This window comes from Pyxidicoccus sp. M6, from assembly GCF_055568925.1.
Genome location: NZ_CM145714.1, coordinates 3,467,825 through 3,524,254 on the forward strand (window position 1 = coordinate 3,467,825; position 56,430 = coordinate 3,524,254).

Genomic DNA, 56,430 nt, shown 5'->3' on the forward strand with positions numbered 1-56,430 from the left:
TTTTCTGGTCCCCGTTCGTTTCCCTCGGAGAATTCCTCCGGAGCCTCCTCCCGCATTGGATACCGACATCCAGAGCGCCTACGTGCGCTACTTCCCAATCATCCGGGAGAAGTGTCGCCGGATGCTGGGGGACTCCGACGAGGCGCAGGATGTCGCGCAGGAGACCTTCATCCGCTTGTGGAAGGCGCGGCTGCCCATGCATGACGCCCGTCACGTGACGGGGTGGATCTACCGGACCAGCACCAACCTGGCCGTGGACCGGCTCCGCCATCGCCGGAGCGTGCCCACGACGCAGACGGTGGCGGAATTGGCGGCGGAGGGGCGCTCCGCGGAGACCTTGCTGGCCCAGCGCCAGGAATTGGAAGTGCTCGCGCGGCACCTGCCCGCGGACGTGCTGGAGGCGGCCTTGATGAACCGGTTGGACGGACTGACGCAGCAGGAGGTCGCAGAGGTGCTCCAGGTGTCCGAGCGCACCGTGCGGCGGCTCTTCCAGCGGTTGGATGAGCAGGTGCAACACCTGAGGAGGACGCTCGGAACATGACGACGCCCGCGCCACACCCTTCCCGTCTGGAGTTGGACCGCGCGGCGCTCGGGCTGCGGAGCCCGCCGCTCGAAGCGCACCTGGAGACCTGTGCCGAGTGCGGCGCGTACCTGCGCACGGTGACGCAGCCCGAGCCCGTGCCCGCGTGGGTGCGAGCGCTCGGCGAAACGCCCCGCGAGCGCCGGCGCGCGAAGTGGATGCGCTGGACGTGGCCCGTGCTGGCCACCGCCGCGCTGGCCTCCCTGGTGCTCGTCATCGTGCCGCGCCCCGCTGGTGACACGGGGACGGAGTACGTGGGCCCCAAGGGGGCGCCTGCCGTCGCCGTCCACATCAAGCGCGGCGAGCGCATCTTCCTCTGGGATGGCCGGGCGCCCCTCGTGCCGGAAGACCGCATCCGCCTGGGCGTGGCCTCAGAGGCGTACTCGTACGTCACCGTGGCGACGCTCGCGCCGGAGGGGTGGGTCGTGCTCTTCGAGGGACCGCTCTCCGGACCGGAGCTGGCGCTGCCCGCGAGCTGGCGGGTGGACGCGGCCGGTGGGGAGGAGGTCCTCCGCGTCCTCTTCAGCACGGAGCCGCTGCCCGGTGGGGCCCGGACCGCCGAGCTCTTCTCCGAGGCGCCCAGGACTGCGAAGCTCTGGACCACCGAGCTGCGCCTCCCCAAGAGTCCTCGTCCATGAATGGCTTCACCCGCGCGTGCCTCTTCGTCCTGCTGTCGTGGCTGACCGCCACCACGGCCGGGGCGGGGGAGGTGCGCGCCGTGCCACCAGCCTCGAAGCGGGTGGCCGTCGTCGTGGGCTCCAACGCGGCGGTGCTCGGCCGGGCCGCGCTGCGCTATGCGCACGACGACGCGAGGCGGGTGGCGGATGTCCTCACCCAGGTGGGCGAGTTCCGGCCGGAAGACGTCACGCTGCTGCTGGACCCCGCTCCCGAGGCCGTGCTGGCCGCACTGGACCAGCAGCTCGCGCGCCTGCGCTCGACGCCGGGGAACACGCTGCTGCTGTTCTACTACTCGGGCCATGCGGACCAGCAGGCGCTGTATCCCCACGGCGCGCCGCTCGCGCTCGCCGCGCTGAAGCAGCGCATCGAGAGCCCGGAGGCCACGGTGCGGCTGGGCATCATCGACGCGTGCCGCGGCGGTGGGTGGACCCAGGCCAAGGGCCTGCACGCGGAGGCGCCCTTCGCCCTGCAAGTGCCCCTCAACGTGCAGAGTACGGGCTCGGTGCTCATCGCCTCCAGCTCCGGCCTGGAGAACGCGCACGAGACGGAGGCGTTGGAGGGCTCGTTCTTCACGCACCACCTGGTGGCGGGGCTTCGCGGGGCGGCCGACATCGCCGGGGATGGCGAGGTGTCGCTCGTCGAGGCCTTCACCTACGCGAAGCAGCTCACCATCCGCGACACGGCGGTGTTCGGGGACCGGCTGCAGCACCCCAGCTTCGACATGAACCTCCGGGGGCGGGACGACCTGGCGCTCACCCACGTGGAGACGGGCGGCAGCATCGTCATGCTGCACCAGCGCCAGGGGCCGCTGCAGGTGGTGCTCGCCTCGACGGGGCGCAGCGTCCTCGAGGTGCCCGAGGGCGAGCGGCAGGTGAAGGTGGCACTGCGCCCGGGACGCTACCTGCTCGTCCGCAAGGACCCGGACCGCCCCGCCGTGCGCGAGTTCAGCGTCCAGGCCGAGCAGTCGCTCCTCGTGGACGAGGAGAGCCTGGTGCCCGCGAGCTTCGCCTCCATCGCATCCAAGGGGGCTGGCGGCGACACGCGCTGGGCGACGAGCACGCCACACCGGCTGGTGACGGTGCGGCCGCTGACGCTCGGGTTCGAGGTGGTGCTCCACCTGGAGTACGCCCAGGCCCTCACGCCGTCCTGGGCGCTCACCGTCGAGCCCGTGCTCTGGCAGGAGAGCGGCTTCGTGAGCATCAACATGGCGGGGCTCGACGTGGGGGCTCGCTACCACCTCTTCGACAATGCGCCGGAGGGACTCTTCGTCGGAGCGAAGCTGGGCGTCAGCGTCGTGGACATCAATCCGGGTGCCAGCTCCGCCTCGGTGGACAGGACGCCTGTGACCCTGCACCAGGGGCTCGACGTGGGGTACACGCTGCTCTTCTGGAACAGGCTCGCCCTGTCATTGGGCGTGGGCGCGGAACACGCCTTCGCGACGTCCCGGGACATGAAGTCCGTCCTCGAGTCGTATGGCGTCTCCGCCACGGCCAACTCGCGCCGGCCGAAGCTGGGGCTCTCCGCGAACTACCGGGTCGCCGTCGGTCTGGCGTTCTGAAAAAGAAAGCGGGCCTCCGGCGGGGAGCCGGAGACCCGCGTTGCGGCCGTGAGGCCGGACGTCACTCGCTCCAGAAGGAGTCGGTCATCACGCTGAAGCCGTTCACCGTGTCCACGAAGATGGCGACCTGGTGCCCGCTCCACGGGTCATCCTGGAAGCTGGTGTAGCAGCCCTTGAACGAGCGCCCTGCAATCAGCGTGTCCAGGTTCGCCAGGCCGGCGGAGACGATGTTGCTGGGAATCTGGTTGTTGCGGTTGGCCCAGGCCAGTACCTCGTTCACCTTGCCACGCACCTCGGCGGCGTCGGCGAGGTTGGGGCGCACCGTCGCGCCGTAGGGGACGCTGGTCGGCTCCAGGCCGAAGCACGTGGGCGTCCCCTCGCGGTAGTGCTGGTTGCCCACCACGATGTTCCACCAGTCGAAGTGACGGGCCATCGTCTTGCTGTAGTCATACTGCGGCAGCGCATCCACCGCCGCGACGAGCGCCTCGAAGGGCCGGCTCAGCGTCGCCGAGTTGCGGATGTTCCGCAGGCTCACCGCGCCGATGCCCGCCGTGTTGGCGATGGCCTGGGTCGAGGTGAAGGGGCGCGTGCCGAGCAGGTTGGAAGCGCCGTTCCACGCGTCCGGCAGCACGTCGTGCAATTCGCTGTCGTCGATGGAGTTCACCAGCGAGACGATGGCCGCGTCGTCATCCGCGGAGATGGCGAGCTCGTCGAAGATGCCCACGCAGCTCGCGTTGATGTAGCTCTGCGCGCGGGCGCCACCCTCGAGCTGCTTGAGCCGGGCCTCGCCCATGCCCTGCACCGCGGAGACCTGCGCCAGCGAGGCGAAGGGCGCCGTCGCGCGCTGATTCACGATGCGGGTGACCACATCGCTCGGCAGATACGCATCCAGCGTGGCGTACGAAGCCGTGTTCGTGAAGTTGAGGATGCCCTGACACTCCGGGGCCACGTCCACGTCCGTGCTGGTGAGCGCGGACCGGGTGCTCTCGACGGCCTCCGGGGACGTCGGTTCGATGTCGGTACCACCACAGCCCACCACCAAGCTCACAGCAAGAACGGCTGAGCCAAGATGACGCATTCGGGGAACTCCTTTTTCGAGGTGCACGGCGAGCTACATCATGGCGAGGGTATCCGACAAATCCTGGTTGAATAGACTTCGTGAAACATTGCTGGAGTGCCGCCCGCGAGTGTGGGGCGCGGGCCTCATCGTGTGGGGGGAATTCCCCGACGGCGCACACGGCGAGTATGGTTCATGAAACATTTGTGTCTCGCACCTGTGCGGCGCGTGTGCGGCATGCGTGTTGCTGTAGCACGAGGGATGAACCGAGCATCTCGGTGTCGTTACGGCCTTCCATTCCTGCTCTGGGGACTGATGGCCCCGGGCTGCGGCAAGAGCGATTCCAACGAGCCGCTTCCGGGTGACGCGGGCGTCATCACGCCGGTGGATGCCGGCGTGGATGCGGGCGCCGACAGCGGGGTCCCCGACGCGGGAGGCATCGAGCCCGGCCCCATCGACGCCATCATCGCCGCCATGCCCGAGGGCTCCTGGAAGGAGCTGCCGAATACGCAGATGTCGGATGTCTGCCCCGCGCCGTACTCCAGCTACCCGTGCGAAGCGGTGATGATTGCGTGGAGCGGCGGGGCGTACGACTCGCTCCGGGACAGGCTGGTCGTCTGGGGCGGCGGGCATGACGACTCGCCGTACAACAACGTCCTCACCTTCGACCTCGCGTCGATGAAGTGGAAGCGGTGGACGGACCTGCCCGCGGGCATGACGGGCAACAGCGTCACGCCGGTGATGCGCGACAAGCGCGTGGAGTCCTGCGGCCTGTATCCGTCCGTGGCGTCGCTGGACATTCCGGACGCGGGCCTGACGTCCACGGGCTACGTGCGGCAGGAGTTGTGCGAGGACCCGAGCATCCTCTCGCAGTTGGACGCGCAGCAGCCGCGCAGCGCGCACACCTATGGGAATGTGACGTTCAGCGAGGCGACGGGGCGCTTCTACGTGCTGGGCTCCGTTGCCATCTACCCGAGCGGGCAGACCGGCACGCAGCGGGTGATGGGCTTCGACTTCGCGACCGGCCGGTGGGTGCGCGGCGCGAACAACCCGGTGGTCGACTACGGGGCGAGCGCCGCCGATGCGCGGGGGCACCTCTGGTACGTCGGCTCCCGGAAGCTGCACGAGTACGACCCGGTGGCCGACACGTGGACGGCCCATGCCGCGGGTGGCGCGGGCTACTACTACGCGGGCTCGGCCGTGGACACGAAGCGGAACATCCTCGCGCTCGTTCGCGAGGGGACCACCGTGTCGACGTATGCGCTGGGCACTTCGGGGAAGACGCACGCCACCGTCACCACCACCGGGCTGAGCGCGCCGGTGGGCGGAGCGCCCGGGCTCTCGTACTCGCCGGTGTTGGACCGGTTCGTCGCATATCCGGGCGGCCGCAAGCTGGCGATTCTGGACCTCCAGGCGGGCCGGTGGGTGGAAGTCACGGGCACGGGCGACGACCCGGGAGCCGCGGCTTCGAATGGCACCTTTGGCCGGTTCCGCTACAGCCCCGCGCGCAACGTGTTCGTCGTCGCGAACAGCACCCGGCGGAACGTCTTCATCTGGAAGCCGCCGTCCACGGCACCATGAGGAAGCGCGTGGCACGCCATCGCTCCCGGCGGAAGCAGGGGGCCGGCCGGCCGGTCGGGATGCGTGGGCCGCATCTCGCGCCGGTCTGGCACCGGGACCAGGTCGCGCTCCTCGACGGCGTCGCCCTCTTCGAGGAGGGCCTCCTCGCGTTCCTCGATGACGTCGTCCCCGCCGAGGAGCGACTCCTCGCGTTCCTCGACGGCATTGCCCTGGAAGGGGAGGACGCGCGGGGTATGGAGCCACCCTGGGCGGAGTAGCCCGGGCCCGCTCGGGCGCTTCCGCTCCGTGCTTCGAGGGGGCTCCGTTGCCTCCACCCGGGCCGGGCCTCTAGCGTTCCGGGTGCATGTCCGAGCCGACTCCTGAAACCGCCGCCCCCGAGAAGCAACCCGAGCACCCGCTGGGGTTCCTCTACGGACTCATCGGCGGGCCGCTGCTCTTCGTCTTCACCCTCTGGCTCGCGAGCGTGACGGGCCGCTTCTTCTACGTGCTGGCCATCGCCAGCGTGGTGGCCTTCGTCGTGGGCGCGCTGCGGGCGCTCCTCTTCGCGGCCAGGAGCCTGGTGACGCGGCCGGTGCCGAGCCTCGCGGTGCTGGCGGTGCTCGGCGGCCTGGGCTTCCTCGCCGCGCGCAACGCGGAGGCGGTGCGCGCCTACGTGGTGAAGCTCGGCGAGGACCCGGAGCTGGGCGGGCGTTACGAGGGCGACGGCTTCTCGATTGAGTACCCCCAGGGCTGGCGCCAGCGCGACATCGACGGCTTCGAGGTGGCGGGCATCCGCCCGTCGGGGACGGGGCACTCGGACTGCCTCGACAACGCGGGCGTGATGCGCTCGCGCCGGGACGACTACACCCTCGACGCGTATGTGCAGTTGCAGCGCGACGACTACGGGAAGAGCGAACACTGGCAGTTGCTCGAGGACAAGCCCACTACGGTGAGTGGGCTGCCCGGACGTGAGCTGGTGGTGAAGGGCGCCACCCACCTGCTCCACCTGTACGTCACCGTGAAGGACCAGCGCGGCTTCATCGTCTCCACGCAGGCCTGCCTCGCGAATGGCGGAGCGAACGAGGCGCAGCTGCTCGAGGTGGCCCGGAGCTTCCAGTTGTAGGCCGGGAATGCAGCGCGGATTGTAGGTGCAATCGTTCTTCGTGCGGTACGTAGGGCCCGGTGCGGCCACCACCGAGCCCTACTCCCCCGAGGACGTCCGCCATGCGCCTTACCGCCTGCCGCAGTCTGGGCCTTGCGTTGTTCTGCCTTTCACTCGCCCCCGGGACTGGCAGCGCGCAGCAGCCCGCTGCGACGAAGCAGCCTGCCGCCGCGAAGCCTTCCGCGGATGCCGCGCAGCCGCCCGCTGAGAGCACGAAGCAACCCGTTGCAGCGAAGCCTTCCGCGGATGCCGCGAAGCAGCTCATCGGCACTTGGGGCGCCGAGCGCATCTTCGGCCCGGAGGTGCAGGGTGAGCTCACCCTCCTGAGGGAGCAGGGTACGTGGCTGGCCCGCGTCGGCGGCTTCGAGATTCCGGGCCGGGAGGAGAAGAAGGCCGTTACCGTCGTCCTGCCCGGAGGGCAGGGCGAGCTGCGTGGAGCGCTGACGCCCGACGGCAAGCGCTTCGTGGGGCACTGGATTCAGGCGCGCGTCGTCGTGGGGGGCTACCGGTACGCCACGCCCATCGAATTGCGCGCCGTCCAGAAGGACGTGTGGCGCGGCACCGTGAAGCCCATGGAGGACCGCTTCACCGTGTACCTCATCGTCCAGGAAGCACCTGACGGCACCGTGCAGGCCGTCATGCGCAACCCGGAGCGGAACTTCCCGCCGCAGCGCGTGTTCCGCGTCTCGATGACGGGAGACACCGTGAAGCTCACCAACACCCGCGAGGGAGGCATGAGCTTCGAGGGCACCTACGACGCGAAAGCGGAGAAGCTGTCCCTGCCGATGCTGTTCCTGGGCACGTTTGACCTCACGCGGCGGGACAGGGAGCAGGCCGTGGGGCTCTACCCGCGCACGCCGTCGTCGGCCCCGTACGTGTACCGCAAGCCCGTCGCGGAGGAGGACGGCTGGGCCACCGCGTCGCTCACGGACGTGGGCATGGACCCGGGCCCCGTGCGTGAATTGGTGCAGCGCATCCTCGACACGTCCCCCGCCGACCCGGCCGCGCCGCTCATCCACGGACTGCTCATTGCCCGCCACGGGAAGCTCGTCGTCGAGGAGTACTTCCACGGCTACGACAAGGAGCGCGCGCATGACCTCCGCTCCGCCGCGAAGACCTTCGCTCCCGCGCTCGTGGGCCTCGCCATCGACCAGGGCGCGAAGCTGGCGCCGGAGACGCCCGTGTACTCGCTGTTCCCCGAGCACAAGGACGCCGCCGCTTCGGACCCGAGGAAGGCCCGCCTGACGGTGGAGCACCTGATGACGATGACGTCCGGGTACGCGTGCGACGACGACAACGGCGACTCGCCCGGCAACGAGGAGAAGGTCCAGGAACTGGAGTCCGGTTGGTACACGTACACGCTGAACCTGCCCATGGAGCGCGAGCCGGGCGAGGACCAGGCCGTGTACTGCTCGGTGGGCATCAACCTGCTCGGCGCTGTCGTGCACAACACCACGGGCGCGTGGCTGCCGGACTTCTTCGCGCGCTCGCTGGCCGTGCCGCTCCAGATGCGCGACTACCACCTCAACCTCTCGCCCGATGGAGACGCGTACATGGGCGGTGGCTTCCAGTTGCGCCCCCGGGACGCGCTGAAGCTGGGGCAGTTGTACCTGCAGGGCGGCGTGTGGAACGGGCGGCGCGTCATCAGTAAGCGCTGGGTGGAGCGCTCCATCGCGCGCCATGCCCTCATGAGCCCCGGGCGCACGTACGGTTATGCATGGTGGCGGCACGAGCTGCAGGTCGGTGACCGCACCTATGCCGAGTACGAGGCCGGGGGGAATGGCGGGCAGCTCATCATGGTCGTCCCCGAGCTCGACCTCACGGTGATGTTCACCGGCGGCAACTACAACCAGGTCAAGGTGTGGAGGAAGTTCCGCGAGGAGTTGCTGCCCCAGTTCATCATGGCGGCAGCGAGGAAGTAGGCGGTCCAGGGGCGCGGGTTGCAATCGCTCGCGGCGCCGACGTCTAATCGCGCGTCCCCGTCGACGCGCGCCCCGGATGCCAGCGGAATCCAGACCCCGGTATGTCTTCATCGACGCGCTGCGCGGCTTCGCGGCGCTCGCGGTGGTGGGCTTCCATGCGCGTGAGGGAGGTCACCTCGCGCAGCTGGAGCCCTTCCTCGGCCCGGTGCTGAATGGCGTGCTGCGGCGCGGGGACGCGGGCGTCACCGTGTTCTTCGTCATCAGCGGCTTCGTCATCGCCGCGAGCATGGCGCATGCGCACGTCACGCCGGGTTATGTGGGCCGCTTCCTCGCCCGCCGCTCGGTGCGGCTGGACCCGGCCTACTGGGCGTCGATGGCGCTCACCGTGGGCTTCGGGCTCCTCTCGGTGCGCTTCGTCCCCGGCAAGACGTATGAGCTGCCGACCTGGGGCGAGGTGCTCGTCCACCTCACGTACCTGACGGACCTGCTCGGCGTGCGGCAGCTCAGCGCGGTGTACTGGACGCTCTGTTACGAGTTCCAGTTCTACGCGACGTTCGCCCTGCTGCTCCTCGGCGTCACGCGGCTGCGAGAGCGCCTGGGGGCCGAGCGGGCACTCACGGCGGCGGTCTGGCCCGCGACGTTGGTGTCGGACCTGTGGCTGGTGGGGCTCGAGCCCTTCCACGTGCACGGGCTGTTCGTGGACCGGTGGCACCTGTTCCTCACTGGGGTGCTCGTGTGGCGCTCCGTCGTCCGGCGCTCGGGCGCGCACGTGGCCGCGGCGGCGGCGCAGGTGGCGCTGGTGGGTGTCATGGGCCTCGTGCGCGCGGATGTGCAGTTGCACGTGGCGGCCGCGACGGGTGCCCTTGTTCTCGCGGTGGGGCTCGCGGGGCGACTGGAGACGTGGCTGTCGTGGCGCGGGTTGCAGGGGCTGGGCGCCATCTCGTACAGCCTGTACCTCACGCACAACGCGGTGACGGGCGCGCTCTTCCGCGTGGGCTTCCGGCTCACCGGACGCAGCCCGGCGTGGGAGGTGGTGTGGTTCGTGCTCTCGCTCGGCGCGTGCATCGGCTTCGCGTGGGTGTTCCACAAGCTCATCGAAGCGCCGAGCCTCGCGCTCAGCCGGCGCATCCGGCTGGGCGCTTCTGAGCCCGCGACGCAGGGAAGGGGAGAGGCTGTCGCTCCGGCGTCGCTCGCGCCGTGAGTGGCCCGTCGGCATCACCCGGAAAACTCGGGCACGACCCGAGCGCTTGGGCGCCGTATGGGCTGGCGCTCGTGACGGCAACCTGGCGGGTGCCACGCGTCACGGTGCATCGGCACCGAGCACGCCGCCAGTGCATGGCTGCACCGGCGGCCCGGCATGGCCCGAGACGGCGCTGAACGACGTGGCGCTGCTAGTGGAGCCAGTAGAGGCGGTTGTTGCTCGTGAGGGCGCGCGCCAGAAACTCGCGGAGCGACGCGGCCACGGGCGTCACGGCCGGGTATGTGCCGTGGTACGCATCCAACAGGGGATAGGGGGGCGGCCGGGCCACGTCCACCAGGATGAAATCCGAGTCCTGGCAGTCCACCAGCGTCCACCAGGACGCGGGGCCCATGGAGTCCTCGTCGATGCCGCGCATTCGAACGCGGGCGCGCTGTAGCTCTCCGAGAGAGAGGAGGCTGTAGCGCGCGTTGGGCAGCGGCTCGAACAGCTCCGCGCCATTGCACCGCAAGTAGAAGGCGCGCAGCTCGGCCCCGAGCTGCCAGCCCGCACGCGATTCGAACGCGGCAATCTCCGCCTCGGTCGCGGGAGGATGCGGGTAGTGCTCGCGCACCACGGTCGCAAGGAGTTGGTCCAGGGTTGGTGTCATGGGCTAGTCGCTGTAGGGGAGGTTGGGCCCGGGGGTGGACCACCGACTGCCGCGCGCGTAGCACTGCGGATAGGCGTTGTTGAAGAGCGTGTGGACAAAGTCTGGCACGGGCAGGATGTTGCGCGGGTCGGTGGGGTGCCCTCCGTGGCCGAGGTCGAGAATGTGGTGGCCCGGCCAGTTGCGGCCGGCCGTGCTGGGCCAGGCGCCGAACTCCTCAATCCAGTTGGCCCGGAACGCGTCCCGCGCGTTGTCCCAGATGCCTCTGCCGCGCCGGGGGTCGACGGTCGCGTAGTCGCAGCAGCAGTGAGTGAGCGGATAGCGGGTGCCACCCTCCGCCGGGAGGAACATGAAGCGCCCGACCCAATCGCCCTTGATGTCCGCAAGCCAGATGCAGCCCATGAGCACGCGGCCCTCGGATGCGCACTGGCGCTGGCAGCGCCCCAACTGCTTGGCGTTGCACTGCCATGGGCCGTAGTAGATGGTCGTGGCCACCCGGCCGCCGTCGGGGCTCGGCACCTCGGGCCCAACCCACTTCGCAGTTGCTGGGGGCATGCCGACTGCGCCGACCGTGGCCGAGCCGCACGCGACGAGGGCTGCCGCAGTGAGCGCGACGACGAGCGGACGATGCTCGGAGGGGGGAAACATGCAAAAGCGGATAGCACCGACAGCTCGCCGCGCACAAGTCACGGCGGTGGGAGCCCCTCTTGGTGGATTGGCCCGACAAGCAGGCGTCGCCGCGTGTCGCTCCAGAGTATGGCGATGCGCTCCCTTGCAGCGAGGCGATTGGCAGCGCCGCTCTGACTGCATCGTCCATCTGGAGGCCTGCCGGCCCGAATGCAACGGCCTCTACGCCAACTCCTTCACGTGGTTGTGGATGCGAACCCTTGCACGCCCGGGTCGAAACGGGCGCCCTGCTTCCACGTCTCCTCCTTGAGGAACCCCAGGCACTCCGGTGGCGATCTTGGAGCCGGCTGCCTGCCCACCGTCCGTCCGTAGGGCGGGAACACCCATGATAGAGACAGAGCCATGACGCGGCGGAACGTGGTGCTCGGGTTCGGACTCTGTCTGTGGATGTCTGCGTGCAGGGCGCCCTCGGTGCCCGCGCCTTCCTCCGATGCGGGCGCTTCGTCTCCCGGCGCCCTGACGTGGGTGACGGTGCCGGCCTCCGACGCGCGCCTCCAGTACACCGGACGCCGTTACACCTCCGGCACGGGTGTCGTCTTCTCCCATCCCGGCGTGACGGTGCGCGCGCGCTTCTGGGGCGATGCGGTGCGGATGCGGCTCAATGACTTCGGCCTCGGCGGCGACATCGGAACGAACTGGTTCGACGTGAGCATCGACGGCGCCGCGCCGAAGCCGCTCGCCGTCCGCGGTGGCGAGTCCACCTACGTGCTCGCCAGCGGGCTGGAGGCGGGGGTGCACACGGTGGAGGTCCTCAAGCGCACCGAGTCCTCCGTGGGCCAAAGCGAGCTCGTGGCACTCGAGGTCCACGGAGAGCCGCGGGACCCGCCATCACGGCCGACGCTGCGGATGGAGCTGGTCGGCGACTCCATCTCCTGCGGCTATGGCACCGAGGTCTCCCTCATCCCGGACTCGCCGTCGTGGCAGGCGCCGACCTTCAATTCGAAGAACGAGAACCCCACGCGGAGCTATGGCTGGCTCACGGCCCGGAGCCTCGGCGCGGAGTTGGTGACGGTCTGCTACTCGGGTCATGGCATGTACCGCAACCTGGACAGCTCCACGACGGACCTGCTGCCCGCGCTCTATGACCTCGCCGTGCCGGGGCAGCCCGCCGCCTGGGACGCGGGCCTCTACTCGCCCGACGTGGTTGTCATCAACGCCGGCACCAACGACGCCTTCGCCGGCTACGGCACCCCCGAGTTCCTCCCCAGCGAGACGGCCTTCAAGGCCGCGTACCGCAAGCTCCTCGCGCGCGTGCGCGAGCTGCACCCGAAGGCGCGCATCGTGTGCACGCTCGGCAGCATGACGGACGGGTACAAGCAGCAGGAGGTGAACGGCACCGTCACCTCCGCGCACGTCGGCGAGTGGATTACCGAGCTGGTGCAGGAGCGCAACCGCGTTGGGGATGCCCGCGTCTACCGCCACCTGATGGCCGTGCAGAACCCCGCGGCCGACGGTGTCGGCGAGGACTGGCATCCCTCGGCCACCACGCACCAGAAGATGGCCGAGGCGCTGACGCGCTTCCTCCAGGACACCGTGCTGCGCTGAGGCCTCGACCCGAAGCTGGCCGAGGCACTGACGCGCTTCCTCCGGAACACCGTGCTTCGCCGAGGCCTCACCGCCGCGACAGGCTCTGCCGCCATGCCCGGAGCTTCTCCAGCTCCGGCCTGGCGCGGGTGCCCTGGGCCTCGAACACGACGCGGGCCTCCTCGGCGAGGGCCATCGCACGCTCCCGGTCCGGCGGACGCTGGGCCATCAGCGCACGCGCCATCACGAATCGGGCCCAGGCCGAGGACAGCTTCGCGGTGGACGCGCCATCGAGGAACTCCCGGGCACGCTCCAGCAGGGGCAGGGCCTTCTCGGGTGCGCCGAGGTCGAGGTGCGCTTCTCCGAGGAAGACGAGGGTCTCCGCCACTTTCAGGGACCGGGGGCCCTGTTGCTTCTCGTCGAGGGCCAGGGCGCGCTCGCAGAGGTCGAGCGCCTCCCTCGGTTTCCTCTCGTCCAGGGCCACCCGGCTCAGCGTCAGCGCCCCCTCCGTCACGTTGGCGCCGTCGGGGCCCTGCTCCTTTTCGATGATGGCCCGGGCGCGCGCGATGTCCTTTCGGGCCTCGGCATTCCTGCCCACCCGGTTGTACGCCTGCGCACGGAAGAGCATCACCACGGTGCTCCGCCGGGAGTCGGGGCCCAACGCTCGCTCGAAGCGCTTCTCGGAATCGGCGAAGAGGGCGAAGGCCTTCTCGGGCTGGTCCGCTTCACTCGCCAGTTGGCCGAGATGGAGGACGGCCAGGGCGGCGAGCGGGTTGTCCGGGCCGAGGGTGCGTTCAAAGATGGCGAGTGCGCGCTCCGCGTGGCGCCTGGCCTCTTCCGCGCGGCCCAGTTCCCTCAGCTTCTCACCGAGAGTGCCGAGCAGGACGCCGAAGCCGGAGGGCTCCTGGCCCTCGACGTCCGAGTACAGGCCGACGGCCCGCTGCAGGACGGCGAGCGCCTCGTCGGCGCGGCCGAGGTCGGCGTATCCGAGGGCGAGGCTGTTGAGGATGGTGGAGAGCTGGGGGTGATTGGGCCCGAGGTAGCGCTCGCGGAGCTGGAGCGCGCGGAGGTGGGCGTCCACGGCCTGCTGCAGCCGGCCCTGCAGAAAGTGCAATCGCCCTTGCATGAAGAAGAAGTCCGAGGCGCGAAGGCTGTCCTCACCGAAGGCGCGCTTCGCCAGCTCCAGCCCCATGGAGATTGCCGCCTCCGCCTGGGCGTACTTACCCTGCTGGACGAACACCGCCCCCCGCATCAGGTGGTAGTCCGCGGAAATGTCCGGGTAGCGCTCGCGGCCCAGCCGGGCCACGGCGGCCTGCGCGTGCTCGTCAATGCGTTCCGCGTCCGTGGGGCGGGCCAGGCGGTCTCCCACCAACCAGAGCAGTTGAATCCATGCGCGCGCCGCCGTCACGTCGTCGTGCCCGGCCTCGGCGGCGAACACGGCCTTGTAGAGGGCGGCTTCCGAATCCTTCGCCTTGCTGAGCTTGTCCAGGAGCTTTCCGTGGACGAGGAGCACCTCCGCTTCGAGCGGCTTGTAGTCCAGGCCCTGGAGGTCCCCGAGGATGGCGGACGTGAGCTCGAGTGCTTGCGCATACCGAGCGGATTCATACCGGGCGCGTGCCTCGGCCAGCTTGCGCCGTGCCGCGTCCACGCGGGGACGGAGCGCATCGGGGGGTTGCGGGCGGGTGGACAGCGCCGACGTATCACGACACCCCGTGAGCCCCTCCAGGGACGTGATGAGCTGGCCCGAGTTGCGCACCGTCCAGGTGTCCGCCTTCCGCAGCACCTCGGTGACGGCGGCGAGCTGCCACAGCCGTGTGTCGAGGCAGGCGGCCGTCTGCCACGCGTTGCTCGCGGGCTGTTCGTGGGACATGACACAGGCCTCGGTGCGCAGCGTGCGCCACTGCGAGGCGTGTGCGTCCAGCACCCCGGCCACTTTCTCCCAGGCAGCGGCGGCGTAGGGCGCGCCCGTGGCGAGAAAGGCCGCGTGCACCTGCTCGCGCTGCACGGAGCCCCACGCCGCGTCGAGCTTCTCCGTCTCCTGCTCGCATCTCGCCTCGGTCCGGTGCGCCAGGGCCCAGGCGCCCACGCCGCCCAGCACGCAGGTCGTGCCCGCGAGTGCCGCCATGCGGGCCCACGTGCGCCGGGGCGGAGGCGCGAGCGCCGCCAGCAGTGGCTCCAGGGACGGGTAGCGCTCCTCGGGACGCGGCTTCAGTCCGCGAAGCATGACCCGCCGCACCCAGGTGGGCACCTTCGTGCCGTGAGGCACCGGACGCAGGCGTTCCTCCCGCGCGGCGCGGGCCACCTCCTCCAGGCTGTAGCCCTCGAAGGGACGCACGCCGTAGAGCGCTTCGTGCAGCGCCACGCAGAAGCTGAACTGGTCCGACAGCGCGTCCGCCCGCCTTCCGTCGAGCAGCTCCGGCGCCATGTACGCGGGCGTCCCCAGCAGCACGCCCGTGCGCGTGAGCGGGCTGGCCGTGGACGCGGCGGAGCCGGGCGCCGCGTTCGATGCGGCCTGCCCCCGGTTGAGGGGACGCGCCATGCCGAAGTCCGTCACCCGCGCGCGCCCGTCCTTGCCGACGAGGACGTTGGCGGGTTTGAAGTCGCGGTGCGCCAGTCCCGCCGCGTGCGCCGCCGCGAGCCCCCGCCCGGCTTCGGTGAAGACGCGCAGCACCTCCTGCCAGGCGCGTGGCGTCTTCAGCCACTCGGCCAGCGTGACGCCGTCCACCAATTCCATGGCCAGGAAGACGCAGCCCTCGTGCGTGCCCACGTCGAAGACGGAGACGACGTTGGCATGGGAGAGGCGGGCCAGCGCCTGGGCCTCCAGCACCAACCGCTGGCGCAGTTCCTCCACCTGCCGTCCCTCGGGGCGCAGCACCTTGAGGGCGACCTGCCGGTCCAGCTCCGGGTCATACGCCGCATACACCACGCCCATGGCCCCGGCGCCGATGCGCTCCAGCACCACGTAGCGCGACAGCCTGGCGCCACGCTCCAGCGGCGCGGCGGCCGGCCCGGTGGGCACGTCGCCGCTCGTCGAGTCCGCCGCCGCCAGCACCCGCTGGCAGTCATGACAGCTCTCGACGTGTGTCAGGACCTGCGAGCGCTGCTCCTCCGAGAGCAGTCCCGCCAGCAAATCACTCAGCGTCGTCTCGGCAGGGCAGGGCGTCATCCAATGGCAAGCGTACCAGCATTCCGTGGGACTCCCGCCCGGTGGTTGCCCGGTGATGGCCATTGACAGCCTCGCGCTTCTCCCCGAGGAGGAAGCCATGATTGAGCTCCCCGAAGGCGCGTCGATGAAGGACTACCAGCGCTACATCCACGACCTGGAGGCGCTGCACGGCTGGCTGAAGCTGGACCTCGTCCACAACTGCTTCCTCATGGGCGAGGAGGTGGGCGAGGTCTTCAAGGCGGTGCGCCGCTACAACAAGCTCTTCGACGAGGGCACGAGCACGCCCACCGAGGAGGCCCGCGCGCACGTGGGCGAGGAGCTGGTGGACGTCTTCAACTACCTGCTCGCCCTCGCCAACCGCGTGGGCGTGGACCTGGAGCAGGCGTTCCGCGAGAAGAACGCCCGCAACCAGCAGCGTACCTGGAGCTGACGGGGACTCGGCCGCCTGCCTGGCGGTCCGCGTTGTCGGTGCTGAACAGGGTCCCTACCTTCAGACCGATATGAGCTCTCGCATCTCCCGAGTGAACACCCTGGCGCCGGTGCTGTTGCTCGCTGTGGTGATGGCCACCGGTTGTCAGAAGTACGACGTGCTCATCGAGAAGGACCAGGTGGCCGAGCAGCGCTGGGCGGACCTGGAGGCCGCGCTGCAGCGGCGCGCCGACCTCATTCCGAACCTCGTCAACACGGTGAAGGCCGCCGCCGCGTCGGAGAAGGAAATCCTCAGCAGCGTGGTGGAGGCGCGCGCGAAGGCCACCAGCATCCAGTTGAGCGGTGAAGACCTGCAGGACCCGGCGAAGGTGGCCGCGTTCCAGCAGGCACAGGACCAGCTCTCCGGCGCGCTGTCGCGATTGATGGTGGTGCAGGAGAAGTACCCGGAGCTGAAGAGCAACGAGAACTTCCGCGCGCTGCAGGTGCAGCTCGAGGGCACGGAGAACCGAATCCTGCGCTCGCGCGAGCAGTACAACGCGGCGGTGCGCGACTACAACACGGAGCTGGGCAAGCTGGGCGGCGCGGCGGTGCGGCGCGCCACCGGAAGCACCTTCAAGCCGCGTGAGTACTTCCGCGCGTCGGCGGCCTCGCAGGCGGCGCCGCAGGTGAACTTCTGATGCGTCCGGTGGCGGCATCCCGTGCTGCCGCCGTCGCGCTCGCGTTGCTCTTGTGCGCGGGCGTGGCGCGGGCCTTCACGCCTCCGCCCATCCAGGGCCACATCACCGACACCGCGGGCGTGTTGAGCCCACAACGGCGCGCGGTGCTGGAGGCGCGGCTGGAGGCGCTGCGCAAGCAGTCCGGCTACGAGATTGCGGTCTTCTTCACCAGCTCGCTGGAAGGGGACACGGTGCAGGACGCCGCGTACGGCACGTTCAACACCTGGGGGATTGGTCAGAAGGGGGCGGACAACGGAGTGTTGCTGCTCGTCGCGCCCAACGAGCGGCAGGTGTGGATGGAGACCGGCAAGGGCGTGGGCGGTGAGCTCACGGACGTGCAGGCCTACGACATCATCAAGCAGTACATCGCTCCGCACCTGAAGGCAGGGGAGTACGACGCGGCGGCGGAGGATGGCAGCAATGCCATTGCCCAGACGCTCACAGGGCAGCCATTGCCGGGGGCCGCGGCGCTGCCTCGGCCTCAGCCCACGCGGCGCGAGCCCCAGGGCGACACGGGCATCGGGGGCCTGGGCTGCCTCATGGTCGCCTTCATCATCTTCTTCATCGTGGCCATGCGCGGCGGCGGCGGCGGCCGGCGGCGACGACGGGGCATCTTCTTCGGCGGCTGGGGTTGGGGCGGCGGCGGCTGGGGCGGCGGCTGGAGTGGTGGAGGCCGCAGTGGTGGTGGTGGTGGCGGGGGTGGCTATAGCGGTGGTGGCGGCAGCTCGGGAGGTGGCGGCGCGGGCGGCAGCTATTAGGCGGAGCGGCTCACGGGGGCCTTGCCACGTGACGCACCCCGAGTCCCACGTGGCGGCCAGGCCAGCATCGCGACCTCCACGATGCCCAGCAGCTCGGTTTCACTCGCGCCGTCCTGGGCCTGAATCGTCATGCCCTGGATGACCGCGCCGAAGTAGCGAGCCAGAGCCGTCGCGTCTGCCTCGGCGGGCAATTCCCCCTGCGCGATGCCCTTGCGGATGCAGTCCTCGAACCGCTTCAGCGTGGCCGCCCTCAAGCCGGAGACGTACTCCGCGACGGGTTGGTTCTCCGGCGCGCATGTCAGCACCGCCGCCGTAATCATGCAGCCGGCAAGCTGCTTCCTCCGGGGGAAGTGCCGGGCGGACTCCCGCAGCACCCGCTCCATGGCCCCACGCGCCGTGGGCTCCTCGTCGAGCGCCCGGGCGGTGAAGGAGCCCTGGTCCGCCTGGTAGCGCGCCAGCGCCTGTTGGTACAGCTCCGCCTTCGAGCCGAACGCCGCATACAGGCTGGGTGCGGTGATTCCCATCGCCTCCGTGAGGTCCGCAATCGACGCGCCCTCGTAGCCCAGCCTCCAGAACACCTCCATCGCCTTGTCCAGCGCCTTCGTGGCGTCGAACTCGCGGGGCCGTCCTCGGGGGCGTGGGGCAGGGGGCATGGTGGATTTCATAGCGTTCGTTCTTGAAATGCGCCGGGGTGGGACCTATTTACGTATTGGTCACTACATAAACAGGAGCACCACCCCATGTATTCTGCCATCGCCACCCTGCTGGTGGCTGTCGGCCTTGGTGTGTCCCCCGTCCGCCCCGACACCTCCGAGGCGCGTGCCTTCGCCGGTCAACTGGACCCGGTCATCGACCGGGCGCTCGCGGAGAAGCGCATCGTCGGCACCGTGGTCCTCGTCGCGAAGGATGGGGAAGTCGTCTATCGGCGCGCCGCCGGCTTCGCGGACCGCGAGGCGAAGCGGCCCATGTCCGAGGACGCCGTGTTCCGGCTGGCCTCCATGACGAAGCCGCTGGTGTCCGCCGCCGCGCTGGCCCTCGTGGAGCAGGGCAAGCTGTCCCTGGAGGACCCCGTCACGAAGTGGCTGCCGACCTTCCGTCCCCGGCTGCCGGACGGCCGGGAGCCCGTCATCACGGCGCGCCACCTGCTGACCCACACCGCGGGCCTGAGCTACGGCTTCTTCCAGCCCGAGCAGGGGCCCTATCTCAAGGCCCGCGTCTCCGACGGGCTCGATGACGTGCCTGGCCTGACGCTGGAGGAGAACCTCCGCCGCATCGCCTCGGTGCCGCTGTCGTCGGAGCCCGGCAAGCGCTGGGGCTACTCCGTGGCCATCGACGTGCTGGGTGCTGTCGTCGCGCGCGCGGGCGGGGCTCCGCTGCCCGACGTCGTGGCGCGGCTCGTCACCCGCCCGCTCGGCATGAAGGACACCGCGTTCATCGCCAGGGACGCCGCGCGGCTCGCGACGCCGTACGCGGACGGGCGCCCGGAGCCGGTGCGCATGGGCGAGGTGGGGCTCGTGCCCTTCGGCGGCACCATCCGTTATGCACCCGGCCGGGCCCTGAACCCGCGCGCCTTCCCGTCCGGCGGAGCGGGCATGGTGGGGACGGCGGACGACTTCCTGAAGTTCCTGGAGGCACTGCGCAAGGGCGGCGCGCCGGTGCTCGCCGCGTCCTCCATCCAGCAGTGGGGCACCGACCAGGTGGGCCCGGAGGCGCAGACGCAGGGGCCCGGCTGGGGCTGGGGCCTGGGCTCGGCACTGTTGGTGGACCCGGTGGCGGCGAAGAGCCCGCAGTCAGTGGGCACCTGGCAGTGGGGCGGGGCGTACGGCCATAGCTGGTTCGTGGACCCGAAGCGCAACCTCACCGTCGTCGCGCTCACCAACACCGCCATCGAGGGCATGTCGGGCGCGTACCCCGGCATCATCCGTGATGCCGTCTACGCCGCCCTGCCCGCGGCTCCCGCGGTGCGCCTCTACGCGCTCGACTGTGGCCGCATCGACATCGCGGACATGGGGATGTTCTCCGACACGGGCGAGCACGCCGGAGAGCACGGCACCCTCAGCGCGCCGTGCTTCCTCATCCAGCACCCGCGCGGCACCTTGCTGTGGGACGCGGGCCTCGGGGACAGGGTGGCCTCGCTCCCCGACGGCGAGGAGCCCGTGCCCGGCTCGCGCTTCCGCGTCTCCACGACGCTGGTGTCCCAGCTCGCGAAGCTCGGACTGAAGCCGTCGGACGTGGACTTCGTCTCGTTCTCCCACCTGCACGCGGACCACTCGGGCAACGCCCCGGCCTTCGCCAACTCCACGTGGCTCATCAACGCGGCCGAGCTGGCCTGGGCGCTGGGGACGCCCACGCCCATCGGCGTCGACCCGCGGCTGGTGCGCGGCCATGCGAAGGACAAGACGGTGGCCCTCCAGATGGACCACGACGTCTTCGGTGACGGCACCGTGCGCATCCTGAAGACGCCGGGCCATACGCCCGGCCACCAGGTGCTGATGGTGCGGCTGCCGAAGTCCGGCTCCGTCATCCTCTCCGGGGACCTCTTCCATGCGCGGGAGAACTTCGAGAAGTCGCTCGTGCCGCCCTTCAACGTGAGCCGCTCGGACACGCTCGCGTCCATCGACCGCGTGAATCGGCTGATTCGCAACACCGGCGCGCGGCTCATCGTGCAGCACGAGCCCGGAGACGTCCGGGCGCTGCCCGCGTTCCCCGCGTATCTGGAGTGAGACACCCGCCCTTCATTTCGGCCGCTGGGCGGCGGGCCCGCGCGCTAGCCTGTCTCGGACAGACGAATCGCTCGGGCCGCGCCTGCTTCGGGTGCTCGGCCGCATGGAGGCATCATGGGAGGAGTGGCTCGAAAGCTGGGCTGGGGACTGCTGGCCATCGTCGGCGCCTTCAGCCTGGGCACGGTGGCGCTGCACCGGGGGGAGAGCATCAACGCCGTCTGGCTGGTGGTGGCGGCCGTCTCCGTCTTCCTCATCGGCTACCGCTTCTATGGGCGCTTCGTGGCGGAGACGGCCCTGGGGCTGGACGCCACGCGCGCCACGCCGGCCCACCGTCGCAATGACGGCCTGGACTATGTGCCCACGGACAGGTGGGTGCTCTTCGGCCACCACTTCGCCGCCATCGCCGGCGCGGGCCCGCTGGTGGGCCCCGTGCTGGCCGCGCAGATGGGCTACCTGCCCGGCACGCTGTGGATTCTCGCGGGCGGGGTGCTGGCCGGCGCGGTGCAGGACTTCGTCATCCTCTTCCTCTCCATCCGACGCGACGGCAAGTCGCTGGGCGACATGGTCCGCATGGAGCTGGGGCCCGCCGCGGGCGTGACGGCGATGGTGGGCGTGTTGATGATCATGATGATCATCCTCGCCGTGCTCGCGCTGGTGGTGGTGAAGGCGCTGACGCACAGTCCCTGGGGCACCTTCACCGTCGCGATGACGATTCCCATCGCCGTGCTGATGGGCCTGTACCTGCGCTACGTCCGGCCCGGCAAGGTGCTGGAGGTGTCCGTCGCCGGCTTCGTGATGTTGATGCTGTCCATCTGGCTGGGCGGCCGCGTGGCCGAGCACGCGTACTGGGGCCCGCTCTTCACCTATGACAGCACGGCGCTGGCGTGGATGCTCATCGCCTACGGCTTCTGCGCCTCGGTGCTGCCAGTGTGGCTGCTGCTCGCCCCGCGCGACTACCTGTCCACCTTCCTCAAGATTGGCACCGTGCTGCTGCTCGCGGTGGGAATCCTCCTGGCCGCGCCGCACATGCGGATGCCCGCGCTCACCCGCTTCGTGGACGGCAGCGGGCCGGTGTTCTCCGGAAGCCTCTTCCCGTTCCTGTTCATCACCATCGCCTGTGGCGCGGTGTCCGGCTGGCACTCGCTCATCTCCTCGGGGACGACGCCGAAGATGCTGGCCAACGAGCGGGACGCGCGCGTGGTGGGCTACGGCGGCATGCTGATGGAGTCCTTCGTCGCCATCATGGCGCTCATCGCCGCGTCGGTGCTGGACCCGGGCGTGTACTTCTCCATGAACTCGCCGCCGTCGGTGATTGGCACCACCGTGGAGGAGGCCTCGAGGGCCATCAGCCAGTGGGGCTTCGTCATCACCCCCGAGGTGCTCAGCCAGACGGCGCGCGACATCGGCGAGTCCTCCATCCTCTCGCGCGCGGGCGGCGCCCCGACGCTGGCGGTGGGCATGGCGCAAATCCTCCATGGCCTCGTGTCCGGCGAGGGGATGATGGCCTTCTGGTACCACTACGCCATCCTCTTCGAGGCGCTGTTCATCCTCACCACGGTGGACGCCGGCACGCGCGTGGGCCGCTTCATGATTCAGGAACTGGCCGGCCTCGTGTACGCGCCGCTCAAGCGCACGGAGTCCTGGGCGGCGAACATGATTGCCACGGCCGTGTGCGTGGGGGCCTGGGGCTACTTCCTCTATCAAGGCGTGGTGGACCCGTTGGGCGGCATCAACACGTTGTGGCCGCTGTTCGGCATCGCCAACCAGATGCTGGCGGCCATTGCCCTCACGCTGGCGAGCGTGGTGCTGGTGAAGATGAAGCGCGAGCGCTACGTCTGGGTGCCCGCGGTCCCCGCCGTGTGGCTGGTCATCTGCACCCTGACGGCCGGCTGGCAGAAGGTGTTCAGCAGCGACATCCGCGTGTCCTTCGTCGCCCACGCGCGCGCCTTCTCGGCGGCGCTGGCGGAGGGACGGGTGCTGGCGCCCGCGAAGTCCCCGGACGACATGTCGCGCATCATCACCAACGACTACGTGGATGCCACGCTCACCGCGCTGTTCATGGCGCTGGTGGTGGCCACCGTCCTCTTCGGGTTGCGCTCGGCGATGGCGGCCCGGCGCTCGCCGACCTCCACCGCCCAGGAGACGCCGCCGGTGCCCCTCGCGGCGGAGGCCCGCTGACATGGCGCCCGCATGGACGTGGTTGTCCCGCGCCTGGCGCCGCGCGGTGCAGACGGCCCGGTTGATGATTGGCGTGCCCGACTACGACACCTATGTCGAGCACATGCGCCGGCATCACCCGGACCGCGAGGTGATGAGCTACGCCCGCTTCTTCGACGAGCGGCTCCAGGCCCGCTACCGGGGTGGAGGCGGGCGCTGCTGCTGACGACCACGCGCCGCGCGTGCGTCTTCAACGAGCGGCGCCAGAGCGGCGGAGGCGGAGGGTGCTGCTGCTGACGGCACCCGAGAGCCACCCGGCTCAGCGCGAGGCGGAGTAGGCCTTGTCCTGCTCCAGCGTGAGGCCCCGGCCCTGCTGGGTGGTGAAGCGGACGGGGAATGTCTGCCATTGTTTGCCGTCCACCGCCGTGCGCACCTCGAAGTGCAGGTGGGGGCCGCGCGAGTAGCCGGTGTTGCCGGAGATGCCCAGCGGCTGCCCGGCGGTGACGGACTGGCCCTCCCGGACGAAGACGCCGCCCGGCTTGAGGTGCCCGTAGTAGCCGTACGTCCCGTCAGCGTGGCGCACGAGCACCCGGTTCGCCTTGTCCTTCTCGCGGTAGCTCTTGTCGGTACCCGCCGTCTTGAAGGTGTGGATGGCATCCACCACGACGCCCTCGCGGGCGGCGCGCACCATCGAGCCCTCCGGCAGGTCGAAGTCCACCGCGTAGCGCATGGCCCCGGTGTGACTGAAGGCACCGTCATAGCCCTGAATCACGCGGGCGGAGCGGTTGGGCTCGAAGGGGAGCAGGTAGAGGACGGAGTCGTCGTGCCGCGCCCGCGCGGTGCCCCAGTTCCAGTTGTAGTGGACGTTGTTGTACCGCCAGGCCACGCCCCGCTTCGCGCGCCGCAGCCGCACGAGCGTCTTCGTCTGCGAGCCCTCGAAGACGGCGGTGACGGGCAGCGGCGTCGACAGCTCCACGTTCTCCACCTCCGCGTCGAGCGTCACCGTCAGCTCGGAGGTCGCCGTGGTGCGGAGGGTGAGCGTCGCGGTCTCCGTGTCCGACTGCTCGATGATGAGGCAGACGCGTCCGTTCTCCGAGCACGACTCATGGCGATAGGGCAGGGACGGCAGGGGCTGCGCCCGCGCGAAGCCCGACGCCAGGAGCAGCAGCAGTCCCACGGCACAGCGGATGGGGGCCACGAAAGGCTCCTCCTGTCGGCGCACGAAACGTGCGTCGCCCGGGGACTCTAGCCGACGCGGGCGCACAACCCGACCCGCGGTCCAGGGTCGGATTCACCGCGCGGTGCCCTGTCGCCTCTGACGGATTCCCTCTCGGGGAAGAGTGGGGAAGCGTGGCCAGACAGGAGAGGTCTGAAAATCATTGGGATGAAAAGCATTCCACGCACACAAGTCTGACGCGGGGCTTGTGAATGCTTTCAGGGACTCCCGCTGCATTGTCTCGCATTGGTCAGTGATGCACCCTACGATGCCGCGCGCGAGGGGAAGCACATTACCGCGTGGGTCTACCGCGGAGGGGGACAAGCACATGAGTCTCGATGCGACGTCGGATGTCGCGCCCGTGGTGACGCGGAGCGCGGGCAGTCGGTTGCTCTCGGTGGATGCGATGCGCGGAACGGTGATGCTGCTCGTGTTCCTCTCGCACTTCGCGGATGGATATCTCTACCGCCTGGGAGGCGACGCGGAGCGGCTGCGGGAGCGGCTGAACCTCCTCACGCGGATGGCCTCGCCGGGCTTCATGCTCATCAGCGGGTTGATGCTCGGGCTGCTGTACGCGCGCAACCCCGGGCGCTTCGGCACCGTCGCGCGCAAGCTCCAGCGCCGCGGGCTCTTCCTGCTCACGGTGGGGCACGTCCTCATCGTGCCCACCTGTCGCTTCTGGGCGGGTGAGCCCTGGTACCTGCTGCGCGTGCTGCCGGTGACGGACACCATCGGCCTGGCGCTGCTGGTGGGGCCGTCCCTGGTGACGCGGCTCGGAGGCCGGGCGCGCGCGCTGCTGGGCGCGGCGCTGTTCATCGGGAGCTGGGGGCTGAGCCTCGGGTGGTGGCCGGATTCCGTGGTGCTGGAGACGCTCAAGGAGGCGCTCATCGGCCAGCAGCACCTCTCCGTGCTCGTCTCCAGCTTCCCGGCGGTTCCGTGGCTGGGCTTCTACCTCGTCGGCAGCCTCTTCGGTGAGTGGCTGGGGACGTGGGGCCGCGCGGACGTGGTGCGCGTGGCGCGGCGCTTCCAGTGGGTGGGCGTGGGGATGGGCACCGCCGGAGTGCTGCTGTCGCTCGTCCACTTCTGGCTGCGGCGCATGGGCGGCCTGCACCTGATGGGGGGCGCGGCCGAGGCGCTGTCCGAGCTCACCTCCTACGCGCAGAAGTACCCGCCCGGCCCCACGTACCTCGCCCTCTACGGCGGGGCCGTGCTGTCCGGGCTGGGGTTGATGATGCGCGCCGAGCAGCGCGGCTGGCTGCTGCCCTACATGCGCTGGGCGGGGCTGATGGGGCGGCACTCCCTCTTCGCCTTCCTGCTCCAGTTCTACGTCTACTTCCTGGGCATCTACTCGCTGCGCCTGCCCTATACGCACCTGTGGCCGCTGGTGTTCCTCGCCACCGTGGCCCTCCAGTGGGGCCTGCTGTGGGCCTGGGACGCACGGGAAGCCCGGGCCCGGGTGCGCCCGGGCGTGGCGGCCAGCGGAGTGTAGGCAGGAGGGCAGGGGAGGGGGCCTGGGGTCTGGAGGCCCCCGCCTGAAAAGGGTTCGGGCTGACAGGCGTACGCAACGCCCTCGTGGAAGGGGGCCTGTTGCTGATAGGCAGTCAGCCCATGATGGAATTGCTCCAGAAGCTCCTCCACCTCATCCGCGACCCCGGCCCCCTCATCGAGTGGGCCGGCTATCCAGGCCTCTTCCTCATCATCTTCCTGGAGACGGGCGCGCTCATCTTCTTCCTGCCGGGAGACTCCCTGCTCGTCACCGCGGGCCTGTACGCGGCGAAGGGGGACCTCAACATCTGGCTGCTCAATGTGCTGCTCATTCCCGCGGCCATCATCGGCGACGCGGTGAGCTACCAGATTGGCAAGCGGGGCGGCGCGGCGCTCTTCAACAAGCCGGAGTCGCGCATCTTCAAGCCCGAGTACCTCCAGAAGGCGCACGAGTTCTACGAGAAGCACGGCGGCAAGGCCATCATCATCGCCCGCTTCATGCCGCTGGTGCGCACCTTCGTGCCCGTGGTGGCCGGCGCCGCGAACATGTCCTACCGCCGCTTCGCCACGTACAACATCGTGGGCGGCGCGGCGTGGATTCTGTCCATGTCCTTCACGGGCTACGTGCTCGGCAACATCATCCCCAACATCGACAAGCACATCGAGAAGGTCATCATCCTCGTGGTGTTCGTGTCGCTGTTGCCCGGCATCATCGAGTACGTGAAGGCGAAGCTCGCCGCCCGCCGCGCGGGCCGCGCGCCCAGCGCCTGAAGTCCGCCGTCTGGCGGGAGGAGCGCGGCATTCTTCGCCGCGCTCCCCGCCGTGGCTCCCGCTACCGGACGCGGATGGCGTCGGCGATGACGACGGAGCCCGTCGTCGTCCAGCGGCTGACCTGCACCTTGTTCCAGCCCGCCGGGAAGCTCCACGTGCCGAGCGTGTTCCACTGGCCGCCGTTGACCTGCTGGTTGACGGACACGGTGGCCAGGTTGGTGCCCGAGGCGTTGGTGATGATGAAGGGCGCCGTCGTGGAGCGGTTGGTGCCCGCCACCCACCACGCATCAATCGTCTTGGAGGCGGCGGCCGGCAGGTAGAAATAGAACACGGCCGGGTCGCTGATGGCCTGCGTGGAGGCGTAGTAGTAGCCGCTGCCGTAGTAGCCGGCGCTGGTGCCGGCAATCCAGTTGGACGACAGCTGGATGTAGCCCTTCGTGGTGTCGTTGTTGGCGTTGTTGCTGTCGATGACGAGCGCCGTGGTGGTGCCTCCGCCCGACGTCCACAGGTACGTGACGTCCACCCAGTCGTTGTTGCTCATCCCCAGGTCCGTCCAGAACGAGCCGTCCGCGATGTCGATGCCCGCGGGGTTGGCGGGGCGGCGGCCGAACTGGTCCAGCCCGCCGTTGTAGCCGTCCTGGTACGCGGCCTGCGCCTCGGGCTTGCCCTGCGGCAGGTCCTTCCACATCTCGCGGACGCTGGAGGCATTCCAGTAGTCGTCCTTCGTGTTCCAGGGCCCCACGTCCCAGACGGACGTCGTGGTGCACTTCGCCGTCTTCGAGTAGCAGACCTTCACCTGGTACTCGGAGCCGCCGTTGGACGCGAGCGCCCGGCGCGAGGGCAGGGCGACGAAGCGGTCATAGCTCTTGATGACGTGGCCGTTGGCGGTGGTGCCGCCCACCAGGCCCTCGCGCGTGGCGTAGATGCGGTACGTCAGCGGGGCCAGTGTCGTGAGCTCCGCCTGGGAGGTGCCGCCCGCCAGCGTGCCCTCCAGCCTCACGTCGTGCACCACGGGGCCCCGGCCCTGCTCGTCCGCGACGAGGGCGAGCCGCACCTGGACTTCCGTGCCGGCGCGGGGCAGGCGCACGGCCTCGCCCGCGGTGGACGTGCTCCACTCGCTCCAGGCGCCGTTGCCAAAGCGCACGCGGACGTCCACTTCGACATTCATGCCCAGGAAGGCCTTGGCGCCGAGCACCGGGCGGACGGTGTCCACGGGCTGGGCCAGCGTGCGCGCAGGGAAGGTGTAGAGGCCGGTGAGGCGCAGCAGGCCCTCGCGGCGGCGCATGACGGCGTTGGGCTCGTAGAGCAGTCCGTCCCGCGTGTGGACGAGGTCGCTGGAGCCCTCACCCGTGGCGAGGTCCTCCGTCCAACTCACTCCGCCCGTGCGCTCGGGCTCGGTGGCGCGGAGGGACTCCTGGGACGGCTCCGCGAACGCGGCGCCTTGCGCCAGCGCGACTCCCACCAGCAACGTCGTCAACGTCGACCGCAACAGCGAGCGCATGCAACGGCTCCTTGGAATGGAGTGAGGGGGAAACTCCATTCCCAGGATTGCCGGCCAAGCCTCTCTTTGTCTCCTAAAATGAGAAAACAGCGATTCCCGAACAGTCCTGGGCGAGGCGCTAGAGGCGGAAGCCGGACAGGGCGCCGGTGAGGCGGCGGGTGACGCTGCGGAGCTGCTCGGCGGACTGGCGCATGGCGTCCACGGCATTCACCGCCTCGTGGGTGGTGGAGGAGAGCTCGCGGACGGCGGAGAAAATCTGGCTCACGCCCTGGTGCTGCTGCTCCACCGCAGTGGCGATGCGGCGCATTCCGCTGCTGGACTCCTGGAGGATGCGGGTGAGCTCCTCCAGGCGCGTCTCGCCGGTGCGCACCTGGCCCAGGCCCTGCGTCACGTGGGTGCGTCCCTGCTCGGTAATCTCCACCGCGGCGCGCACCGCCTCGGTGGTGGCCTCCAGTTGCTCGCGCACCTCGGCGGTGGCGCGCACCGAGCGGTCCGCGAGCGAGCGAATCTCCGTGGCCACCACCTTGAAGCCCAGGCCCTTCTCGCCCGCGCGGGTGGCTTCGATGGCGGCGTTGATGGCCAGCATGTCGCTCTGCCTGGCGAGCTCCCGCACCGCGTCGGTGACGGCGGACACACGCGCGCTGCGCCGGGCGAGGTCCTCCACGCAGCCGCTCATGCGGTCGAACTGGGCGTGGATGTCCTGGATGCCCTTGAAGCTGCCGGCCAGCGCCTCCATGCCGGAGCGGCCCACCGCGTCCGCGGTCTCGGCGGAGCGGAGGACCTCGGAGGCCTGATGCGCGGCCAGGTCCGACGTCTGGCGAATCTCCTGCGCCTGGGCGCTCGCCTGGGCCACCGCGCCCGCCTGCCGGCTGACGCTGCGGTTCTGCTCCTCGGCGGCGGCGGCCAGTCGCTCCACCGCCTCGGCCGTCTCCAGGCCGGCCTGCTGCACCGACACCAGCAGCTCGCGCAGTTGGGCCACGGTGTGGCCGAGCACGCGCGACAGTTGCCCCAGCTCGTCCTGCGCGTCGGTGGCGAAGCGGGCGGACAAGTCACCGCCGTCCACCTGCCGCGCGGCGGCCACCAGCGCCTGCAGCGGGCGGGTGATGGTGCGGCGCACCCCGACGCTGACGCCCCAGAGGAGCAGCCCGAGCAGGAGCCCCGCCCCCAGGAGCGCCTGACGCGTGCGCGCGATGGTGGCCTCCACCGAGCGCTCCAGCTCGCTGCGGCGCAGGCGCAGGCTGTTGGCCGCCGCCTCGAGCTGCTCCGTCATCCGCGCGTAGCGTCGGCCGGGAGCGCCATCCACGAAGGTGGCGACGGTGGTCACCCGCTGCTCGTGCGAGACGGCGAAGACCTGCTCGCGCAGCGCCTTCGCGTAGCCGCTCCAGGTGCCGCGCGCGTCCTCCAGGTACAGCCGCGCGTCGGGCGCGTCCGTCGCGGAGAGCGCCTCGGTGAAGCGCGCGTCCACGCCCGCGGCCACTTCTTCCCATTGCCCCTGGAGCTGCTTGTCCCGGTCCGCCGAGGTGGGCAGCAGCAGGAGGTGGAGGACGGCGCGCGCCGCGTTCAGCTCGCTGAGCAGCGCCTGCACGGTGTCGTAGGTGCGGGAGTGGCTCGCCAGCGCCGCGTACACCGGGCCGCCCACCCGGAAGCGCTCCAGCGTGGAGGCCTGCACCGCGTGGCTCGCCACGAAGGCGGCCAGGATGATGACGGTGAGGAACATCAGCTTGAGGCGGACGGTGAGGCGGCGCAGCAGCGACATCATGGAGGGCTCAGCGGTCCGCGCGAACGGGGACGAAAGTCCTGGCCACCAGCGCCTGGCCGGGCGGGGACATGACGTAGTCGAGGAAGGACTGAAGCGCGCCCTCGGGCACGCCCCGGGTAGCGAGCACCAGCGGGCGCGAGAGGGGATAGTCCGCGGTGCGCACCGTGGCGGGCGTGGCCTCCACCCCGTCCACCGCGAGCCGGTGCGCGCCCTCCGCCCCCTGTGAGAGGGAGAGGAACGTCACCGCGTCGCGGTGCTCGGCCACGTAGCGCAGCACGTCCGCCGGGTGGGCGATGACGCGGCCGGGGCCGAAGCCCGCGCCCTCCATCACCGACTCGCGGAAGAAGTCCACGGTGCCGGAGCCGCCGGTGAGCTCCACCGTGACGCGCTCCACCGGCCCGTCATGCCCGCCCACCTCGCGCCAGTTCTTCACCTCGCCGGTGAAGAGGGCCTTCACCTGCGCGCGTGTCAGGCCCCTCACCGGGTTGTCCGGGTGGACGAGCACCGCGAGCGCGTCGTAGGCGAAGATGACGTAGTACGGGTTGCGGGCCTTCTCCGTGCTCTTCGGCGCGCGCGCCAGCCCGGCCAGGTCCGCCTTGCCCTCCAGCACCAGGCGTATCCCCGCGCTGGAGCCCACGTAGAAGCGCGCGTCCACCGGCACGCCTCCGGACTCCACGAAGCCGCGGCTCAGCGTGGGAAGGACGGTGTCGCTGATGGTGCCGGAGCCTGCGTAGGCCAGCGCCTGCTGTGGGCGCGAGGACTCCCCGCACGAGGCGAGCAGGAGGAGCGCCGCGAGGGCGGTCCAACACCGGCTGTGCGAGCGAGGTGACCGGGGAGCGAACGGGGGCAAGGCGGCGCGGAGTGTAGGGACTCAACCCGTGTGGGAGGAAGCAGGCGGGAGCGGAGCCCTCAAGGTCTGGGCCATCAGGCATCCGGGGCATGGGCCCCCGCGGGTACCCGGCAGGCGGGCAGCCGGTGCGCGGGCCCCATCAGGAGCGCGCTGGAGGAACGCTCCATGCGCGAATTGCCGGAGAGAAAGGCGGAGTTCCGGGTTTCACTCCCCGCACTCTCTGGATATCCAGCGCAATCCGGTGAATTTTGTATTTCGGTTGCATTACAACGCTCGTCTGCCGCTTGAGAGGACCCTACGCTGGAGGTCCCCCACTGATGGAGGTTGCGTGACTCCTCCCTTGTCATCCCACAGCTCCCCATCGGGCTGGCACGACGTCCTCGTGCGTCACCTCGAGCCGCTGCTTGGCGGCTTCACGGCGAAGATGGCCATCCAGACGGCCTCCCTTCGCGCCCTCAAACGTCCTCCCGAGCAGCTCACCCTCGCGGACCTTCCGCAGCTGCTCGAAGGCCTCAAACCCATGCTCAATACCTTCATCGGCGCGCTGCACACGAAGGTCATCCTCACCGAGGTGTCCGCGTCGCTGGCCCTGGAGAAGCCGCGATGAGCGCGCAACCGTCCGGCCGTTCCTCCGGAAGCGTGGCGCCGTGGTTCGCGGGCGCCGTCGTCCTCCAGCTCGCCCACCTCTTCGCAGCCACCAGCGCGCTGGATGCGCCCCATTCGCTTCAAGTGGTGCACGACCTCGCGGGCTGGGGCAGCGGCCTCCTGGCCGTCGCCGGCACGTGGTTGGCGGCGGGCTCGTTCGACCGCGGGGACTACCTGCGCAAGGTCTGGGGCGGTATCGCCGCCGGGGCCACGCTGTCGCTGGTCAGCACCGCGCTGCGCAGCTACTGGCTGCACGCGGTGCCGGATGTGCCCTTCACCGACTCGCCGCTGCTGCCGTACCGGATGGCCGTCGTGGTGCTGGCCAACGTGTGCAACGCGTATGGCCTCATCCTGCTGTCCCTGACGTACCGTCAGTCCGGCCTGCAGCCGCCCTCCGGCCCGCGCTCCAAGACACTTCGGGCGGTGACGGCCCTCGCCGCGCTGGCGGTGGGCCTGCCCTCGCTCGTCACCGGGGTGAGGGACGTGGGTGTGGGCGGCGGCGCGAGCCTGTCCGCCGTCATCGCCATCGCCTCCACGCTGGCGGACATGCTGACCATCGGCCTCATCGCCCCCATCCTCGGCGTCGCGTACATGCTGCGCGGCGGGAAGCTGGCCTGGGTGTGGTGGGCCATGGGCGCGTCCGGCGCCATGTGGCTCTTCTACGACGCGCGCACCTGGCTGGCGCCGCTGCTCCCCGGGGACTCGGCGCACGCCGTCGAGTTGCTGCGTACGCTGCGCACCTCGGGGCTCGTGCTGCTGGGGCTCGCGGGCTGGCTGCAGCGCTCCGCCCTGGGGCCGCAGGCCTCCCCGTCCCCGGCGGCCTCGCTGCACACGCCGGCCGGCATGTCTTGAGACACGGCGGAACGATGAAGTGACTCGGGGCCGGCTCCCTCGCGCGAGGAGACCGGCCCCGTTTCATGCGTGCTTCAGCTTCTCGCGAGCCGCTTGCGCAGCCACGCGTCCACCGAGAACTGCCCCGGCCCGACGGTGAGCATCACCACGGCGATGACGAGGTACACGAGCGCCAGCTCATAGCTGCTGCCGCCGCCCTTGCTGACGAACGGGTCTCCGCGCACCACGGCGTGGAAGAACGTGGCGAAGGCCATGGTGCAGAAGATGCCGAGCGACGCGAGCGGCACCAGCGCGCCGAGAATCCACGCCAGGCCTCCGCCGAACTCCGAGAGGGCGGCCAGCGCCTGGAGGAAGCCGGGCGTCGGCGCCTGCGGACCCATCCAGTTGAACGGGTCCTGAATCTTGCCCCACCCGTGCATCATGAACGCGAGCCCCACGACGAGGCGCAGTAGCAGCAGCCCGATGCTGGCCGTCTTCGACGGGGGCGCTGGAAAGAGCGATGCGAGCTTCATGGTTCTCCCTGGTTCGATGTGGCCGGAGACTAACGCAACACTCCGGCCCGGTGCGGCCGGATGCCAATGGATTGGCAACAGGTCCACGAAGTCGACAAAGGCTCGGGGCGTGCGCGGAGGCCGCCGCCACGGCGTCGCGCCGTATCGCGTGATTCATCGCGCCCTAATGGATTTCGTGCTCTCGGGTCAATCGCGCCCGGGTGCAGGTCCGGGTGTCTTGACGTGTAGACACGAGCGGACGTCTGCTTTCAGGATGCTCAATCAAGACCACGAGTATCAGTCCTGTATCCAGGCCTCGGAACGCGTGGCCTGGAGGATTGACGACCTGCTGCCGAAGGACACCGCCCTGGATTTCACCCGGCGCTTCCTCTCGGATGCGCTGACGAACACGGAGGGCATCACCTGCCTGAGCGCGGGCGAGAAGCTGATGCTCAACCAGATTCGCTCCAACAGCTACGCCCACCTCTTCCTCGTCCTGGAGGAGTACGCCGTGGCGTTGGCGGCGCAGCGCGCAGGCCTGGAACTGCATGGCAATCCCACGCACATGCGCGCGCTCCTGCGCTTCAGCGAGGAGGAGCTGAAGCACCAGCAGCTCTTCTCGCGCTACACCGATGTCTTTGCCCGTGGCTTCAAGGTGCCCCCGGCGCTGCTCGACAACCAGGTCGCGGTGGCGAAGGCCATCATGTCCAAGTCGAACCTGGGCGTGCTCTTCTTCAACCTCCACATGGAGCTGATGACGCAGCAGCACTACGTGGAGACGATGCGCGACAACGAGCGTGAGTCATTGGACCCGCTGTTCCGCAACATCCTCAAGCACCACTGGCTGGAGGAGGCGCAGCACACGCGGCTCGACTTCCTGGAGGCGCAGAAAATCATCGCCGAGGCTCCCGACACGGTGGACGCGGCGATGACGGAGTACGCCGAGCTGCTCCAGGCGCTGCGCGCCACACTGAACGCGCAGCTCCAGTTGGACCTGCGGACCTTCGAGAAGGTCGCGGAGCGGCCCTTCACCGAGGCCGAGCGGAAGGAAATCCACGACGCCCAGGAGCGCTCGTACGTCTACGGCTTCATCGGCATGGGGATGAAGGCCCCGCTCTTCCTCTCCCGCATGCGCGCGCTCTCGACCAGGGCGGAGCAGCGCGTCCTCGAGCTGGCGCCGGAGTACTACTGCAATTGAGCGCTCAGGCGATGAGCGCTCAGACGACGTTCTTCAGGTGGACGTCGAGGTGCGTGTCGCTGGTGCCCAGGGTGCTCGCGTCATCCGTGGGTGTGGCCGGGAGGGAGACGGAAGCGCGGGAGAGCGGGGGCGGGCTCATGGCGGGATTTCCTCGGGGGGGCAGGTGACTGACCCGCCCGGGTAGAGCACGGCGCGTGCCATGCCCCGCGCGCGTCCCGAACCATGTCCTCCCGAGGGATTCCGCGAGGCGCCTCAGTCGCGAGGCGCAATCACCCTGGTCACCGCGGCTACCACCCGGTCACGGCTGTGACCACCCGCGCGTCCTAGCTGGACTCGCTGGCGCTGAGCCGCTTGCTGCCGATGCCGCTGCCCTTGCCGAGGCTCTCCGTCTGCTCCGCGTTGCTCCGGACGAGGGCCTCGCGCTGCGCGTCCGTCGTCACGTCCGGCCGGTTCTGGAGCAGCAGCATGCCGCCGTTGTTCTTGTGCTGGATGCGGGCCACGTCCATGGCCTCGAGGAGGTCCTTCGCGTCCACCCAGTACGAGCCGTTGACGGGGTCCTTCACCCGGAGCTTGTCGTCCATCGGGTCGTGGCTCAACTCGCCCTTGTTGTAACCGTCGATGGTCACCCAGTGCAGGGCGCCCGTGCCTTCCTTCCGCTGCTCGGGCGGGAGCGCGGCGTTGGCGAGCGTCTGCGAGTCCACCATGGCCATGCCGAACTGGCCCGCCTTCAGCGCGTCGCTGATGGCCGTGGGGTCGTAGTTCGTCAGCCCGCGTGTGACTTCGACGCCCATGGAGCCGAGCGTGGCCCCCATCTCCTCGGGGCGGGCGCCGTCGACGAGATTCACGTCGAACCGGTCTCCCACCGCGCGGCGGGCCGAGGCCTCGGAGGCGCGGACCTCGTCGCGCTTCTTGTCCACGGAGGAGGGCTCCGCCGAGCCCTTCGCCTTGTTCAACTGCGTGAGGCTCGCCTCACCGCAGTCGGTGTCCGTGGTCTGCGCGACGGCGGAGTCGTCACCGCGCCACTGCTGCTTCGCCTGCGCCTCGGCCGCCTCGTTGACGAACTGAGGGCCGGACGGGTTCGCCAGCCGCGCCGGAGGCACGCTCAGGGCGGGCAAATCACGGCGGGGGGCGGAGGTCCGCTCGAAGGTGTCCCGGTGGTACGCCGACGTCCTGCCCGCCTCGAACGGCTTCGACTGGGCGGGGACGTGAGGCGTGCGCTCCAGGGAGCGGACTCGCAACGACGTCGAGAGGGGGATCAGGTGGGGGGAGAGCTTCACGCTGACGGTCGCCTCCGGTAGAGGGCGCTGGGGGTGCGCCGGGGGGATTGTCCTTCCAGGACTTTTATCGTTTCCCGAATAAAGTCGATAGCCCCGGGCTTCGTTCCCGGCGGACACCTGCGGGTACACTGCGGTCATGCAGGACAGGGATGATTGGGGTTCGGCTCCAGTCGTGGCGCCGGAGCACACGCAGACGCAGTCGATACAGGCGGTTGCCGCGGCTCCTCCACCTCGTACGGGTCCGCGCACGGCGCCCACGCCCACACCGAGAGGGTCTTCCTTGCCTCAGCGGCGAAACGCCGAGCAGGTGGGGCGCTTCATCCCGCTGAAGGTGCTGGGGCAGGGAGGCATGGGCGTGGTGTACGCGGCCCATGACCCGGACCTGGACCGGAAGGTGGCACTCAAGCTCTTGCGCGTGACGGGCGAGGGCGCGGACCTGGAGGCCGGGCACGTGCGGCTCTTGCGCGAGGCGCAGGCCATGGCCCGCATCTCCCATCCCAACGTCATCCCCGTCTTCGAGGCGGCCCTCTGGGACGGCCAGGTCTACGTGGCCATGGAGCTGGTGGACGGGGGCACGCTGCGCGACTGGCAGCAGGCCCAGCCGCGCTCCTGGCGCGAGGTGCTGGAGAAGTACCTCGCCGCGGGCCGGGGGCTGATGGCCGCGCACGCGGCGGGGCTGGTGCACCGCGACTTCAAGCCCGCCAACGTGCTGGTGGGGCGCGACGGGCGCGTCTTCGTCACCGACTTCGGCCTCGCCCGCGCGGTGGGGGACACGACTCCGGAGGACGTCGTCCCCGGAGCGGAGCTGGGCCTCGCCCGGCCGATGTCGGAGCCCCTCACGATGTCCGGCGTGGTGATGGGCACGCCGGCCTTCATGTCGCCGGAGCAGTTCCGGGGCGACGTGGTGGACGCGCGCAGCGACCAGTTCAGCTTCTGCGCGGCGCTGTACCGGGCCCTGTATGGCCAACGTCCCTTCGACCCGGACCAGCTCTCGCGAGCCGCCGAGGCGATGAAGCCCAAGGCCCCGGAAGCGCCGGGGCAGACGGTGTCACTGGAGCGGCCCGGGACGCCGAAGCCCGCGTCTCCCATCCAGGAGCCCCCTCGCGATGTGAAGGTGCCTGCCTGGGTGCGGCGCGCGGTGATGCGCGGACTGGCGCTGGCGCCGGAGGAGCGCTTCGCCTCCATGGACGCGCTGCTGGAGGCGCTGTCGCAGGAGCATCGGCTGTCGCAACGGCGCAGGCGGCTGGGACTCGGCGTGGCGATGGCCGGTGTGTTGGGAGTGGTGTGCGCGGGCACGTGGTGGAGCTCGCGGGTGTGCGCGGGGGCGGAGGGGTTGTTGGCGGACACGTGGGGCCCGGCGGCGCGGCAGCGCGTGACCGCGGCCTTCGCGGCCACGGGCAGCCCGGTGGCGGGCGAGCTGGCCCGGCGCGTGGGCGACGCGCTGGATGCGTACGCGGGCGCGTGGGCGCGGCAGCACACCCAGGCGTGCGAGGACACGCGGGTGCGGCAGGTGCAGACGGAGGCGCTGCTGTCCCAGCGCGTGGTGTGCCTGGAGCGGCGGCACAAGGATTTGCGCGCGCTGGTGGAGGCGCTGGCGGGCGCGGACAAGGCGGGCGTGGAGAAGTCGCTGGACGCCGTGTACGCGCTGCCTTCGCCGGGGGACTGCGCGGACGTGGAGGCGCTGTCCGGACAGCAGCCCCGGCCGGCGGACCCGGCGCGGCGCGCGGAGCTGGAGCGGCTGGAGGGCCAGGTCTCCGAGGTGAAGGCGCTGCTGGACATGAGCCGCTATGCGCCCGCGCGGGAGCAGGCGCGCGCGCTGGAACCGAAGGTACTGGCCACGGGCTACCTGCCGCTGATGGCGGAGGTGCGCTTCCACCTGGGCTGGCTGCAGGCGGTGCTGGGCGAGAAGGAGCAGGGCGCGGGGCTGCTGGAGCGCGCCGTGTTCGACGCCGAGGCGGGACGCGCCGACCGGCTGAAGGTGTCCGCGCTCAACAAGCTCCTCTACGTCGAGGGCGAGCGGAAGCGCTTCGAGAACGCCTCGCGCTGGGCGCAGCTCGGCGAGGCGACGCTTCAGCGGGTTGGCGGGGACGCGGTGTTGGAGGGGGATTTGTGGGTGAACGAGGCAAATCTCGCGCTCATGCGTGAGGAGCCCGAGGAGGCGCGTGCCCTCCTGGAGAAGGCAGCCGAGCGGCTCTCGAAGGCGCTGCCGCCGGGACATCCCAAGCGGGCGCGCGTGGCCTTCACGCTGGGGCGAACGCTGCTGGAGTTGGGCGCCGCCGCCGAGGCGAAGCCGGTGCTGGAGGAGGCCCTCCGGCAGACGGAAGCGGCCGTGGGGCCGCTGCACGCGGACGTGGCTCGCAGGCACCTGGCTCTGTCCATGGTGCTGCGTGAGCTGAAGGACTTTTCCGGAGCGTTGGAGCATGCGCGGGTGCTGGTGGACATCCAGCGCAAGCTGCTCGGCAACGAGCACCTGGCCGTGGCCGAGGCGCTGGATGAGCAGGGCATGAGCCTGCTCGCGCTGAAGCGCTACGACGAGGCGCTGAAGGTGTACGAGGAGGCGCTCGCCGTGAAGCGCAAGCAGTTGGAGGAAGGGGACGACGACCTCCAGTACTCGTACGACGGCGTGGGTCAGGCACTGCTGGGGCTGGGGCGGACACGCGAAGCGTTGGAGCCGCTGCGGCGGGCCGTGTCCTTCGCCGGGGCGCAGGAGGATTCGTTGGGTGAGTCGGGCTTCGCGCTCGCACATGCACTCTGGAAGGAGGGGCAGGCCGAGGAGGCCCGGGCCGAGGCCACACGCGCGCAGGAGCACTTCACCGCGTCCGGCCGCTCCGCGCAGGCGGAGGAGGTGAAGGCGTGGCTCGACTCGCTTCCGAAGGAGGAGGCGGCTCCCGAGCCACCCGCGCGGGTGAAGAAGCCGCAACGGCGGTGAGGGTGGACGCCTGCGTCACTCGTCGGTGTCACGGGCGGAGAGCCCGTGCTTGTGGAGCAGCTTGCGCAGGTAGAGGCGGGCGATGCCGGCCTCTCGCGCGGCGCGGGAGATGTTTCCTCCGCAGCGCTCGATGAGGCCGCGCAGGTAGTCGCGCTCGAAGCCCTCGATGAGCCTCTCCTTGGCTTCCTTGAAGGGTAAATCCAACGAGGCGATGCGTGGCTCGCCAGCAGGCGCGGGCGCTGCCGCCATGTCCGGCAGGGCTTCCTCGCCGAGGTTCACCACCTGCTCCACCACGTTGCGCAACTCGCGCACGTTGCCCGGCCACGGGTACTGGAGGAGCAATGCGCGCGTCGCATCCGACAGCGCGCTGGAGGGACGGCCGAGCCGCTCCAGCACCGTGTCGATGAGCAGCGGCACGTCCTCGGGGCGCTCGCGCAGCGGAGGCAGCGTCACGCGCAGCACCGCGAGCCGGTGGAACAGGTCCGCGCGGAAGCGGCCCTCCTGCACCGCCTTCTCCAGGTCCACGTGCGTGGCGGCCAGCACCCGCACGTCCAGCGCCCGGTAGTCATTGGCGCCCACGCGCTTCACCTGCCGCCGCTCCAGCGCGCGCAAGAGGCGCGGCTGCACTTCCATCGGCAATTCGCCCACCTCGTCGAGGAAGACGGTGCCCCCGGCGGCGCGCTCGAAGGCGCCCGCGCGGTCCGCCTGCGCGCCGGTGAAGGCGCCCTTCACGTGACCGAAGAGCTCGGACTCGATGAGCGAGGGGGCGATTCCGGCGAGGTCCACGATGACGAAGGGCCCCTTCGCGCGCGGACCCTGCGCGTGGATGGCCTCCGCGCAGAGCTCCTTGCCGGTGCCCGTCTCGCCCTGGATGAGCACGTCCGCGCCGCCGGGCGCCAGCCGCTCCAGCAGGGTGAAGACCTCGCGCATCCGCCGGCTGCTGCCCACGAGCCCGCCGAAGCGGGTGCTCTCCGAGGGCGGAATCACGCGCTCACGCGAGGACTCCGGGACGAGCTTCATCTCGGTGGAGCCCAGCCGGAGGATGGCGCCCGGGCGCACCTCCAGCTCGGTGAAGCGCATGCCCTCGCAGTAGGAGCCGTTGTGCGAGTCCAGGTCGGTGGCCTTCACGCCGCCCTCTGAAACATCCAGGCGCAGGTGCTGGCGCGAGACGGCCTTGTCGTTGACGACGATGTCGCACTCGGCGGACTTGCCCAGGCGGTATGCGCCGGGTGACAGCAGGTGGCTCTGTCCCACCTGCGGTCCCGACAACACCAGCAGCTTCAGCCGCGTCGGGCTGGACCGGGCCCGCATGAGGGAGACCGTGGGGTCCTCGCCCTCCTGCTCGTCCTCGTAGGGTGCGTGCGCCACGCGGCGCAGGCTACCACTCCGGGCGAGGTGTCACGCGAGGCGTGCCGGACCCAGGCCCGGAGAGGGGAGCGTCCGGGTATCCTCGCGTGCACGCATGTCCCGCTCGTTCCTCCTCGTCCTGCTCCTCGTCACTTCTCCCTCCTTCGCTCATGAGGCGCTCCAGCGCGCGGCGTGCGAGGGACGCATGGACGAGGTGACCCGGTTGCTCGCGCAGCCGGAGGTGCTCGGCGCCATCGACGCGTACGAAGCCCATCCGACCCTGACCATCCCGGTGAATCCGCTCGGCTGCGCGGCGATGAATGGCCACGACGCGGTGGTGAAGCTCCTCCTGGAGAAGGGCGCTTCTCTCGAGGCGAAGCCGGCGGACGATGAGCGCTCATGGGGCATCATGGATGCGCTCTCGCTGCAGCGCTCGCGTCCCGCGCTCAACGCCACGCTGGGCGTCATCCTCGAGCATGCGCGTCGGACGCTGCCGCCAGACAAGCGCATCGGCAGGACTTGGATGGCGCTGCTCATGAGCCCCAAGCGTCCGTGGGTGTCCGGGGGCGAGTTCGTGCCGACCGATGATGAGGCGGCCTCGACGGTGAAGGTGTTCCTCGACGCCGGCGCGAAGCCAACGGGCGGCGCGATTGGTCGCGCGGCGTTCGGTGGCTGGACAAAGACGCTCATCCTGCTCCTCGATGCTGGAGGCCCGCTGAAGGATGCCGTGAAGGACTCGGCGTACCACGCTCAGCCCGAGACGCTCGCGCTCTCCCTGGCCCGGGTGCCCGAGGCGGAGCGAGCCGCGCTGGCCCAGGAGGCGCTGGACCGATTTCCGAGCGGCTCGGGGGCGCGCCTCATCGAGGTCCTCGAGCAGTTGCTCGCGGCCGGCGCGCGGGTCAATGACAAGCACTGCGTGTTCTACGCCGCCACGGACATCCTCGCGTGGCTGCTCGACCATGGTTGCACCGCGAACATGAAGTCCGCCTGGGACAGCTCCATGCTCAGCGCCTCCGTGAGGGGCGAGCTCGCGGAGAAGAACGTCGCGCTCCTCGTCTCGCGTGGTGCGGACGTGAAGCCCTGGAGCAAGGCCATCTTCAACTACGTGCTGGAGCAGAACCGGCCGCCCCCGGCCTTCCTGGGCGAGTGGCTCGCGCGGGGCGACGAGGCGGGGCTGACGCAGAAGGACCGGGACGCGCTGCTGACCACCGCCGCCTACCGGAACAACGTGCCCGCCGTCCGGCTGCTCATCGCCGCCGGCGCCAACCCCACATTGCTCGATTCCTTCTACAAGCGCTCCCTGATTGACCGGGCGCGGGAGGAGAAGCAGCCGGAGCTCGTCGAGGCGCTCCTCGACTACTTCAAGCCCGCGGGCAGCAGCGGAGACAACATCGAGCTGGTGCTGCTCCTGGGCGGAGGCGCGACCAGCCCCGGCGAGGCCCGGCCCCTGCTGGAGGGCTGGAAGTTCGGCCCCCTCACGAAGCCCGATTGGCAGGGCACCAGGCCGGAGCTGCTCAGCTTCGCCGAGGGGTTTCCCCGGCTCCTCGATAGCGGCACGGTGGAGGGCCTCAAGCCCGGCTTCCACGTCGTCGCGCTCGGCGTCTGTCAGCCCGATGAAGCGGAGGCGCGACTGAAGGCGCTGCGGGGCTTCATGCCGGGGGCCTACTCCCGCAAGGTGCGCGTGCCGAAGTCGTGGCATGGCCAGTGTCCGCGGGTGGGGGAGCTCGTCGCCTCGGCGACCCAGGGCGCGCCGTCAGGACCGACACTCACGCTCTCCGCGTGGCAGGTGGGCGTGACGGAGTACTCGGGGCTCCTCTTCGTGGCGAGCACCCAGCAGAGCGGCACCAGCCCGATGCGTGTCGAAAAGGTCGCCGCCATGCAGCGCGCTCACGATGCGGACACCGTGCAGATGTGTACGGCCGAGGTGGGGCCCGGGGAGGTGTCTCCCGGACTGAAGGGGCTGCGCTGGAAGGTCCGCTGCGAGTACGGAACGCACTACAACTGCACCTATGACAATGCCTCCGAGGCGGGCGCGGTGGGCCTCGGGGCCGCGGGGCTGGTGGTGGTCCGCCCGACGAAGCCCTTCTACGAGGGCCGCAGGTCCAGCCACTGCAACATGGGTGAGTGAGGGCCGCGCACGGCGCTCAGTCGTCCTCCAGGAGGCGCTTCGTCACCTCCACCACGCGCTCGCGGATGAAGCGGATGGCCTCGTCGTCCTCCACCGCGCTCCGCCACAGCAGCTCCATGGGCGTGCCGGCGCCGGTCAGGCGGAAGGGCACCTCCGTCGTCTTGAGTCGCGGGCGCAGCGAGAGGATGTCCTGCGCCACCATGGCCGGCACCGTGGCAATCAGGCTGCTGCCCTCGACCAGCGCCCCGATGCTCTGGAACGTGGGCACCGACACCCGCACCTTGCGCTGGACGCCGAACAGGTCCTCGATGATGCCGCGCAGGTCTCCGTTGTACGAGACGATGACGTGCTCGTGCTCCAGGTAGCGCTCCTTCGTGAGCTGCTTGCCGAAGCGGACGTGGCGCGGGTCGTAGAGGCACACGAAGCCCTTGGTGAAGAGCGCGAGGCGCCGGACGCCCGCGGGCATTTCATCCGCCACCGTCACCGCGAGGTCCACCGCCGAGGTCGTGAGCGCGTCGGCGACGGTGCGAAACTGCACGGGCAGCACCACCAACTTCATGCGCGGCGCCTCCGTGGCGAGGACGCGAAGCAGCGGCGCCAGGAGCCAGCCCTCGCTCGCGTCCGACATGCCGAGGCGCACCGTCCGCTCGCTCGTCTTCGGGTCGAACGTCGCCGGTGACAGCGCGGCCTCCACGAGGGCCCCCAGGTGCGGCCGCGCGGAAGCGAGCAGGCGCTCGCCTCGCGTGGTGAGGGCCAGCCCCCGGCCCGCGCGCACGAAGAGCGGCGCCCCCACCGCGGTGGCGAGCCGCCGCAGCGCCGCGCTCACCGCCGGCTGCGTGAGGTAGAGGCGGTCCGCCGCCGCCGTGACGCTGCCCGCCTCCGCCACCACGACGAAGACTCGGAGGAGGTTGAGGTCCAGGTTCCTCCCATAGATGTCGTTCATGTTTCAGATACATCCTATTAAATGGATTTCATCGAGGCGAGTGATGAATCTCCCTTCGCACACGGAGGGACGGCACATGGGCACGCAAGACACGAAGCAGGCGCAGCGCACGGTGAAGCTCGGCAACACGGGCCCCGAGGTATTCCCCATCGGCCTGGGCTGCATGGGCATGTCGGGCATCTACGGCGCGACGGATGACGCGGAGAGCATCCGCACCATCCAGTCCGCCATCGACCAGGGTGTCACGCTCATCGACACCGGCGACTTCTACGGGATGGGCCACAACGAGATGCTCGTCGGGCGCGCGATTGCCGGACGGCGGGAGCGCGTCCAGCTCTCCGTGAAGTTCGGTGCGCTGCGGGGGCCGGACAACAGCTGGGGCGGCATGGACACGCGCCCGGCCGCGGTGAAGAACTTCGCGGCCTACAGCCTCAAGCGGCTGGGCGTGGAGGTCATCGACATCTACCGCCCCGCGCGGCTGGACCCCAACGTCCCCATCGAGGAGACCATCGGCGCCATCGCCGACCTGGTGAAGGCGGGCTACGTGCGGCACATCGGCCTGTCCGAGGTGGGCGTGGAGACCCTCCGCCGCGCGCACAAGGTGCACCCCATCGTGGACCTCCAGATTGAGTACTCGCTGGCGAGCCGCGCGCCCGAGGCCTCCATCTTCCCCGCGCTGAAGGAGCTGGGCATCAGCGCCACGCTCTACGGCGTCTTCTCGCGCGGGCTGCTGACAGGCAGCAAGCCGACAGGGCAGGGGGACTACCGCGCGCACCTGCCGCGCTTCACCGGCGCCGATGGCGCGAAGAACGAGGACGTGGTGGCCTCACTCCAGCGCTTCGCCCAGGAGCGGCGGATGACGACGGGCCAGCTCACGCTGGCCTGGGTGCTCGCGAAGCAGCCGGCCCTCGTGCCCGTGGTGGGCGTGAAGACGCGCGCGCAGCTCGACGACTCGATGGGCGCCCTGGGCCGGCCACTGTCGAAGGAGGACATGGCCGCGCTGGAGTCGCTGGTGAGGATTTCCGGCGACCGCTACGGGGCGGAGCAGATGCGCCACCTCGACAGCGAGCGCCGGTAGCGCGGCGTCCTCCGGCGCTACGGTGTCATGCGGAAGAAGCGCTTGCCGCTCTCCGGGCGCAGGACGCTCTCCTCGATGGCGGCCTTGAAGTCCTCCAGCGGGTGCATGGCGCGGAAGGGGACCTTGAACTCCGGGGGCGCGGTGAGCGCCGCCAGCTCCCGGAGCATGGGCGTGTCCCCGGGCTTCGGCGGGTCGAAGAAGTAGCGGTACACGTGCGCGCTGATGCGGAGCTCCTTCAGCAGCAGGTCGTAGTTGTGGAGGCTGAAGCGTTCCGGGCTGTAGAGGCCGTAGACGACGACGCGCGCGCGGAAGGCCGTGCTCTTCAGGAGCTGTTCGAGGAGCCGTCCTCCCACGGCGTCGATGATGGCGCTGACGCCCTGTCCGCCCGTGAGCTCCAGGACTCGCTTGTCCACGTCATCCGGATGCGCCGCGAGCTCGAGGACGGCGGTGGCACCCAGGGCGCGCAGGTCCAGGTGCTCCTGCTTCTTCCTCACGATGGAGAGGACGTTCACCTTCCGGGCCCGGGCCAGTTGCAGCACCATCGTCGCCACCGCCGAGTTGCCGGCGGTGAGCGCGAGCCATTGGCCCGGCTGCACCTGGGACTCCTCCAGCATGTCTCGCGCGGTGATGAGGTTGAAGAATTGCGCGGCCTTCTCCAGCGGGTAGCCGGCGGGCAGTGGCATCAGCCGCTCCGCGGGGACGACTGCGTACTCGGCCCAGGTGTCCAGGTGGCTGAAGGCCACGAGCGTCCCGGGCTCCAGCGAGACGCCCGGCCCCACCTTCGCAATGACTCCCGCGCCGTGGTTGCCGGCAATCTGCCCCGGTAGCGCGGGCTTCTTGGGCTCCGGATAGAGACTCTGGATGTAGAGGAAGTCGCCCGGGTTGATGCTCGCCGCGAGCATCTTCACGAGCACCTCGTTGGGCCCGGCCTCCGGGATGGGAATGTCCCGGAGCCGAAGCACCTCCAGGGGCGAGCCGATTTCATCGAACACAATGGCCTTCATGTGTGTGCCTCCCTTGTGGGGCGGCACTCTCTCCAGTCCTCCCTCTTGGAAGCGCGCACGGATGGACACATGCGGAACACGTTCGGACACGTGCGCTGGCGGTTCGCCATGAAACGGCCCGGGCCCGGCCGCATATACGGGCTCGGGAGCACACGGGATGAATGCACGGACACAGACGATGGGCGGGCTTCGCGTGGAGCGCCTCACGGACGCGGCGGGCGTCGTGGAGCTTCCGCCCCTGAATCATCACCGGCTCTCCGTCCACGCCGGGCCGCCCGCCCGCATGTCGTGTACCTCCACGCATCGCTACACGCGAGGCGACCTCACGTTGCTGCCCGCGGGCTTCTCCGGTACCTGGGTGGAAGAGGAGCCGGCCACGTCCATCGTCGTCGAGCTTCCGCAGGCGTTCCTGCGCCTCGCCGCGGAGGACCTGGGGAAGGACCCGGACCGGACGGGGCTGGAGCCCCGGCACCAGTTCCGGGACTCGCGCATCGAGCACGTGACCTGGGCGCTCGAAGCGGAGCGCCGGGCCGGCCAGCCCAACGGGCGCCTCTATACCGACAGCCTGGGGTTGGCCCTGGCCGTCCATCTGCTTGGCCACTACGCGATTCCGGGTGAGCGCCGGAGCGGGTTGTCATCCCTGCAGTTGCGGCGGCTGACGGACTACATCGAGGAGCACCTGGACCAGAACCTCACGCTGCCCCGGCTCGCCCGGGTGGTGGAGGTGAGCGCGTCCCAACTGAAGACGCAGTTCCGGCGGTCCATGGGTGTGCCGGTGCACCAGTACGTCATCCAGCGCCGCGTGGAGCGGGCTCGGGCGCTGCTGCTGAAGCGGGACCTGGCTCCGAGCCAGGTGGCGCTCGAAGCGGGCTTCTCGCACCAGAGTCACATGGCGCGGTGGATGAAGCGCGTCCTCGGCGTCACGCCGACGTCCCTGGTGCGCGGCGCACCCTGAAGGTGAGGGCCCGGTTCCCGCCGACCGGCGGCGGAAGGTGCGACGCGCAGGTGGCTGTGCCACGTCCCGGCTCAGGCTCCGCTCGGCGCGAGACACGGTGCCGGGAGCATAGACGCCCCGGCCTCTGCTCAGACCAGCCGAGCGCCGCCGTCGACCTCCAGCACGGTGCCCGTCATGAAGGTGTTGCTCACGAGCAGCTCCACCGCGGCGGCCACGTCCTCCGGCTTGCCAATGCGGCGCGCGGGCAGGGTGGCGCGCGACTGCTCGATGCTCAGCCGCCCGGCGATGGCCTCGCCGATGCCCGAGCTGCCGCCCACCACTGCGACTCGTCCAGCCATGGCTGACTCCTTTTCGAGACGCTTCGTCTCGTCAAGCCGGTGCGGGCGGATTAGGGTCGGGGCAATGGAAACGACTCCCCGTCCCCACACGGGAAGGAAGCGGAGCGAGGCCTCGCGGCTCGCGGTGCAGGAGGCGGTGCTGGAGTTGCTGCGCAGCGACGGCTACGCGGCGCTCACCTTCGACAAGGTGGCGGCGCGCGCGAAGGTGGGGAAGCAGACCATCTATCGCTGGTGGTCCTCGAAGGGGGCGCTGGTGCTGGACGCGCTCGCGGACGAGTCCTCCGAGCGCATTCCCGAGCCCGACACGGGCGCGCTGGAGTCGGACATCGCCGCGCTGCTGCGGCGCAGCTTCGAGGTGCTGGGCGGCGACAAGCCCACCGGGCCCATCCTCAAGGCGCTGGTGGTGGAGAGCCAAATCCACCCGGAGTTCCTGGAGCAGTTCCGGAGCCAGTTCCTGGAGCGACGCCGGCAGGTGTTGTGCCTGCTGCTGGAGCGCGCCGCCGCGCGAGGTGAGCTGCCCTCCACGGTGGACCGGGAGCTGGTCATCGACCAGGTCTTCGGCGCGCTCTGGTACCGGCTGCTCTTCGAGCACGCACCCCTGGACAAGACCTTCGCGGAGGCAATCGCGCGCCAGGTGGCCGGGCTGAATCCGGACGCGAAGTCCCAAGCGCGGGGCCGTGGACCCCTGGGAGGCAGGCAGGCCAGGGGAAGGACAAGGCCGGTATGATGCCATCCGATGGCTGCTGAAGGGCGATGTCGATGAAGCACCCTGGAGAGAACACCATCGTTGCCTTCGTCGAGGGCCGCCTTCCCGCCGCCGAGGCGGAGGCGCTCGATGCGCACATCGATGCCTGCGAGGCGTGCCGCGCCCTGGTGGTGGCCGCCGCGAGCGCGTCGCTCGATGGTGAAGGTGACGCGAGCAACCCCGCTTCGCCGCCACCATCCGCTCCGCCCGAGCGTGATGTCCGCTTCGGCCGCTACACGCTGCTCGACGTGCTCGGCCGGGGTGGCATGGGCGTCGTCTATGCCGCGCATGACTCCGCGCTGGACCGGAAGGTGGCGCTCAAGGTGTTGCGCGGAGAGTTGGCCGAGCGCATCGGCCTGGACCTCGCGTCGGCGCGGCTGCTGCGTGAGGCGCGCATCGCCGCGCGGCTGTCCCACCCCAACGTGGTGACCATCTACGACGTCGGCAGCCATGACGGTCAGGTGTTCATCGCCATGGAGTACGTCGACGGGCAGCCGCTCTCCGCCTGGCTCGACGCGGGCCCGCATCCGGCCAGCGCCATCCTGGAGCGCTTCATCCAGGCGGGCCGGGGGCTCGCGGCGGCCCATGCGGCCGGGCTCGTCCACCGCGACTTCAAGCCCGCCAACGTCATGGTCGGCGCGGACGGCCGCGTGCGCGTCACCGACTTCGGCCTCGCCGGCTGGACGGGAGAGGAGGTCGGGGAAGGCATCCCGCGGGACGAGGCGACGTCCGCGAAGGACACCCGGACGCGAGGGCTGCTCGGGACGCCGCTGTACATGGCGCCGGAGCAGCACCGCGCGGAGCGGGCCGGCCCGCTGGCGGACCAGTTCAGCTTCGCCGTCGCGCTGCACGAGGCGCTCTACGGGCGCGGGGCCCACGAGGGACGGACGCTCGACGAGCTGGCGGCGAGCAAGGAGCGCGGGCCGGCGGAGCTCCCATCGAATGGCGAGGTGCCGGAGCGTGTCCGGAGCGCCCTGCTGCGCGCGCTGCAACCCCGGCCCGAGGCGCGTTTCCCCTCGATGGACGCGCTGCTCTCGGTGCTCGCTCCGAAGGAGGTTTCTTCGCGGCGCCGGGCGCTGGCCGTCGCCGGAGGTCTCGTGCTGCTCGCGCTGGGCTCGCTCGGGGCCTACCTGCTGGGCGCGGGGCCCAGTCAGGTGTGCGCGGGTGGGGAGCGGAAGCTCGCGGGCGTCTGGGACGATGCGCGCAGGCAGGCGATGCTCGCCGCGTTCCGCGCCACCGGAGTCCCCTACGCGGAGGACGCCGCGCGGGCGAGCACGGCCCTGCTCGACGCGTACACGCGGGAGTGGGTCGATGCACGCAGGGACGCGTGCGAGGCGACGCAGGTGCGCAAGGAGCAGCTCGAGGAGCACCAGGCGCTGCGGATGATGTGCCTCGATGAACGGCTCGAAGCGGTGCGCGCGCTGGGGACGTTCTTCACGCGCGCCGACCGCGACGTGGTGGAGCACGCCGTGGAGGCGGCGCGCGCGCTCCCGCCGCTCTCACATTGCGCGGACCTGCGTGCGCTGACGGCCCGGGTGCCTCCGCCGACGGACCCGGCGGTGCGCGGGAAGGTGGAGGCGCTCGGCGTGAAGGCGGCGGAGGCCCAGGCACTCCTGCGCAACGGCAAGTACCAGCAGGGGCTCGACGTGGTGCGCACCGCGCGCGAGGAGGCGCGGACCACCGGCTACCAGCCGCTGGAGGCGCAGCTCGCGCTGCTGCAGGGCGAGGCCGAGACGCAGCTCGGCAACTCGAAGGCCGCGGAGAAGACGCTGCGCGAGGCGCTGCTCGCGGCGGAGGCGGGCCGCGACGACGTCACCGCGGCGCGGGCGTGGACTTCGCTCGTGCACATCGTCGGCCGGCGCGAGCAGCGCTTCGACGAGGCGCTGACGCTCGGACAGCACGCGCACGCAGCCATCGTCCGCCTGGGCAACGCGGACGTGGACATGGCCCGGCTGCTGGCCACGCGCGGCAGCGTGCTGTGGGCGAAGGGGGACTACGCGGGGGCGCTGAAGGACGCGCGGGAGTCGCTCGCGATACGGCAGCGGCTGCTGCCCGAGGACCATCCCGACCTCGCCCTGAGCCTCAGCGAGCTGGCCACCGTGTACGGCAGCCTCTCCCGCCTCGACGAGGCCCGGGAGAGCCAGCGCAAGGCGCTCGCCATCCAGGAGAAGGCCTTCGGGCCCCGCCACCCGACGGTGGCCATGACGCTGTTCAACCTGGGGATCCTGCTCCACACGATGGACCAGCAGGAGGAGGCAGAGGCGTGCTACCGGCGCGCGCTCGACATCCTGGACGGGGCCGGACTCGGGGAGCACCCACTGATTCCCAGGCTCCTGGCGATGATGGGCACCCTGGCGAGCGGGCGGAGAGACCATGCCCGTGCAGTCCAGCTCAACGAGCGTGGGAGGGACCTCGCGGTGAAGCTCCATGGCCCCGAGCACCCCTCCGTCGCGTTGTCGCTGTTGGCACTGGGCCGCTCGCTGTCCAGCGCGGGGCGGCACGCCGAGGCGTTCGCCACGCTGGAACGGGCACGGGCCATCTTCGAGAAGGCGCTCGGCCCCGGGCATCCGAATATCGCCATGGTCCTCAGCTCGCTCGGGAAGGCGCAGCTCCGGGACAAGCAATACGCCGCCGCTCGCGCCACGCTCGAACGCGCCATCGCCCTCCGCATCAAGTCCCTGGGGCCCGACACCGAGATGGTGGGGGAGGACCTCGACAACCTCGGTGTGGTCCTCCTGAAGCTGGGGCGCCCCGCAGAGGCGCTCGCGTTGCACCGCAAGGCGCTTCCCCTGCTCGAGAAGCGGATGGGGCAGGACTCCTACGACGCCGCCGTCGCCCTCTCGAATGTCATCGAGGCTCTCGTCGTGCTCCGCCGCTACGCCGAGGCACTTCCGCTGGCCGAGCGGGCGCTCGCCATCAGCGAGAAGCTGGGCCCGGAGCGTGCCAACCTGGCCGTCGCCCTCACTGACCTCGGGATGGTGGCGGTGCATCTCAAGCGCTTCGACCTGGCCCTGCCGGCGCTGGAGCGCGCGGTGAAACAGCAGGAGACGGTCGACAACCGCGAGGCTCTCACCCGGGCGCGGCGGTATCTCGAGCGAGCGCGCGCGGAGGGCAGGGGGGCGTCGCGGACGCCGTGAGGCGCCTGGGGTTTCAGTGCCGCCGCGGGCCGCGTGTATCATGGCGGCGTGCCACCCCCCGGCCCCCTCTCCCATGCCTTTCGCGGGCGGCTCCCGCCTCAGGCCGCATCGAAACTCGGTGACGCCGAGGCGCTGGAACAGCGCCTGCGCGCGCGAATCGACGAGGCGCGGCTCCGCTTCCCGGACGTCGCGGCGGACGAGGTGGCCTTCGTGGGCCACATGGCGGAGCGGTTGTCACAAGAAGGAGACATTGACGAGGCGCTCTCTAGCGTCGAGGTGGCCGACCTCTGGCTGGCCTTCGCGTGTCTGTCCGGCCATGCCCTGGCGCTGAAGGCGCTGGACGCGCGGCTGGACGTGGAGGTGCGCGCGGCGCTGCGGGGGCTCGGGACCTCGCCCGAGTTCGCGGACGAGGTGAAGTCGGTGCTCGGCGACAAGCTGCTCGTGGGCGAGGAGGAGGCGCCGAAGCTCGCCTCGTACACGGGGCTGGGGCCGCTGGCCGCCTGGCTGCGCGTCGCCGCGCTGAGGACGGGCATCAGCCTCCACCGGGGCGTGCGCCGTGAGGTGCAGGTCGACGAGAGCTCCCTGCTGGAGGCCATGGACCCGGCGTTGGACCCGGAGTCGCGGCTCATGCGCGAGCGCCACGCGGAGCTGCTCCGCTCGGCGCTGCGCGAGGCCATGGCATCGCTGTCGCCCCGCGAGCGCAACCTGCTGCGGATGTACTACGCGGATGGCCTCAAGCTGGACAGGCTGGCCATCATGCACCGGGTGAATGCCTCGACGATTTCACGCTGGCTCGCCCGGGCCCGCGAGGACGTGCTCGAACGCACCCGCGGCGCGCTCGGCGCTCATTTGAAGCTGAGCGCGTCACAGGTGGAGAGCGTGCTCGGCCTGGCCCAGTCGCTGGACCTGAGCCTGGAGAGCCTGCTGCGCAGCCGGAGCGAGTGATTCCCGCTCACGGCCGCGGACGGGCGCGCAGTCCCCATGCCAGCAGGACGCCCGTGGTGCTCGCGAGCGCGCCCAGCAGGTACGCGCTGGGGTAGCCGATGGCGCGCACCACGCCACCCGACAGGGGCACGAGGAGCCCCAGCGAGATGTCGAAGAAGGCGACGTAGCCACCCATCGCCACGCCCCGGTTCTCCGGAGGGACGAGGCGCACGGCCTCGACGCCGAGAGAGGGGAACACCAGCGAGAAGCCGAAGCCGGTGAGCGCCGCGCCGAGCATGGCGACGAGCGGCGAGGGCGCGAGCCACAGCAGCAGTTGCCCGGCGATTTCGACGGCGAGGGACACGAGCGCCACGCGCCGTCCACCGAGCCGGTCGGGCAGGCCGCCGAACAGGAGCCGCGCGAGGATGTACGCGGCGCCGAAGGCGGTGAGCGCCAGCGAGGCGTGGGCCCAGCCCTTCGCGTGGAAGTACAGCGTGCCGAAGGCGGCGAGCGCACCGAAGCCGAGCGCCGAGAGGGACAGCGCGAGTCCCGGACGCCAGATGAGCGCGGCCACGCGGTGGAATCCCATGCGGGTGCCCCCCGTCGGTGCCACGCCGGGCAGCAGCGGGGCCACGCCGAGGCCGAGCAGCGGCGCCACCGCCGCGGCGAGCGAGACGCCGAGGAAGCCATACCGCTCCGCGAGCGCGGCGCCCACCGGGGCTCCCACCGCGAGCGCTCCGTACATGGCGATGCCAGTCCACGCCATGACGAGCCCCGCGCTTTGACGGCCGACGAGCCCGACGCCCCACGAGAGCACGCCGGTGATGAGGAAGCTCTCCCCGGCTCCGAGCACGACGCGGGAGAGGACGAGCAGCGCGAGGCTGGTGGCCGGCGTGGACTGGACGAGCGAGGCCCCCACGTAGCCGAGGCCCGCCAGCGCGCTCAGCGCGAGGCCCAGGCGCACACCGGCTCCGGGGCCCCGACGGTCGGCCAGCGTGCCGCCGGTGTGCCGGGTGACGAGTGTCGCGACGGACTGGGCGGCGATGACGAGCGCCACGACGAGCGCGTCGAACCCGAGGCCGTCATGGACGAGCCCCGGCAGCGCGGGCAGCGGCACGCCGATGCTGGAGAAGCCGAGGAAGACGATTGCGCACAGCGGAAGCAGCCGTGCGACGGGGGAGGATGGCCGCGACGTCGCGGCGGGGATGGATGAAATGCCAGGAGTGTCGTTCATGGCGCACAAGGTGCCGCCGGGGAGGGCTGCTCTCCAGTGCAATGATGGAATGGTATGAGTGCATCCCATGCACTCTCCCGTGGATGCGAACCTTCTCCTCGCGCTCGACGCGCTCCTCCATGAAGGCAGCGTGCTGGGCGCCGCGCGGCGCATGCATCTGAGCCCGCCCGCGATGAGCCGCACGCTCGCGCGCATCCGCGAGGCCATGGGGGACCCGGTGCTGGTGCGTGCCGGGCGCCGCCTCGTCCCCACGCCACGGGCGCTGGCCATTCGCGAGCGCGTCCGGCTCGCCGCCGCGGAGACGCGCGCGCTGCTGTCACCGGACGCGCCGCTCAACCTGGCGACGCTGGAGCGCACCTTCACGATTCGGACGAATGACTATCTCGTGGCGACAATCGGGCCGGTGATGGATGCGCTCATCCGCGCCGAGGCGCCGCGCGTCCGGCTGGTGATGGTTCCGGAGGGCGCGGAGGACGTGGAGTCGCTCCGCGCGGGCGAGCTTGATTTGGACATCGGCGTACAGGGTGAGCTGGGGCCCGAGCTGCGCACGCGCAGGCTCTACGAGGACCCGATGGTCGCCATCGTCCGGAAGGGGCACCCCCTGGCGCGGGGACGGCTGACGGCGAAGCGGCTCGCGAGCGTCGAGCACGTGGGTGTCTCCCGGCGTGGGAAGCTGACGGGGCGCATCGACCAGGTGCTCGCCGGGGAGGGGCTGAAGCGCACCGTCACCCGCGTCGTATCCACCCATCTGGCGGGGGCGTGGCTCGTCGCGGAGAGTGATTTGCTCGGCGTGGTGCCCCAGCGGCTCGCGGAGCGGGTTGCCCGGACGCTGCCGCTCGAGGTGCTGTCACTCCCGTTTCCCTTGGAGCCGCTGTCCATCCGCTTCGCATGGCACCCCCGTCATGATGGAGATGCCGCGCATGCGTGGCTGCGCGACTGCATCACTCGCGCCGCGCGCGGTGGCGAGCGGCGGTGATGGCCCCGCGCTGTCACTCCCTGGAATCGGAGTCTTAGCGCGCTTGGACGCAGATGCCGTCCGGGGCCCTGGTCGGCTGCCTGGACTCCAGGCGACCGCCCGGCCCCGGCACCGACATGTCCCACCCCGTCGGATTGACTCGGCCGCTCCGTGTTGTAAATAGGATTCAGATGCTGAATCGAGATTCAAAAAATAGAAAGCCGGCTCAGAATCTCCGCTCCCGGCTGAAGGAGGCCACCGCCGACGCCATCCTGGTGGCCGCGGCGGAGGTGTTCGGGGAGCAGGGGCTGGCGGCGGCGCGCATGGAGACCATCGCCGAGCGGGCGGGCGTGTCCGTGGGCACGCTCTACAACCACTTCGATGACCGGGCCGCGCTGCTGGACGCGCTGATGAAGCGCCGCCGCGAGGCGCTGCTGAAGCGCATGGACGCCGCGCTCGCCGCCTCGGAGGGGCGCCCCTTCCGCGAGCAGCTCCGCACCTTCCTGTCCACGCTGGCCCACCACGTCGCCGAGCACGGCGCCTTCCTGCGCGTGCTCATCCAGTCCGAGGAGCTGATGAACCGCAAGGCCCAGCAGGGCGGCTCGCGGGCGGAGCTGCACCAGCGGCTGGAGACGCTCGTCGCCCGGGGCGTGAAGTCCGGCGAGCTGCGCTCCGAGGGACATGAGCTCTTCGCCACGCTGCTGTCGGGCATGGCCACCGCCGTCTTCCACCGCGAGCTGGGACGCGGCCACGGCGTGGAGCGCGTGGAGCAGAGCCTGGAGGAAGCAGCCCGCGTCTTCCTGAGAGGCGTGGAGGCCTGACGGACATGGCTACGTCCATCGCAATGAACCCACCGTTGGCCCCCGCGGCCCCGAAGCAGGTGTCCAACAAGTGGCTCGTCACGCTGTCGGTGACGTTCGGCACGCTGATGGGCGCCATCGACTCGTCCATCGTCAACGTGGCCATGCCGCAGCTCCGCGGCGCGGTGGGCGCCACGGTGCAGGAAATCACCTGGACGACGACGGGCTTCGTCATCGCCACGGTGATGGTGATGCCGCTGACGGGCTTCCTCGGCCGCCTCTTCGGTCAGAAGCGCGTGTACCTGGGGTGCCTGCTGCTCTTCGTGGCGGGCTCGTTCCTGTGCGGGCTCGCGTGGAACCTGCCGTCGCTCGTCTTCTTCCGCTTCATCCAGGGACTTGGAGCCGGAGCGCTCCAGCCCACCGAGCAGGCCATCCTCCGGCAGACCTTCCCGCCCGAGGAGCAGGGCACGGCGATGGCGCTGTTCGCCATGGCCGTCATGGTGGGCCCGGCCATCGGCCCCACGCTGGGCGGCGTCATCGTCGACAACCTGCACTGGTCCTGGATTTTCTTCATCAACGTGCCGGTGGGCATCCTCGGCTTCTTCATGGTGGCCCGCTACGTCCAGGAGGACGAGTCGCTGCGGGCCTTCGCGCGAGCGGAGGCCGAGCGCCAGCGCAAGCACATGGACTGGGCCGGCATCATCCTTCTGTGCGCGGGCCTCGCGTCGCTCCAGTTCCTCCTGGAGGAGGGGCAGGCCCACGACTGGTTCGAGTCCACGCTCATCTCCGCGTGCGCCCTGGTGTCCTTCACGTGCCTGGCCGCCTTCATCATCCGCGAGCTGACGGCCGAGGTGCCCGCCGTCAACCTGCGGCTCTTCAAGGACCCCGTCTTCGCCTCCGGCACGGTGTTCAACGCACTGATGTTCTCCATCCTCATGGCGAGCATGTTCCTGCTGCCGCTGTTCATGCAGGAGCTGCTGGGCTTCACCGCCACCCAGTCGGGCCTGGCGCTGATGCCGCGCACGCTGGTGATGATGGTGATGATGCCGATTGTGGGGCGCCTCTACCGGAAGGTGCCGCCGCAGGCGCTCATCCTCGTGGGCGTGGTCGTCACGGGCCTGGGCGCGTTCCAGATGAGCCACTTCTCACTGCAGACGGGCACGGAGAACATCATCGGCGCGATTGCGCTCCAGGGCATCGGCTTCAGCCTGCTCTTCGTGCCGCTGTCGACGGTGGCCCTGTCCAAGGTGCCGCGCGAGCGGATGACGGACGCCACCGGCCTCAACTCGCTCTTGCGGCAGGTGGGTGGCTCCATCGGGCTCGCCATCTTCGCGACGCTGCTGTCCCGCTTCACCGTGCACACCACGGCCTCCGTCGCCGCGCACCTCACGCCGGACCGGCTGGAGGTGGCGACCCGGATGGCGGCGATGCAGAAGGGGCTGGCCGGCGCGGGCATGGACCCGGTGAGCAGCCAGGCCCTGGCGCTGCGCATGATGTCCGGCACGGTGGCGCGGCAGGCCGCGGTGCTCGCCTTCGACAAGCTCTTCGTGCTGGCCGCGCTCCTCTTCGTGGTGGTGCTGCCCCTCGTCTTCCTTCTCAAGGCCCCGAAGCGTGGCCCGGCGTCCGGAGAGACGCCGCACATCGACGTGGAGATTTGAAATGTCGACTCCAACTACGGCTCCTCAACTCGTGACTCCGGAGCGGGCGGCCGCGGCCACCCAGGCTCCTCGCAAGAGCGGCAAGCGCGCCTACCTCATCCTGGCCGGCGTGGTGGTGGCGGTGCTGCTCGCCATCGGCGGCTACAAGCTCCTCACCGCCGGCCAGGAGGACACCGACGACGCGCAGGTGGAGGCGGACGTGGTGCCGATGTCCATCCGCGTGGCCGGCCCCGTGCTGCGCGTGGCGGTGCCGGACAACGCGGTGGTGCACAAGGGCGACCTGCTCCTGGAGATTGACTCGCGTGAGTACGCCGCGCAGGTGAAGCAGGCCGAGGCAGAGCTGGAGTCCGCGACGGCCCAGGTGGCCGCGGCGGATGCGCAGGTGGCGGTGACGGAGGCCGGTGCCAAGGGCGGCTTCTCCACGGCGCGCGCCCAGGTGTCCACCAGCGCCGCCGCCGCGGGCAACGCCGAGGCCCAGGTGGCCGCGGCCCGCGCGGCCCTCTCGCGCGCGGAGGCCCAGGCGCGCAAGGCGGAGCTGGATTTGCAGCGCGCGAAAACGCTGCGCGAGCAGAACGTGCTGCCGCAGCAGGCGCTGGATGACGCCCAGGCGGGCTACGACACCGCGCAGGCCGCGGTGGAGGGCGCGCGCGCCCAGCTCACCGCCGCGGAGGAGAGCCGGCGCATGGCGCAGGGCAAGGTGGCCGAGGCGCAGGGCCAGCTCGACCAGAGCGCGCCCATCGACTCGAAGATTGCCGCCGCGCGCGCCAGCTCGGCGCTCGCCCACGCGCGGGTGAAGGCGGCCGAGGCGGCGCTGGAGCAGGCGAAGCTGCGGCTGGACTACACGCGCGTCGTCGCGCCCTCGGATGGGCAGGTGTCCCGCCTCTCCGTGCACGAGGGGCAGTTCCTCGGCGCCGGCCAGTTGGTGGCGGAGCTGGTGCCCACCCAGACGTATGTGGTGGCCAACTTCAAGGAGACACAGGTGGGCAACATGAAGCCCGGGCAGGTGGTGGAGGTGGAGGTGGATGCCTTCTCCGGCAAGACGCTGGAGGGCCGGGTGGAGAGCCTGTCGGGTGGCACCGGCGCGCGCTTCTCGCTGCTGCCGCCGGACAACGCCTCGGGCAACTTCGTGAAGGTGGTGCAGCGCGTGCCCGTGCGCATCGCGTGGAGCCACCCGCCCGAGGGGCTCGCCCTGCGCGCTGGCCTCTCCGCGCACGTGACGGTGCACACGCGGAACTGACGCGGGCCCGTCGCGAGGGCAGGCGCGTTTTCACCGGTGTCGAAGAAGTGAAGCGTGCGGTCGTTTTGATGGCGGCCGCACGCTGTGCCGCCACGTGACGCACGGTAGCGTCCGGCGCCATGCACACCCGACTGCTCGTCTTCGTTCTCGCCGCCGTGTGTCTCGTGGCTCCCCGCGCGCAGGCGCGGCCCTACCGCGCCATGGTGACGCGCACCGCGGTCACCACCCGGCCCGGCAACCTGGAGCTGGGCCTGCGCTACCAGGGCTTCTTCGCGCTCGACTTCGACGAGTCGCAGCCCTACCAGCAGCTCTCGCCGAGCCTGCGCTTCGGCATCGTCGACGGCCTGGAGGCCAACCTCTTCCTGGAGGTGCTCGCGCTGGGCCTGCCCGGAGAGGACGAGTTCGAGCTGGCCTTCGGTGACATCCCCATCGGCCTGCAGTGGACGTTCCTG

General features: G+C 70.4%; 48 protein-coding genes (1 of these 48 running past the window's edge). 32 read left to right on the forward strand and 16 right to left on the reverse strand.

Annotated elements, in window-relative coordinates; genetic code table 11:
* Positions 1-55: 55 nt before the first annotated feature.
* Genes ACVTJA_RS14450 through ACVTJA_RS14460 form a run of 3 tightly spaced genes read left to right on the forward strand, consistent with a single transcriptional unit; the run spans position 56 to position 2,816 of the window.
* Positions 56-541: an RNA polymerase sigma factor gene (locus tag ACVTJA_RS14450; protein WP_465836946.1), complete on the forward strand. Its 486-nt coding sequence runs from the start codon at positions 56-58 to the stop codon at positions 539-541.
* Positions 538-1,218, forward strand: coding sequence for an anti-sigma factor (locus tag ACVTJA_RS14455; protein ID WP_465836947.1), 681 nt, complete (start codon positions 538-540; stop codon positions 1,216-1,218). Before ACVTJA_RS14450 ends, ACVTJA_RS14455 begins: the two co-directional genes overlap by 4 nt.
* Complete coding sequence (locus ACVTJA_RS14460) at positions 1,215-2,816, forward strand: caspase family protein (protein ID WP_465836948.1); 1,602 nt, start codon at positions 1,215-1,217, stop codon at positions 2,814-2,816. Before ACVTJA_RS14455 ends, ACVTJA_RS14460 begins: the two co-directional genes overlap by 4 nt.
* Positions 2,817-2,877: 61 nt before the next feature.
* Here ACVTJA_RS14460 and ACVTJA_RS14465 read toward each other — a convergent pair whose 3' ends face one another.
* Complete coding sequence (locus tag ACVTJA_RS14465) at positions 2,878-3,864, reverse strand: ComEA family DNA-binding protein (protein WP_465836949.1); 987 nt, start codon at positions 3,862-3,864, stop codon at positions 2,878-2,880.
* 270 nt (positions 3,865-4,134) lie between these two features.
* On the opposite strand from ACVTJA_RS14465, the gene ACVTJA_RS14470 reads away from it, so the two are divergent.
* From ACVTJA_RS14470 to ACVTJA_RS14490, 5 genes are all read left to right on the forward strand, one after another.
* The gene (locus ACVTJA_RS14470) at positions 4,135-5,454 is read left to right on the forward strand and encodes a hypothetical protein (protein WP_465836950.1); all 1,320 of its coding nucleotides are present in this window, start codon (positions 4,135-4,137) and stop codon (positions 5,452-5,454) included.
* A gap of 8 nt (positions 5,455-5,462) precedes the next feature.
* Entirely contained in the window at positions 5,463-5,711 is a 249-nt protein-coding gene (locus tag ACVTJA_RS14475; protein WP_465836951.1) for a hypothetical protein, read from the forward strand.
* An 86-nt stretch (positions 5,712-5,797) separates the two neighbouring features.
* Positions 5,798-6,556: a hypothetical protein gene (locus ACVTJA_RS14480; RefSeq protein ID WP_465836952.1), complete on the forward strand. Its 759-nt coding sequence runs from the start codon at positions 5,798-5,800 to the stop codon at positions 6,554-6,556.
* 101 nt (positions 6,557-6,657) lie between these two features.
* Positions 6,658-8,517, forward strand: coding sequence for a serine hydrolase domain-containing protein (locus tag ACVTJA_RS14485; RefSeq protein ID WP_465836953.1), 1,860 nt, complete (start codon positions 6,658-6,660; stop codon positions 8,515-8,517).
* Positions 8,518-8,593: 76 nt separating this feature from the next.
* Entirely contained in the window at positions 8,594-9,718 is a 1,125-nt protein-coding gene (locus tag ACVTJA_RS14490) for an acyltransferase family protein (RefSeq protein WP_465836954.1), read from the forward strand.
* Between the two features lie 190 nt (positions 9,719-9,908).
* Here the strand turns inward: ACVTJA_RS14490 and ACVTJA_RS14495 are convergent, their stop codons facing one another.
* Positions 9,909-10,364 carry an SMI1/KNR4 family protein gene (locus ACVTJA_RS14495; protein ID WP_465836955.1) on the reverse strand — a complete coding sequence of 152 codons (456 nt, stop codon included), beginning with the start codon at positions 10,362-10,364 and terminating at the stop codon, positions 9,909-9,911.
* A gap of 3 nt (positions 10,365-10,367) precedes the next feature.
* Entirely contained in the window at positions 10,368-10,916 is a 549-nt protein-coding gene (locus ACVTJA_RS14500; RefSeq protein WP_465836956.1) for a hypothetical protein, read from the reverse strand.
* Positions 10,917-11,390: 474 nt separating this feature from the next.
* Between ACVTJA_RS14500 and ACVTJA_RS14505 the strand changes: the two genes are divergently transcribed.
* The gene (locus ACVTJA_RS14505) at positions 11,391-12,593 is read left to right on the forward strand and encodes an SGNH/GDSL hydrolase family protein (RefSeq protein ID WP_465836957.1); all 1,203 of its coding nucleotides are present in this window, start codon (positions 11,391-11,393) and stop codon (positions 12,591-12,593) included.
* Between the two features lie 67 nt (positions 12,594-12,660).
* On the opposite strand, the gene ACVTJA_RS14510 is transcribed toward ACVTJA_RS14505, so the two are convergent.
* Complete coding sequence (locus ACVTJA_RS14510) at positions 12,661-15,738, reverse strand: serine/threonine-protein kinase (protein ID WP_465836958.1); 3,078 nt, start codon at positions 15,736-15,738, stop codon at positions 12,661-12,663.
* Positions 15,739-15,835: 97 nt separating this feature from the next.
* Between ACVTJA_RS14510 and ACVTJA_RS14515 the strand changes: the two genes are divergently transcribed.
* From ACVTJA_RS14515 to ACVTJA_RS14525, 3 genes are all read left to right on the forward strand, one after another.
* Entirely contained in the window at positions 15,836-16,168 is a 333-nt protein-coding gene (locus ACVTJA_RS14515; RefSeq protein ID WP_465836959.1) for a MazG nucleotide pyrophosphohydrolase domain-containing protein, read from the forward strand.
* A gap of 70 nt (positions 16,169-16,238) precedes the next feature.
* Positions 16,239-16,844 (forward strand): LemA family protein, encoded by a 606-nt coding sequence (locus ACVTJA_RS14520; protein WP_465836960.1) that lies wholly within the window; start codon positions 16,239-16,241, stop codon positions 16,842-16,844.
* A complete protein-coding gene (locus tag ACVTJA_RS14525; protein ID WP_465836961.1) occupies positions 16,844-17,641 on the forward strand; it encodes a TPM domain-containing protein in 798 nt (265 codons plus the stop codon). The genes ACVTJA_RS14520 and ACVTJA_RS14525 overlap by 1 nt, the downstream gene beginning before the upstream one ends.
* On the opposite strand, the gene ACVTJA_RS14530 is transcribed toward ACVTJA_RS14525, so the two are convergent.
* Entirely contained in the window at positions 17,638-18,294 is a 657-nt protein-coding gene (locus ACVTJA_RS14530; protein WP_465836962.1) for a TetR/AcrR family transcriptional regulator, read from the reverse strand. The two genes, ACVTJA_RS14525 and ACVTJA_RS14530, sit on opposite strands and share 4 nt — an antisense overlap.
* 87 nt (positions 18,295-18,381) lie before the next feature.
* On the opposite strand from ACVTJA_RS14530, the gene ACVTJA_RS14535 reads away from it, so the two are divergent.
* The 3 genes from ACVTJA_RS14535 to ACVTJA_RS14545 all read left to right on the forward strand — a co-directional run bounded on the left by ACVTJA_RS14535 (position 18,382) and on the right by ACVTJA_RS14545 (position 22,747).
* Positions 18,382-20,364: a serine hydrolase gene (locus ACVTJA_RS14535; protein WP_465836963.1), complete on the forward strand. Its 1,983-nt coding sequence runs from the start codon at positions 18,382-18,384 to the stop codon at positions 20,362-20,364.
* Between the two features lie 114 nt (positions 20,365-20,478).
* Entirely contained in the window at positions 20,479-22,542 is a 2,064-nt protein-coding gene (locus tag ACVTJA_RS14540; RefSeq protein WP_465836964.1) for a carbon starvation CstA family protein, read from the forward strand.
* Position 22,543: 1 nt separating this feature from the next.
* Entirely contained in the window at positions 22,544-22,747 is a 204-nt protein-coding gene (locus ACVTJA_RS14545) for a YbdD/YjiX family protein (RefSeq protein WP_465836965.1), read from the forward strand.
* 93 nt (positions 22,748-22,840) lie between these two features.
* Here the strand turns inward: ACVTJA_RS14545 and ACVTJA_RS14550 are convergent, their stop codons facing one another.
* Positions 22,841-23,719: a M23 family metallopeptidase gene (locus ACVTJA_RS14550; RefSeq protein ID WP_465836966.1), complete on the reverse strand. Its 879-nt coding sequence runs from the start codon at positions 23,717-23,719 to the stop codon at positions 22,841-22,843.
* 346 nt (positions 23,720-24,065) lie between these two features.
* On the opposite strand from ACVTJA_RS14550, the gene ACVTJA_RS14555 reads away from it, so the two are divergent.
* Positions 24,066-25,226, forward strand: coding sequence for a heparan-alpha-glucosaminide N-acetyltransferase domain-containing protein (locus tag ACVTJA_RS14555; protein WP_465836967.1), 1,161 nt, complete (start codon positions 24,066-24,068; stop codon positions 25,224-25,226).
* A 119-nt stretch (positions 25,227-25,345) separates the two neighbouring features.
* A complete protein-coding gene (locus ACVTJA_RS14560) occupies positions 25,346-25,993 on the forward strand; it encodes a VTT domain-containing protein (protein ID WP_465836968.1) in 648 nt (215 codons plus the stop codon).
* Between the two features lie 61 nt (positions 25,994-26,054).
* On the opposite strand, the gene ACVTJA_RS14565 is transcribed toward ACVTJA_RS14560, so the two are convergent.
* The 3 genes from ACVTJA_RS14565 to ACVTJA_RS14575 form a co-directional block, all read right to left on the reverse strand.
* On the reverse strand, positions 26,055-27,494 hold the full coding sequence (locus ACVTJA_RS14565; protein ID WP_465836969.1) for a golvesin C-terminal-like domain-containing protein: 1,440 nt from the start codon (positions 27,492-27,494) through the stop codon (positions 26,055-26,057).
* Positions 27,495-27,612: 118 nt separating this feature from the next.
* Positions 27,613-29,253: a methyl-accepting chemotaxis protein gene (locus ACVTJA_RS14570; protein ID WP_465836970.1), complete on the reverse strand. Its 1,641-nt coding sequence runs from the start codon at positions 29,251-29,253 to the stop codon at positions 27,613-27,615.
* Between the two features lie 7 nt (positions 29,254-29,260).
* Positions 29,261-30,103 (reverse strand): phosphate ABC transporter substrate-binding protein, encoded by an 843-nt coding sequence (locus tag ACVTJA_RS14575; protein ID WP_465836971.1) that lies wholly within the window; start codon positions 30,101-30,103, stop codon positions 29,261-29,263.
* Between the two features lie 382 nt (positions 30,104-30,485).
* Here ACVTJA_RS14575 and ACVTJA_RS14580 point away from each other — a divergent pair, with 382 nt between their 5' ends.
* Positions 30,486-30,710 carry a hypothetical protein gene (locus ACVTJA_RS14580; RefSeq protein ID WP_465836972.1) on the forward strand — a complete coding sequence of 75 codons (225 nt, stop codon included), beginning with the start codon at positions 30,486-30,488 and terminating at the stop codon, positions 30,708-30,710.
* Entirely contained in the window at positions 30,707-31,600 is an 894-nt protein-coding gene (locus ACVTJA_RS14585; RefSeq protein WP_465836973.1) for a hypothetical protein, read from the forward strand. Before ACVTJA_RS14580 ends, ACVTJA_RS14585 begins: the two co-directional genes overlap by 4 nt.
* Positions 31,601-31,674: 74 nt before the next feature.
* Here ACVTJA_RS14585 and ACVTJA_RS14590 read toward each other — a convergent pair whose 3' ends face one another.
* Positions 31,675-32,112, reverse strand: a complete 438-nt coding sequence (locus tag ACVTJA_RS14590; RefSeq protein WP_465836974.1) for a DoxX family protein — start codon at positions 32,110-32,112, stop codon at positions 31,675-31,677.
* A 253-nt stretch (positions 32,113-32,365) separates the two neighbouring features.
* Between ACVTJA_RS14590 and ACVTJA_RS14595 the strand changes: the two genes are divergently transcribed.
* Positions 32,366-33,289: a diiron oxygenase gene (locus tag ACVTJA_RS14595; RefSeq protein WP_465836975.1), complete on the forward strand. Its 924-nt coding sequence runs from the start codon at positions 32,366-32,368 to the stop codon at positions 33,287-33,289.
* 323 nt (positions 33,290-33,612) lie between these two features.
* On the opposite strand, the gene ACVTJA_RS14600 is transcribed toward ACVTJA_RS14595, so the two are convergent.
* Positions 33,613-34,566, reverse strand: coding sequence for a hypothetical protein (locus tag ACVTJA_RS14600; protein WP_465836976.1), 954 nt, complete (start codon positions 34,564-34,566; stop codon positions 33,613-33,615).
* A gap of 136 nt (positions 34,567-34,702) precedes the next feature.
* Between ACVTJA_RS14600 and ACVTJA_RS14605 the strand changes: the two genes are divergently transcribed.
* Positions 34,703-37,495: a serine/threonine-protein kinase gene (locus ACVTJA_RS14605; protein WP_465836977.1), complete on the forward strand. Its 2,793-nt coding sequence runs from the start codon at positions 34,703-34,705 to the stop codon at positions 37,493-37,495.
* A 15-nt stretch (positions 37,496-37,510) separates the two neighbouring features.
* Here the strand turns inward: ACVTJA_RS14605 and ACVTJA_RS14610 are convergent, their stop codons facing one another.
* Entirely contained in the window at positions 37,511-38,806 is a 1,296-nt protein-coding gene (locus ACVTJA_RS14610; RefSeq protein ID WP_465840389.1) for a sigma 54-interacting transcriptional regulator, read from the reverse strand.
* A gap of 151 nt (positions 38,807-38,957) precedes the next feature.
* On the opposite strand from ACVTJA_RS14610, the gene ACVTJA_RS14615 reads away from it, so the two are divergent.
* Positions 38,958-40,970 (forward strand): ankyrin repeat domain-containing protein, encoded by a 2,013-nt coding sequence (locus tag ACVTJA_RS14615; protein ID WP_465836978.1) that lies wholly within the window; start codon positions 38,958-38,960, stop codon positions 40,968-40,970.
* Between the two features lie 16 nt (positions 40,971-40,986).
* Here ACVTJA_RS14615 and ACVTJA_RS14620 read toward each other — a convergent pair whose 3' ends face one another.
* Entirely contained in the window at positions 40,987-41,913 is a 927-nt protein-coding gene (locus tag ACVTJA_RS14620; protein ID WP_465836979.1) for a LysR family transcriptional regulator, read from the reverse strand.
* 76 nt (positions 41,914-41,989) lie between these two features.
* On the opposite strand from ACVTJA_RS14620, the gene ACVTJA_RS14625 reads away from it, so the two are divergent.
* Entirely contained in the window at positions 41,990-42,991 is a 1,002-nt protein-coding gene (locus ACVTJA_RS14625; protein WP_465836980.1) for an aldo/keto reductase, read from the forward strand.
* 17 nt (positions 42,992-43,008) lie between these two features.
* Here ACVTJA_RS14625 and ACVTJA_RS14630 read toward each other — a convergent pair whose 3' ends face one another.
* Positions 43,009-43,995: a quinone oxidoreductase family protein gene (locus tag ACVTJA_RS14630; protein WP_465836981.1), complete on the reverse strand. Its 987-nt coding sequence runs from the start codon at positions 43,993-43,995 to the stop codon at positions 43,009-43,011.
* A gap of 157 nt (positions 43,996-44,152) precedes the next feature.
* Here ACVTJA_RS14630 and ACVTJA_RS14635 point away from each other — a divergent pair, with 157 nt between their 5' ends.
* Positions 44,153-44,950 (forward strand): helix-turn-helix domain-containing protein, encoded by a 798-nt coding sequence (locus ACVTJA_RS14635; RefSeq protein ID WP_465836982.1) that lies wholly within the window; start codon positions 44,153-44,155, stop codon positions 44,948-44,950.
* A 128-nt stretch (positions 44,951-45,078) separates the two neighbouring features.
* On the opposite strand, the gene ACVTJA_RS14640 is transcribed toward ACVTJA_RS14635, so the two are convergent.
* On the reverse strand, positions 45,079-45,288 hold the full coding sequence (locus tag ACVTJA_RS14640; protein WP_465836983.1) for an SDR family oxidoreductase: 210 nt from the start codon (positions 45,286-45,288) through the stop codon (positions 45,079-45,081).
* 64 nt (positions 45,289-45,352) lie between these two features.
* Between ACVTJA_RS14640 and ACVTJA_RS14645 the strand changes: the two genes are divergently transcribed.
* Genes ACVTJA_RS14645 through ACVTJA_RS14655 form a run of 3 tightly spaced genes read left to right on the forward strand, consistent with a single transcriptional unit; the run spans position 45,353 to position 50,115 of the window.
* Positions 45,353-46,015 (forward strand): TetR/AcrR family transcriptional regulator, encoded by a 663-nt coding sequence (locus tag ACVTJA_RS14645; RefSeq protein ID WP_465836984.1) that lies wholly within the window; start codon positions 45,353-45,355, stop codon positions 46,013-46,015.
* Between the two features lie 32 nt (positions 46,016-46,047).
* Positions 46,048-49,170 (forward strand): tetratricopeptide repeat protein, encoded by a 3,123-nt coding sequence (locus ACVTJA_RS14650; RefSeq protein ID WP_465836985.1) that lies wholly within the window; start codon positions 46,048-46,050, stop codon positions 49,168-49,170.
* Between the two features lie 48 nt (positions 49,171-49,218).
* Positions 49,219-50,115: a sigma-70 family RNA polymerase sigma factor gene (locus tag ACVTJA_RS14655; protein ID WP_465836986.1), complete on the forward strand. Its 897-nt coding sequence runs from the start codon at positions 49,219-49,221 to the stop codon at positions 50,113-50,115.
* Between the two features lie 7 nt (positions 50,116-50,122).
* On the opposite strand, the gene ACVTJA_RS14660 is transcribed toward ACVTJA_RS14655, so the two are convergent.
* Positions 50,123-51,328, reverse strand: a complete 1,206-nt coding sequence (locus ACVTJA_RS14660) for an MFS transporter (protein WP_465836987.1) — start codon at positions 51,326-51,328, stop codon at positions 50,123-50,125.
* A gap of 67 nt (positions 51,329-51,395) precedes the next feature.
* Here ACVTJA_RS14660 and ACVTJA_RS14665 point away from each other — a divergent pair, with 67 nt between their 5' ends.
* The 5 genes from ACVTJA_RS14665 to ACVTJA_RS14685 all read left to right on the forward strand — a co-directional run.
* Positions 51,396-52,304 (forward strand): LysR family transcriptional regulator, encoded by a 909-nt coding sequence (locus tag ACVTJA_RS14665; protein WP_465836988.1) that lies wholly within the window; start codon positions 51,396-51,398, stop codon positions 52,302-52,304.
* A 170-nt stretch (positions 52,305-52,474) separates the two neighbouring features.
* Entirely contained in the window at positions 52,475-53,104 is a 630-nt protein-coding gene (locus tag ACVTJA_RS14670; RefSeq protein WP_465836989.1) for a TetR/AcrR family transcriptional regulator, read from the forward strand.
* Positions 53,105-53,109: 5 nt separating this feature from the next.
* Positions 53,110-54,741, forward strand: a complete 1,632-nt coding sequence (locus tag ACVTJA_RS14675) for a DHA2 family efflux MFS transporter permease subunit (protein WP_465836990.1) — start codon at positions 53,110-53,112, stop codon at positions 54,739-54,741.
* Position 54,742: 1 nt separating this feature from the next.
* The gene (locus ACVTJA_RS14680) at positions 54,743-55,978 is read left to right on the forward strand and encodes an HlyD family secretion protein (protein ID WP_465836991.1); all 1,236 of its coding nucleotides are present in this window, start codon (positions 54,743-54,745) and stop codon (positions 55,976-55,978) included.
* A 119-nt stretch (positions 55,979-56,097) separates the two neighbouring features.
* Positions 56,098-56,430: the 5' end (the start) of a transporter gene (locus tag ACVTJA_RS14685; RefSeq protein ID WP_465836992.1), read on the forward strand. It continues 570 nt past the right edge of the window; only the first 333 of its 903 coding nucleotides appear in the window; its start codon is at positions 56,098-56,100; its stop codon lies off the right edge, out of view.

Coding starts and splice junctions, on each gene's coding strand:
- ACVTJA_RS14590 (WP_465836974.1), bottom strand. CDS start 32,112: ATGAAGCTCGCATCGCTCTTTCCAGCGCCCCCGTCGAAGACGGCCAGC.
- ACVTJA_RS14505 (WP_465836957.1), top strand. CDS start 11,391: ATGACGCGGCGGAACGTGGTGCTCGGGTTCGGACTCTGTCTGTGGATG.
- ACVTJA_RS14525 (WP_465836961.1), top strand. CDS start 16,844: ATGCGTCCGGTGGCGGCATCCCGTGCTGCCGCCGTCGCGCTCGCGTTG.
- ACVTJA_RS14660 (WP_465836987.1), bottom strand. CDS start 51,328: ATGAACGACACTCCTGGCATTTCATCCATCCCCGCCGCGACGTCGCGG.
- ACVTJA_RS14605 (WP_465836977.1), top strand. CDS start 34,703: ATGCAGGACAGGGATGATTGGGGTTCGGCTCCAGTCGTGGCGCCGGAG.
- ACVTJA_RS14455 (WP_465836947.1), top strand. CDS start 538: ATGACGACGCCCGCGCCACACCCTTCCCGTCTGGAGTTGGACCGCGCG.
- ACVTJA_RS14635 (WP_465836982.1), top strand. CDS start 44,153: ATGAATGCACGGACACAGACGATGGGCGGGCTTCGCGTGGAGCGCCTC.
- ACVTJA_RS14510 (WP_465836958.1), bottom strand. CDS start 15,738: ATGACGCCCTGCCCTGCCGAGACGACGCTGAGTGATTTGCTGGCGGGA.
- ACVTJA_RS14680 (WP_465836991.1), top strand. CDS start 54,743: ATGTCGACTCCAACTACGGCTCCTCAACTCGTGACTCCGGAGCGGGCG.
- ACVTJA_RS14595 (WP_465836975.1), top strand. CDS start 32,366: ATGCTCAATCAAGACCACGAGTATCAGTCCTGTATCCAGGCCTCGGAA.
- ACVTJA_RS14670 (WP_465836989.1), top strand. CDS start 52,475: ATGCTGAATCGAGATTCAAAAAATAGAAAGCCGGCTCAGAATCTCCGC.
- ACVTJA_RS14585 (WP_465836973.1), top strand. CDS start 30,707: ATGAGCGCGCAACCGTCCGGCCGTTCCTCCGGAAGCGTGGCGCCGTGG.
- ACVTJA_RS14650 (WP_465836985.1), top strand. CDS start 46,048: ATGAAGCACCCTGGAGAGAACACCATCGTTGCCTTCGTCGAGGGCCGC.
- ACVTJA_RS14615 (WP_465836978.1), top strand. CDS start 38,958: ATGTCCCGCTCGTTCCTCCTCGTCCTGCTCCTCGTCACTTCTCCCTCC.
- ACVTJA_RS14630 (WP_465836981.1), bottom strand. CDS start 43,995: ATGAAGGCCATTGTGTTCGATGAAATCGGCTCGCCCCTGGAGGTGCTT.
- ACVTJA_RS14640 (WP_465836983.1), bottom strand. CDS start 45,288: ATGGCTGGACGAGTCGCAGTGGTGGGCGGCAGCTCGGGCATCGGCGAG.
- ACVTJA_RS14555 (WP_465836967.1), top strand. CDS start 24,066: ATGAGTCTCGATGCGACGTCGGATGTCGCGCCCGTGGTGACGCGGAGC.
- ACVTJA_RS14625 (WP_465836980.1), top strand. CDS start 41,990: ATGGGCACGCAAGACACGAAGCAGGCGCAGCGCACGGTGAAGCTCGGC.
- ACVTJA_RS14495 (WP_465836955.1), bottom strand. CDS start 10,364: ATGACACCAACCCTGGACCAACTCCTTGCGACCGTGGTGCGCGAGCAC.
- ACVTJA_RS14545 (WP_465836965.1), top strand. CDS start 22,544: ATGGCGCCCGCATGGACGTGGTTGTCCCGCGCCTGGCGCCGCGCGGTG.
- ACVTJA_RS14520 (WP_465836960.1), top strand. CDS start 16,239: ATGAGCTCTCGCATCTCCCGAGTGAACACCCTGGCGCCGGTGCTGTTG.
- ACVTJA_RS14675 (WP_465836990.1), top strand. CDS start 53,110: ATGGCTACGTCCATCGCAATGAACCCACCGTTGGCCCCCGCGGCCCCG.
- ACVTJA_RS14530 (WP_465836962.1), bottom strand. CDS start 18,294: ATGCCCCCTGCCCCACGCCCCCGAGGACGGCCCCGCGAGTTCGACGCC.
- ACVTJA_RS14470 (WP_465836950.1), top strand. CDS start 4,135: ATGAACCGAGCATCTCGGTGTCGTTACGGCCTTCCATTCCTGCTCTGG.
- ACVTJA_RS14515 (WP_465836959.1), top strand. CDS start 15,836: ATGATTGAGCTCCCCGAAGGCGCGTCGATGAAGGACTACCAGCGCTAC.
- ACVTJA_RS14665 (WP_465836988.1), top strand. CDS start 51,396: ATGCACTCTCCCGTGGATGCGAACCTTCTCCTCGCGCTCGACGCGCTC.
- ACVTJA_RS14490 (WP_465836954.1), top strand. CDS start 8,594: ATGCCAGCGGAATCCAGACCCCGGTATGTCTTCATCGACGCGCTGCGC.
- ACVTJA_RS14485 (WP_465836953.1), top strand. CDS start 6,658: ATGCGCCTTACCGCCTGCCGCAGTCTGGGCCTTGCGTTGTTCTGCCTT.
- ACVTJA_RS14540 (WP_465836964.1), top strand. CDS start 20,479: ATGGGAGGAGTGGCTCGAAAGCTGGGCTGGGGACTGCTGGCCATCGTC.
- ACVTJA_RS14565 (WP_465836969.1), bottom strand. CDS start 27,494: ATGCGCTCGCTGTTGCGGTCGACGTTGACGACGTTGCTGGTGGGAGTC.
- ACVTJA_RS14620 (WP_465836979.1), bottom strand. CDS start 41,913: ATGAACGACATCTATGGGAGGAACCTGGACCTCAACCTCCTCCGAGTC.
- ACVTJA_RS14500 (WP_465836956.1), bottom strand. CDS start 10,916: ATGCCCCCAGCAACTGCGAAGTGGGTTGGGCCCGAGGTGCCGAGCCCC.
- ACVTJA_RS14480 (WP_465836952.1), top strand. CDS start 5,798: ATGTCCGAGCCGACTCCTGAAACCGCCGCCCCCGAGAAGCAACCCGAG.
- ACVTJA_RS14645 (WP_465836984.1), top strand. CDS start 45,353: ATGGAAACGACTCCCCGTCCCCACACGGGAAGGAAGCGGAGCGAGGCC.
- ACVTJA_RS14460 (WP_465836948.1), top strand. CDS start 1,215: ATGAATGGCTTCACCCGCGCGTGCCTCTTCGTCCTGCTGTCGTGGCTG.
- ACVTJA_RS14535 (WP_465836963.1), top strand. CDS start 18,382: ATGTATTCTGCCATCGCCACCCTGCTGGTGGCTGTCGGCCTTGGTGTG.
- ACVTJA_RS14560 (WP_465836968.1), top strand. CDS start 25,346: ATGATGGAATTGCTCCAGAAGCTCCTCCACCTCATCCGCGACCCCGGC.
- ACVTJA_RS14570 (WP_465836970.1), bottom strand. CDS start 29,253: ATGATGTCGCTGCTGCGCCGCCTCACCGTCCGCCTCAAGCTGATGTTC.
- ACVTJA_RS14610 (WP_465840389.1), bottom strand. CDS start 38,806: ATGCGGGCCCGGTCCAGCCCGACGCGGCTGAAGCTGCTGGTGTTGTCG.